Source organism: Brevundimonas sp. AAP58, from assembly GCF_001295975.1.
Taxonomy (GTDB): Bacteria; Pseudomonadota; Alphaproteobacteria; order Caulobacterales; family Caulobacteraceae; genus Brevundimonas.
On sequence record NZ_LJHU01000036.1, the window covers coordinates 1 to 41,056 of the forward strand.

Annotated in this window: 45 protein-coding genes; 18 read left to right on the top strand and 27 right to left on the bottom strand. The window is 68.3% G+C overall.

The features are described 5' to 3' along the window. The first annotated feature begins 221 nt into the window (after positions 1–221). From IP78_RS05075 to IP78_RS05105, 7 genes are all read left to right on the top strand, one after another. Positions 222–854, top strand: coding sequence for a nicotinate-nucleotide adenylyltransferase (locus IP78_RS05075; protein WP_369814666.1), 633 nt, complete (start codon positions 222–224; stop codon positions 852–854). 202 nt (positions 855–1,056) lie between these two features. Then, positions 1,057–1,482 (top strand): ribosome silencing factor, encoded by a 426-nt coding sequence (gene rsfS / locus IP78_RS05080; RefSeq protein ID WP_156320294.1) that lies wholly within the window; start codon positions 1,057–1,059, stop codon positions 1,480–1,482. A 7-nt stretch (positions 1,483–1,489) separates the two neighbouring features. Continuing rightward, positions 1,490–1,954 carry a 23S rRNA (pseudouridine(1915)-N(3))-methyltransferase RlmH gene (rlmH, locus tag IP78_RS05085; protein WP_054110626.1) on the top strand — a complete coding sequence of 155 codons (465 nt, stop codon included), beginning with the start codon at positions 1,490–1,492 and terminating at the stop codon, positions 1,952–1,954. After that, positions 1,954–3,027, top strand: a complete 1,074-nt coding sequence (locus tag IP78_RS05090) for a murein hydrolase activator EnvC (RefSeq protein ID WP_054110627.1) — start codon at positions 1,954–1,956, stop codon at positions 3,025–3,027. The genes rlmH and IP78_RS05090 overlap by 1 nt, the downstream gene beginning before the upstream one ends. Positions 3,028–3,520: 493 nt before the next feature. Continuing rightward, complete coding sequence (locus IP78_RS05095; protein ID WP_054110628.1) at positions 3,521–4,891, top strand: S41 family peptidase; 1,371 nt, start codon at positions 3,521–3,523, stop codon at positions 4,889–4,891. Positions 4,892–5,008: 117 nt separating this feature from the next. Further along, the gene (locus IP78_RS05100; protein WP_054110629.1) at positions 5,009–6,208 is read left to right on the top strand and encodes a divergent polysaccharide deacetylase family protein; all 1,200 of its coding nucleotides are present in this window, start codon (positions 5,009–5,011) and stop codon (positions 6,206–6,208) included. A gap of 42 nt (positions 6,209–6,250) precedes the next feature. Beyond that, a complete protein-coding gene (locus tag IP78_RS05105; RefSeq protein ID WP_054110630.1) occupies positions 6,251–6,739 on the top strand; it encodes an RNA pyrophosphohydrolase in 489 nt (162 codons plus the stop codon). A gap of 38 nt (positions 6,740–6,777) precedes the next feature. Here IP78_RS05105 and IP78_RS05110 read toward each other — a convergent pair whose 3' ends face one another. From IP78_RS05110 to IP78_RS05140, 7 genes are all read right to left on the bottom strand, one after another. Next, on the bottom strand, positions 6,778–7,098 hold the full coding sequence (locus IP78_RS05110) for a multidrug efflux SMR transporter (protein ID WP_054110631.1): 321 nt from the start codon (positions 7,096–7,098) through the stop codon (positions 6,778–6,780). 208 nt (positions 7,099–7,306) lie between these two features. Further along, entirely contained in the window at positions 7,307–7,663 is a 357-nt protein-coding gene (locus IP78_RS05115; RefSeq protein ID WP_054110632.1) for a YnfA family protein, read from the bottom strand. 18 nt (positions 7,664–7,681) lie between these two features. Continuing rightward, the gene (locus tag IP78_RS05120; RefSeq protein WP_054110633.1) at positions 7,682–7,948 is read right to left on the bottom strand and encodes an ATP synthase F1 subunit epsilon; all 267 of its coding nucleotides are present in this window, start codon (positions 7,946–7,948) and stop codon (positions 7,682–7,684) included. Beyond that, positions 7,948–9,501, bottom strand: a complete 1,554-nt coding sequence (gene atpD, locus IP78_RS05125; protein ID WP_054110634.1) for a F0F1 ATP synthase subunit beta — start codon at positions 9,499–9,501, stop codon at positions 7,948–7,950. Before atpD ends, IP78_RS05120 begins: the two co-directional genes overlap by 1 nt. Before the next feature lie 40 nt (positions 9,502–9,541). Continuing rightward, positions 9,542–10,420, bottom strand: coding sequence for a F0F1 ATP synthase subunit gamma (locus tag IP78_RS05130; RefSeq protein WP_054110635.1), 879 nt, complete (start codon positions 10,418–10,420; stop codon positions 9,542–9,544). 29 nt (positions 10,421–10,449) lie between these two features. Further along, positions 10,450–11,985, bottom strand: a complete 1,536-nt coding sequence (atpA, locus tag IP78_RS05135; RefSeq protein WP_054110636.1) for a F0F1 ATP synthase subunit alpha — start codon at positions 11,983–11,985, stop codon at positions 10,450–10,452. Between the two features lie 69 nt (positions 11,986–12,054). Beyond that, positions 12,055–12,609, bottom strand: coding sequence for a F0F1 ATP synthase subunit delta (locus IP78_RS05140; RefSeq protein ID WP_054110637.1), 555 nt, complete (start codon positions 12,607–12,609; stop codon positions 12,055–12,057). A 243-nt stretch (positions 12,610–12,852) separates the two neighbouring features. Here IP78_RS05140 and IP78_RS05145 point away from each other — a divergent pair, with 243 nt between their 5' ends. Together IP78_RS05145 and IP78_RS05150 are read left to right on the top strand one after the other, a co-directional pair. Beyond that, the gene (locus IP78_RS05145; protein WP_054110638.1) at positions 12,853–13,662 is read left to right on the top strand and encodes a TerC family protein; all 810 of its coding nucleotides are present in this window, start codon (positions 12,853–12,855) and stop codon (positions 13,660–13,662) included. After that, the gene (locus tag IP78_RS05150; protein WP_054110639.1) at positions 13,662–14,492 is read left to right on the top strand and encodes a glutaminyl-peptide cyclotransferase; all 831 of its coding nucleotides are present in this window, start codon (positions 13,662–13,664) and stop codon (positions 14,490–14,492) included. The genes IP78_RS05145 and IP78_RS05150 overlap by 1 nt, the downstream gene beginning before the upstream one ends. A gap of 36 nt (positions 14,493–14,528) precedes the next feature. Here the strand turns inward: IP78_RS05150 and IP78_RS05155 are convergent, their stop codons facing one another. The 6 genes from IP78_RS05155 to IP78_RS05180 all read right to left on the bottom strand — a co-directional run bounded on the left by IP78_RS05155 (position 14,529) and on the right by IP78_RS05180 (position 21,435). Next, positions 14,529–15,170 carry a hypothetical protein gene (locus IP78_RS05155; RefSeq protein WP_054110640.1) on the bottom strand — a complete coding sequence of 214 codons (642 nt, stop codon included), beginning with the start codon at positions 15,168–15,170 and terminating at the stop codon, positions 14,529–14,531. Between the two features lie 156 nt (positions 15,171–15,326). Further along, entirely contained in the window at positions 15,327–15,992 is a 666-nt protein-coding gene (locus IP78_RS05160) for a thioredoxin family protein (protein WP_231680927.1), read from the bottom strand. Positions 15,993–16,130: 138 nt separating this feature from the next. Continuing rightward, positions 16,131–18,284, bottom strand: coding sequence for a prolyl oligopeptidase family protein (locus IP78_RS05165; RefSeq protein ID WP_054110642.1), 2,154 nt, complete (start codon positions 18,282–18,284; stop codon positions 16,131–16,133). Positions 18,285–18,446: 162 nt separating this feature from the next. Further along, positions 18,447–20,600, bottom strand: coding sequence for a prolyl oligopeptidase family protein (locus IP78_RS05170; RefSeq protein WP_054110643.1), 2,154 nt, complete (start codon positions 20,598–20,600; stop codon positions 18,447–18,449). Positions 20,601–20,690: 90 nt separating this feature from the next. Then, positions 20,691–21,023 (bottom strand): PilZ domain-containing protein, encoded by a 333-nt coding sequence (locus IP78_RS05175; protein ID WP_197272379.1) that lies wholly within the window; start codon positions 21,021–21,023, stop codon positions 20,691–20,693. 91 nt (positions 21,024–21,114) lie between these two features. Continuing rightward, positions 21,115–21,435, bottom strand: a complete 321-nt coding sequence (locus tag IP78_RS05180) for a 2Fe-2S iron-sulfur cluster-binding protein (RefSeq protein ID WP_054110645.1) — start codon at positions 21,433–21,435, stop codon at positions 21,115–21,117. An 89-nt stretch (positions 21,436–21,524) separates the two neighbouring features. Between IP78_RS05180 and IP78_RS05185 the strand changes: the two genes are divergently transcribed. Both IP78_RS05185 and IP78_RS05190 read left to right on the top strand, forming a co-directional pair. Further along, complete coding sequence (locus IP78_RS05185) at positions 21,525–21,758, top strand: hypothetical protein (protein ID WP_054110646.1); 234 nt, start codon at positions 21,525–21,527, stop codon at positions 21,756–21,758. Beyond that, entirely contained in the window at positions 21,755–22,138 is a 384-nt protein-coding gene (locus tag IP78_RS05190; protein WP_054110647.1) for a type II toxin-antitoxin system VapC family toxin, read from the top strand. The genes IP78_RS05185 and IP78_RS05190 overlap by 4 nt, the downstream gene beginning before the upstream one ends. Here the strand turns inward: IP78_RS05190 and IP78_RS05195 are convergent, their stop codons facing one another. Genes IP78_RS05195 through sdhC form a run of 4 tightly spaced genes read right to left on the bottom strand, consistent with a single transcriptional unit; the run spans position 22,139 to position 25,614 of the window. Beyond that, positions 22,139–22,936: a succinate dehydrogenase iron-sulfur subunit gene (locus IP78_RS05195; protein WP_054110648.1), complete on the bottom strand. Its 798-nt coding sequence runs from the start codon at positions 22,934–22,936 to the stop codon at positions 22,139–22,141. It lies immediately after the preceding gene. Between the two features lie 7 nt (positions 22,937–22,943). Continuing rightward, a complete protein-coding gene (gene sdhA, locus IP78_RS05200; RefSeq protein WP_054110649.1) occupies positions 22,944–24,731 on the bottom strand; it encodes a succinate dehydrogenase flavoprotein subunit in 1,788 nt (595 codons plus the stop codon). Continuing rightward, positions 24,731–25,138: a succinate dehydrogenase, hydrophobic membrane anchor protein gene (gene sdhD / locus IP78_RS15240; RefSeq protein WP_231680928.1), complete on the bottom strand. Its 408-nt coding sequence runs from the start codon at positions 25,136–25,138 to the stop codon at positions 24,731–24,733. The genes sdhA and sdhD overlap by 1 nt, the downstream gene beginning before the upstream one ends. Beyond that, complete coding sequence (sdhC, locus tag IP78_RS15245) at positions 25,135–25,614, bottom strand: succinate dehydrogenase, cytochrome b556 subunit (protein WP_156320295.1); 480 nt, start codon at positions 25,612–25,614, stop codon at positions 25,135–25,137. Before sdhC ends, sdhD begins: the two co-directional genes overlap by 4 nt. Before the next feature lie 209 nt (positions 25,615–25,823). Between sdhC and IP78_RS05215 the strand changes: the two genes are divergently transcribed. After that, entirely contained in the window at positions 25,824–26,396 is a 573-nt protein-coding gene (locus IP78_RS05215; protein ID WP_054110650.1) for a hypothetical protein, read from the top strand. A 15-nt stretch (positions 26,397–26,411) separates the two neighbouring features. On the opposite strand, the gene IP78_RS05220 is transcribed toward IP78_RS05215, so the two are convergent. Further along, complete coding sequence (locus tag IP78_RS05220) at positions 26,412–26,840, bottom strand: HIT domain-containing protein (RefSeq protein WP_054110651.1); 429 nt, start codon at positions 26,838–26,840, stop codon at positions 26,412–26,414. A 90-nt stretch (positions 26,841–26,930) separates the two neighbouring features. Beyond that, a complete protein-coding gene (locus IP78_RS05225) occupies positions 26,931–27,719 on the bottom strand; it encodes an EcsC family protein (protein WP_082384857.1) in 789 nt (262 codons plus the stop codon). A 110-nt stretch (positions 27,720–27,829) separates the two neighbouring features. Here IP78_RS05225 and mdh point away from each other — a divergent pair, with 110 nt between their 5' ends. Beyond that, positions 27,830–28,792 carry a malate dehydrogenase gene (gene mdh / locus IP78_RS05230; protein ID WP_054110652.1) on the top strand — a complete coding sequence of 321 codons (963 nt, stop codon included), beginning with the start codon at positions 27,830–27,832 and terminating at the stop codon, positions 28,790–28,792. Between the two features lie 92 nt (positions 28,793–28,884). Here mdh and IP78_RS05235 read toward each other — a convergent pair whose 3' ends face one another. Both IP78_RS05235 and zapE read right to left on the bottom strand, forming a co-directional pair. After that, entirely contained in the window at positions 28,885–29,430 is a 546-nt protein-coding gene (locus IP78_RS05235; RefSeq protein ID WP_054110653.1) for a YbjN domain-containing protein, read from the bottom strand. Next, the gene (zapE, locus tag IP78_RS05240; RefSeq protein ID WP_054110654.1) at positions 29,430–30,578 is read right to left on the bottom strand and encodes a cell division protein ZapE; all 1,149 of its coding nucleotides are present in this window, start codon (positions 30,576–30,578) and stop codon (positions 29,430–29,432) included. Before zapE ends, IP78_RS05235 begins: the two co-directional genes overlap by 1 nt. A 167-nt stretch (positions 30,579–30,745) precedes the next feature. Here zapE and IP78_RS05245 point away from each other — a divergent pair, with 167 nt between their 5' ends. Together IP78_RS05245 and rarD are read left to right on the top strand one after the other, a co-directional pair. Further along, positions 30,746–31,792 carry an aspartate-semialdehyde dehydrogenase gene (locus IP78_RS05245; RefSeq protein WP_054110655.1) on the top strand — a complete coding sequence of 349 codons (1,047 nt, stop codon included), beginning with the start codon at positions 30,746–30,748 and terminating at the stop codon, positions 31,790–31,792. Between the two features lie 33 nt (positions 31,793–31,825). Next, the gene (gene rarD, locus IP78_RS05250; RefSeq protein WP_054110656.1) at positions 31,826–32,743 is read left to right on the top strand and encodes an EamA family transporter RarD; all 918 of its coding nucleotides are present in this window, start codon (positions 31,826–31,828) and stop codon (positions 32,741–32,743) included. Here the strand turns inward: rarD and IP78_RS05255 are convergent. Next, complete coding sequence (locus IP78_RS05255; RefSeq protein WP_054110657.1) at positions 32,740–33,885, bottom strand: serine hydrolase domain-containing protein; 1,146 nt, start codon at positions 33,883–33,885, stop codon at positions 32,740–32,742. The two genes, rarD and IP78_RS05255, sit on opposite strands and share 4 nt — an antisense overlap. After that, positions 33,882–35,114: a TIGR03862 family flavoprotein gene (locus IP78_RS05260; RefSeq protein WP_054110658.1), complete on the bottom strand. Its 1,233-nt coding sequence runs from the start codon at positions 35,112–35,114 to the stop codon at positions 33,882–33,884. Before IP78_RS05260 ends, IP78_RS05255 begins: the two co-directional genes overlap by 4 nt. Positions 35,115–35,178: 64 nt before the next feature. On the opposite strand from IP78_RS05260, the gene greA reads away from it, so the two are divergent. Both greA and IP78_RS15465 read left to right on the top strand, forming a co-directional pair. Beyond that, positions 35,179–35,655, top strand: coding sequence for a transcription elongation factor GreA (gene greA / locus IP78_RS05265; RefSeq protein ID WP_054110659.1), 477 nt, complete (start codon positions 35,179–35,181; stop codon positions 35,653–35,655). 100 nt (positions 35,656–35,755) lie between these two features. Then, a complete protein-coding gene (locus IP78_RS15465; RefSeq protein ID WP_197272380.1) occupies positions 35,756–35,923 on the top strand; it encodes a hypothetical protein in 168 nt (55 codons plus the stop codon). Between the two features lie 2 nt (positions 35,924–35,925). Here the strand turns inward: IP78_RS15465 and prfA are convergent, their stop codons facing one another. After that, a complete protein-coding gene (gene prfA, locus IP78_RS05270) occupies positions 35,926–36,993 on the bottom strand; it encodes a peptide chain release factor 1 (protein WP_054110660.1) in 1,068 nt (355 codons plus the stop codon). Positions 36,994–37,174: 181 nt separating this feature from the next. Here prfA and IP78_RS05275 point away from each other — a divergent pair, with 181 nt between their 5' ends. Continuing rightward, positions 37,175–37,951, top strand: coding sequence for a sulfite exporter TauE/SafE family protein (locus IP78_RS05275; protein ID WP_054110661.1), 777 nt, complete (start codon positions 37,175–37,177; stop codon positions 37,949–37,951). Positions 37,952–37,988: 37 nt separating this feature from the next. On the opposite strand, the gene yihA is transcribed toward IP78_RS05275, so the two are convergent. Genes yihA through IP78_RS05290 form a run of 3 tightly spaced genes read right to left on the bottom strand, consistent with a single transcriptional unit; the run spans position 37,989 to position 40,955 of the window. Beyond that, entirely contained in the window at positions 37,989–38,645 is a 657-nt protein-coding gene (yihA, locus tag IP78_RS05280; RefSeq protein ID WP_054110662.1) for a ribosome biogenesis GTP-binding protein YihA/YsxC, read from the bottom strand. A 52-nt stretch (positions 38,646–38,697) separates the two neighbouring features. Continuing rightward, positions 38,698–40,521: a membrane protein insertase YidC gene (gene yidC / locus IP78_RS05285; protein WP_054110663.1), complete on the bottom strand. Its 1,824-nt coding sequence runs from the start codon at positions 40,519–40,521 to the stop codon at positions 38,698–38,700. A gap of 5 nt (positions 40,522–40,526) precedes the next feature. Continuing rightward, on the bottom strand, positions 40,527–40,955 hold the full coding sequence (locus IP78_RS05290; RefSeq protein WP_054110664.1) for a ribonuclease P protein component: 429 nt from the start codon (positions 40,953–40,955) through the stop codon (positions 40,527–40,529). Between the last annotated feature and the right edge of the window lie 101 nt (positions 40,956–41,056).

The following is a 41,056-nucleotide window of genomic DNA, read 5'->3' on the forward strand; positions in this document are numbered from 1 at the left end:
GGCAAGGCGATACACAGGCAATGTCGGGGTCTGGCTCACCCGGCCACCCCCACCCGGTCTCCGCTTCGCTGCGACCACCCTCCCCGGACGGGGAGGGAGACAGCCATGCGCCGCCGTGTTAGCTCCATCCTGAGCAAAAGCCCCGAAGCCCCCAGAGCCTCGCCCTGTCCTTCTTCCACGCCGGACCCGCGCCACAGGCGATCGGCCCCCGCCGGGGTGCCTTGCGCGCCGGCCTGAACCTCATGCCCGGCATGACGGTCGGCCTGTTCGGCGGCTCCTTCAATCCGGCGCACGATGGTCATGCCCACGTCGCAGAGACGGCGCTCCAGCGGCTCGATCTGGACCGGGTCGTCTGGCTGGTGTCGCCCCAGAACCCGCTGAAAGATGCTGGCCAGACCGCGCCTCTGGCCGAGCGCATGGCCTCGGCCCGCGCCGTGGCGCCCGGCCCGCGCATGGTCGTTTCGGACTTCGAGACCCGCGCGGGTACGCGCTGGACGGTCGACACACTGCGCGCGCTCAGGGCCCGCCACCCGGGCGTGCACTTCGTCTGGCTGATGGGATCGGACAATCTGGAGAGCTTCCACCGCTGGCGGGGCTGGACCGACATCATGCGGATGATGCCCGTGGCCGTGGTCGCCCGCCCGGGTTCGCTTCTGGAAAGCCGCGCTGCCCCAGCCGCCCGCCGTTTCGCCGGCCATCGCGTCTCCTCGCGCGAAGCCCGCCTGCTGGCCCATATGGAGGCGCCCGCCTGGACCTATCTGCGCGCGCCGCTGAACCCGTCGTCGTCAACGGCGTTGCGGGCCCGGTCACCCACTTCGCGCTCAAGCAGCGAGGAACCGCGTTCCGAGCGATAGCGCCAAGAGCCGGTGACCTTTCGGCCCTCCCGTGCTATGAGACCGCTTTAGTGACCACCTTCGGAGCCCTCCGCTGACCCCCTCGCCCGCGCACGACGCGCAAGACGATGCCGTTTCCAATACGGCCCCCGCGACCGAGTCCTTCGAGCCCCCGCACGCCGAGGACGGCGCTCCCGAGGACGACGACTCCTCCGATTACTCCCTGTTCGGCACAGGTTCCGAGGGTAATGAGCCCGAGGACGACGACGCCCCCTTCACCCGCGACGCCCCCCTGCCGGTCGGCTCCACGCCGATCGAACAGGCCGTGCTGGCCAAGCTGGACGAGGACAAGGCCCAGGACATCGTCCTGATCGACCTGAAGGGCAAGTCGCCCATGGCCGACACCATGATCGTGGCGTCGGGCCGCTCGCACCGCCACGTCGGCGCTCTGACCGACCACCTGCTGCGCACGCTGAAGGACCACGGCCTGGGCCGCGCCAAGGTCGAGGGCCTGCCGCACTGCGACTGGGTGCTGATCGACGCCGGCGACGTGATCGTCCACCTGTTCCGCCCCGAGGTCCGCGTCTTCTACAACATCGAGAAGATCTGGGCCGTGGACAGCGCGCACCGGACCCCCGCCTCGGCCTGAGCCGGGCGTGAAGCTCGCCATCCTCGCCATCGGCCGGCCCGGGCGCGGGCCGGAGGCCGAGCTGGCCGTCGACTACGCCGCCCGCGCCAGCGCCGCCGGGCGTCCGCTGGGGCTGGGTCCGCTCGATCTGATCGACCTGGAGCCAAAGAAGACCGGCAAGGTGCCCGAGGCCGAACTGATCCTGACGGCCGCCGAAGGCGCGCACCTGATCGCCTGCGACGAGCGGGGAAAGACCTTCTCCAGCCGCGCCTTCGCCGACCACATCGCCAGGCTGCGCGATCAGGGCGAGCGGCGGCTGGTCTTCGCCATCGGTGGGGCGGACGGACTGGACGCCTCGGTGCGGTCGGCCGCCCGCTCCACTCTCGCCTTCGGACCCCAGACCTGGCCCCATGCGCTCGCCCGCGCCATGCTGGCCGAGCAGCTCTATCGCGCGGTGACGATCCTGTCCGGATCGCCCTATCATCGCGACTGATGAAGCGTCTCGCCGTCCTCGCCGCCGTCCTGCTGGCCGCCCTGCCCGCCTCTGCGGCCGTTCAGGAGGACCTCGAGCAACTACAGGCCCGCTACCGGGACGAACAGGTGCGCGCACGACGCCTGCGCGCCGATGCCGAGGCCGCCCAGAGCGAGATCGCCGCGCTCGACCGCGAACTGGCAATCCTTGAGCGCGACGTGGCCTCCGGAGACCGGGAACTGGCCGCCCAGCGCGCCCGGCTGGCGGCTCTGGGCCGACGCGAGGCCGCCTTCGTTTCGGAGCTGGCCAGGGCGCGCGACAGCCAGATGCGGCTGCTGTCCGCGCTTCAGATGATGAGTCGCCGCCCACCCCCGCCCCTGCTGATCCCGGCGGAGCGCGCCGTCGACACGGTTCGCGCCGCCATCCTGATGAAGGCCATGGCCCCGGACCTGCGTGCCCGTGCCGATGCGCTCTCCGCCCGACAGGCCGAGATCGGCCGGATCCGCCGCCTCGCCGTCCTGTCATCGGAGCGGCTGATGACCACCGAAAGCGCCCAAGGCGACCGCCGCGCCGAGATCGAAGGCCTTTCGGCGCGCCGCACCGCCCTTCTGACCGTCCTTCGCGCCGATGCCGAGCGCGCAGAGCGCGCCGCCCGCACACTCGAGAACCGCATCCGCGCCCTGGGAGCTACGCCCGTCTCTGCCACTGCGGATGCCGACGCCCCGGCCAGCCGCCTTCCCGCGGGTCGAAACCGACTGACCGCCCCTGTCCCCGGGCCGCCGTCCGTCCGCTTCGGTCAGGGCGGCGACGGCGCGCGCTCGCAAGGCTGGCGCTGGAGCGCGTCAGGCGACGTCGCTGCCCCGGCGGGTGCCCGCATCGATCACGCGGGACCGCTGAGCGGCTGGGGCGAGGTGGTGATCCTCGATCTCGGCGACGGCTGGCGGGCGGTCCTGGCCGGCCTCGATACCGTTTCGGTCGAACCGGGCCAGCGGGTCGCCGACGGCCAGACCCTGGGCCGCGCCGAAGCGGGCGGCGAGGTCTACCTGGAACTCCGGCGGGGCGACCGTCCGGTCGATCCCGCGCCGTTCTTCTGACCGCGTGGTCGATACGACCGATACTGACGCAGCACGGCCTTAACCTGCGAGGGTGCAGTCGACCGCAGCCCTGACCCGAAGCCCCGCCGAAGTGGTCCAGATCGCCTGGCGTCGGCTGTGTCGCGCCATCGACGACGGCCTGTCCATGGACGCCGTCCGCTGGGCCCGGGTCCACGCCGCTCTGGTGCGGCTGGCGTCCGATGCGCCGTCCCGGTGTAAAGCCGCAACCCCGAGCCCAGCTGCAGCGCCTTTACCTCATCCCCAGTTGGAGAAAGTGGAGTCCAATTTTGCGGACTCCAGGTCGTCATTGTCTTTCGGGGACATCCCGACCGCCAGCGACTGGTCGATCGACCCGTGCGGGAGCGATCCTTGACCCTTTTCCACTTTCCTCCGCCGCATGACGCTGATTTTATCGACCGGACGCGGACCCGCCACGATTGGCGGCGACGGTCCGCGGCTTCCTCCCGCCCCACCGGGGCCTGAAAGAGACCGAATGCGCAGACTTCTCGTTGCCGGAGCCGCCGTCGCGGCGCTGGGCCTATCCGCCGCCGCTGTCGTCGGCCAGACGCCCCGGAACGAGACCTTCCGGATGCTCCAGCTGTTCGGCGACACCCTGGCGGTGATCGAGCAGGCCTATGTCGTTCCCGTCGACAACAAGAAGCTGATCGAGGCCGCGCTGGCCGGCATGATGACGGCGCTCGACCCGCATTCGAACTACCTGGCGCCCGACGGTTTCGACGACCTGCAGGAGCGCACATCGGGCGAATACTCCGGCGTCGGCCTGACCATCACCACCGAAGGCGGCCTGGTGAAGGTCATCTCGCCGATGGACGACGGCCCCGCCGCCCGCGCGGGCGTCCAGGCGGGGGACGTCATCTCGGTCATCGACGGCCAGAACGCCGCCGGCCTGACAGTCTCGGAGGTTTCCGAGAAGCTGCGCGGGGCCATCGGCACTTCGGTCAACGTCACCTTCCTGAGGGACGGCTCCGACCCGCTGGAAGTCACCCTGGTGCGCGAGGTCATCACGGTCGACAGCGTCACCGGCCGCATGGAAGGCGAGTTCGGCTACCTGCGGGTCGCCACCTTCAACGAGAACACCGGTCGGGAGCTGACCGAGGTCATCGAGCGGCTGAAGAGCCAGAACCCGAACATCCAGGGCTATGTCCTGGATCTCCGCAACAACGGCGGCGGTCTGCTCAGCGCGGCCATCGACGTGTCCGACACCTTCCTGGAACGCGGCGAGATCGTCAGCCAGCGCGGCCGCCGCCCGGATCAGATCGAGCGCTACGCTGCACGGCCCGGCGACCTGACCGGCGGCCTGCCGGTCGTGGTCCTGATCAACTACGGCTCGGCCTCGGCGTCGGAGATCGTGGCCGGCGCCCTTCAGGATCAGGAGCGGGCCACGATTGTGGGCCTGACCAGCTTCGGCAAGGGCTCGGTCCAGACCGTCATTCCGCTGCGGGGCGGCCGCGACGGCGCCCTGTCGATCACGACGGCGCGCTACTACACGCCGTCGGGCCGCTCGATCCAGAAGATCGGCATCGAGCCGGACCTCGAGGTCGCTCGCACCGAGGCCGAGGGGCGGATCGTCTCGCGCTCCAGCTTCGTCTATTCCGAGGCCGCCTATGCCACGGCGCTGGACGCCTCCATCGGGGCCGAACGTCGCGGCCCGCACACGCCGCGCGAGGCCCCCGGCCCGGACTATGACGCGGACGCGGACTATCAGCTGCAGCGGGCGCTGGACGTGCTGCGCGCCGGGGGCGACCTGACGCGTCTGGCCGCCGCGCCCGAGGGCATCATCGTCACCGAACCCGGCACGCCGGACATCGAGACGGCCGCCCTGGAGGACACGACGGAGGAGTGACGCGCAACCGGTCATGGCTAACGGCGCGTTAGGCTTTCTTAACCGCCGACCGCCATTCTGACACGCGAAGAGCGCCGCCCGGAATCCGTCCGGCGGCCAGAGCGTTCGACGTCGTCCATGTTCGCCAAGCGCCAGTCCGCCCTCGCCGCCGCCGCCGGCAGCCCTCCGCCCTCGCGGATGCCCAAGATCGATCTCAAGGCCGTGCTGGCCTTCCTGAAGCGCCCGCCGGTCGCCGTCGGTGCAGCCGGCCTGGTGCTTTTGTCCGCCGTCGCCCTGTTCCTGACGGTTCTGGGCGACCCCCGCGCCGGCACGCCGTCGGCGCATGTCGCGCTGAAGCGCGAGGCCGCGCCCGCCCCCGCGGCTCCGACCGGCCTCGAAGCCTTCTCCATGGGCGGGTTCGCCGCCTGGCAGGGCCTGTCCGATCCGGCCCTGCTGGACGCCAGTGGCGCGGCCGGAGGCGAGGCCCTGATCACCCTGCCGGACGGGGCGACCGTCGCGGGCGGCTCGGCCATCGCCGCGCCGGTCATCCCGGCCGAACCCCTCACCCCCGCCCCCATCGCGGGCCTCAGCCAGCCGGGCCCGAACGGCCCCCTGCCGGTCATCGCCACCGACGGCCGCGTCCCGGCCCAGGCCTATGCCCGTCCCTTCACCCCGAACGGCCGCCCGCGCGTGGCCCTGATCGTCGGAGGCCTCGGCCTGAACGCGGTCACCACCCGCGCCGCCATCGAGCGCCTGCCGCCGGAGGTCACCCTCTCCTTCGTCCCCTACGCCGAGGATCTTCAGGGCTGGATCGACCTTGCCCGTCGCCAGGGCCACGAGGTCCTGATCGAGATCCCGATGGAGCCGACCGGCTATCCCAACAACGATCCCGGCCCCCAGACCCTGCTGGCCAACGCGACGCCCGACGACATCGAGACCCGCATGGCCTGGCTCCTGGGGCGCGCCACCGGCTACTTCGGCGTGACCAACTATCTCGGCGACCGTTTCGTGACGTCGGACGCGGGGATGAGCGCCTTCCTCGGCATCCTGCGCCAGCGGGGCCTCGCCTTCTTCGATGACGGGGTCGCGCGCCGCCGCCCCGGTGCCTGGTCGCGCGCCTCGGCCGACACTATCGTCGACGAGACCCAGACGCCCGCCGCCATCATCGCCCGCCTGAACGCGCTGGAGGCCACGGCCAAGACGCGCGGCGCCGCGCTCGGCACGGGCTTCGCCTATCCGGTCACCGTCGAGGCCGCCGCCCGCTGGACCGCCGGTCTGGAGGCCCGCGGCGTGCAGCTGGCTCCGGCCTCGGCCCTGGCGGCCCGGCCCGGGCGGTGATCGATCATTGACGGCATCGATGTGAGCGAAGATGGGGACGCCATGTCCTCGCCCGATCTCTCTCGCCACCGCCCCAACGTCGGGGTCGTCCTGTTCAACGCGGAGGGCCAGGTCTGGTACGGCCGCCGCGCGGGCATGACCGAGGGCCACGCCTGGCAGTTCCCTCAAGGGGGCGTCGATCCCGGCGAGGACCTTGAGGCCGCCGCCCGCCGCGAGCTGGAGGAGGAAACCGGCGTCACCTCCGCCGAGCTTATGGGCCGCACCGACGGCTGGATCGTCTACGACTTCCCCGAGGCCCTGAAGGCGCAGCACCGCCGCGACGGTCGCAAGCCCTGGGACGGCCAGAAGCAGGTCTGGTTCGCCTTCCGCTTCACCGGCGAAGACGCCGAGATCGCGCTCGATCGCCACGAGGAGGTCGAGTTCGACGCCTGGCGCTGGGGCCGTCTGGAAGAAGCACCCGAGCTGATCGTCCCGTTCAAGCGCGACGCCTACGAACAGGTCGTGGCGGCGTTTACGCGGTTCGCGAGTTAGCCCCCGAGACGCCGCGCGGCGAGCGGACGCGTCTCAACCTAGGTGCTCGGCGCGAGGCGCATCAGGGTAAGACCCGCGAGGATCAGCCCGGCCGCCGCCACCCGCACGGGATGGACGCCCTCGTTCAGCCAGATGACGCCAACGATAAAGGCCCCCACCGCCCCGATGCCGGTCCAGACGGTGTAGGCCGTGCCTAGTGGCAAGCTCTTCATGGCCAGGGACAGCAGGGCGAAGCTGACGCCCATCGTGCCGAGCGTGATCAGGCTGGGAACCAGCTTGGTGAACCCGGCCGACTGCTTCATGGAATAGGCCCAGACCACTTCCAGCAGTCCGGCGACGATCAGATAGACCCAGGCCAAGATCAGCCCTCCTCGCGAAAGGCCGGGCCGTCCCGGACTTGTCCCCGGTGCCCATGTCAGGTGATCCGGGGGCGAGGACGTGGCCTCGTCTTTCAGGCGGTCATCTAGGACCGGGGACGCTCGGGTTCAAGCCGCGCGAGGCCCTGGTCAGGTTGGTGAGCTTGATGTCTCGGATTGGTCGATTTGACGTCGGCCCTGGAGCCCGGAATCAGCCTCCCCGCGGCCCGAACAGGATGACTCCGGCCCCGACCAGACAGATCGCCGCCCCGGTCAGGTCCCATCGGTCCGGCGCGCGCTGCTCGACCAGCCACAGCCATATCAGCGACGCGGCGATATAGACGCCGCCATAGGCCGCATAGGCGCGCCCGGCCGCATCGGCCTCGACGCGGGTCAAAAGCCAGGCGAAAAGGACCAGGCAGACGACGCCCGGCACAGCCCAGAGCGCCGAGCGATCCAGCCTCAGCCAGGCCCAGAAGGCGAAGCATCCGGCGATCTCGGCGATCGCGGCGAGGACATAGATCAGGGCGGTCCCGGCGTATCCGCCGATGCCCGCCCCTGCGCCCATGTCAGGCCCCAAGCCTCACTAGGCCGCGACCTCGGCGGCTTCCTCGGCCAGGATGGTCAAACCGGCCGGCGTCACATCGGCGAAGCCGCCCTTGACGGTGAAGGTCCGGCGCGTGCCGCCGTTGATGACCGTCACCTGTCCCTCGCGCAGCGCCGTCATGAAGGGCGCATGGTCAGCGAGCACGCCGAAGTCGCCTTCGACGCCCGGCGCATCGACCTGGTCCACAAGGCCGGAGAAGACCTCGCGTTCCGGGGCGACAAGGGAGAAGTTCAGCTTTCCAGCCATCAGGCGTCCGCCGCCATCTTCTGGGCCTTCTCGACGGCCTCCTCGATGGTGCCGACCATGTAGAAGGCGGCTTCCGGCAGGTGGTCGTATTCGCCGGCGACGATGCCCTTGAAGCTGCGGATGGTGTCGGCCAGCTCGACGAACTTGCCCGGCGAGTTGGTGAACTGCTCGGCCACGAAGAAGGGCTGCGACAGGAAGCGCTGGATCTTGCGGGCGCGGCTGACGATCAGTTTGTCCTCTTCCGACAGCTCGTCCATGCCCAGGATGGCGATGATGTCCTTCAGCGCCTTGTACTGCTGCAGGACTTCCTGGACGGAACGGGCGACGCGGTAGTGCTCCTCGCCGATCACCAGCGGGTCCATGATGCGCGAGGTCGAGTCCAGCGGGTCCACGGCCGGGAAGATGGCCTGGGCGGCGATGTCGCGGCTCAGCACCGTCGTCGCGTCCAGGTGGGCGAAGGAGGCGGCGGGCGCCGGGTCGGTCAGGTCGTCAGCGGGCACGTAGATGGCCTGGACCGAGGTGATCGAGCCCTTCTTGGTCGAGGTGATCCGCTCCTGCAGATTGCCCATCTCGGTGGCCAGCGTCGGCTGATAGCCCACGGCCGACGGGATGCGGCCCAGAAGCGCCGACACTTCCGAACCGGCCTGGGTGAAGCGGAAGATGTTGTCGACGAACAGCAGGACGTCCTTGCCCTCTTCGTCGCGGAAGTACTCGGCCTGGGCCAGGCCGGTCAGGGCGACGCGGGCGCGGGCGCCGGGGGGCTCGTTCATCTGGCCATAGACGAGGGCGCACTTCGAGCCCTCGGTCGAGCCGCCGTTCTTGGACGGGTCCACGTTGACGTTGGACTCGATCATCTCGTGATACAGGTCGTTACCCTCGCGGGTGCGCTCGCCCACGCCGGCCAGGACGGAGTAGCCGCCGTAGGCCTTGGCGATGTTGTTGATCAGCTCCTGCATCGTCACGGTTTTTCCGACCCCGGCGCCGCCGAACAGGCCGATCTTGCCGCCCTTGGTGTAGGGGCACATCAGGTCGATGACCTTGATGCCGGTGACCAGGATTTCCGACGAGGTCGACTGTTCCTCGAAGCTGGGGGCCTCGCGGTGGATCGGGCGGTACATCGTGGTCTGGATCGGACCGGCTTCGTCGATCGGGTCGCCGACCACGTTCATGATGCGGCCCAGAACGCCTGGGCCGACGGGGGTCAGGATCGACGTGCCGGTGTCGGTCACGGGCTGGCCGCGGGTCAGGCCCTCGGTCGTGTCCATGGCGATGGTGCGGACCATGTTCTCACCCAGGTGCTGGGCGACTTCCAGCACCAGGCGGAAGGGCTCGCCCGTCTTCTGGTCGACGTTCTGGGTTTCCAGGGCGTTCAGGATGGCCGGCAGGTGTCCGGTGAACTCCACGTCCACGACGGCGCCGATGACCTGGGCGATCTTGCCGGTGGCGACGGCCGAGACCGGCGCGGCCGACTTCGGCGCGGCAGCGGCCTTGGGCGCCTTGGGCGCGGCGGGCTTCCTGGCGGCGGGCTTCTTGGGGGCGACGGTGTCGGTCATCGGCGGGGTCCGTTTCGTAAGGTCTGTCAGGATCGGAGGATCAGAGCGCTTCCGCGCCGGCGATGATCTCGATCAGTTCGGTGGTGATCTGGGCCTGGCGCTTGCGGTTGTACTGCAGCGTCAGGGCGGAGATGAGGTCGCCCGCGTTGCGCGTGGCGTTGTCCATGGCGCCCATCTGGGCCCCGAAGAAGCTGGCCTGATTCTCGAGCAGGACGGCCAGGATCTGGGTCTTGATGTTGCGCGGCAGCAGGGTCTCGAGGATGTCCTCTTCCGAGGGCTCGTACTCATAGACCGCGCCGTTCAGGTCGATCGGAGGCGCGTCACCATCGACGACCGCGGGCACCAGCTGCTTGGGCGTCGGCACCTGCGAGATGACCGATTGGAAGCGGCTGTAGAACAAGGTCACGACGTCGGCGTTGCCGGCCTCGAACTCCTGGGCGATCAGCTCGGCGATCGGCTCGGCGGTCGCCATGCCGATGACCTTGTGGTCGGACAGCTCGAAGGTGCGGATGATCTTGTCGCCGTACAGACGGGTGAGGCCGTCGCGGACCTTGCGGCCCACGGCGATGATCCGGACGTCCTTGCCGTTGGCGATCAGGGTGTTGATCCGCTCGCGCGCCGCCCGGATGACGTTGGAGTTGAAGCCGCCGGCCAGGCCCTTGTCGCCGGTGGCGACGACCACGAGGTGCTTCTTGTCCGAGCCCGTTCCGGCGAGCAGCCGGGGCGCGTTGTCGCCCGAGACGCCGGCCGCCAGGTTGGCGATGACGGCGGCCATCTTCCGGGCATAGGGGCGCGCGCTCTCGGCCTGGTCCTGGGCGCGCTTCAGCTTGGCCGCGGCGACCATGTTCAGAGCTTTCGTGATCTTCTGCGTGGATTTCACGCTTCCGATCCGATTGCGCATTTCCTTGAGGCTGGCCATCGGGCGCTACTCTTTCAGCTGTCCGGGGGTCAGGCGAAGGTCTTGGCGAAGGCTTCGATCGCGGCCTTCAGCTCGGCTTCGAGCTCCTTGGACAGAGCCTTGGTCGACTTGATCGCGTCCAGGATCGGCTGGTGGGCCGAGTGCATCCGGGCCAGCAGCTCGCTCTCGAAACGGCCGATGTCGGAGACCGCGACGTTGTCGAGGAAGCCGCGCGTGCCGGCATAGATCGACACCACCTGCTCCTCGACCGTCAGCGGCGAGTACTGGGGCTGCTTCAGCAGTTCGGTCAGGCGCGCGCCGCGGGCCAGCAGCTTTTGGGTCGAGACGTCCAGGTCCGAGCCGAACTTGGCGAAGGCGGCCATTTCCCGGTACTGGGCCAGCTCGCCCTTGATCGAACCGGCGACCTGCTTCATCGCCTTGATCTGGGCCGAGGACCCGACGCGCGACACCGAGATGCCAACGTTCACGGCCGGGCGGATGCCCTGGTAGAACAGGTCGGACTCAAGGAAGATCTGGCCGTCGGTGATCGAGATCACGTTGGTCGGGATATAGGCCGACACGTCGTTGGCCTGGGTCTCGATCAGCGGCAGGGCCGTCATCGAGCCCGACCCGTTGTCCTCGTTCAGCTTGGCCGAACGCTCCAGCAGGCGGCTGTGCAGATAGAAGACGTCGCCCGGATAGGCCTCGCGGCCCGGCGGACGGCGCAGCAGCAGCGACATCTGACGATAGGCGACCGCCTGCTTGGACAGGTCGTCATAGACGATCAGGGCGTGCATGCCGTTGTCGCGGAAATACTCGCCCATGGCGGTGCCGGCGAACGGCGCCAGGAACTGCAGCGGGGCCGGCTCCGACGCCGTGGCGGCCACGACGATGGTGTATTCCAGCGCGCCACGCTCCTCGAGCGTCTTGACAATCTGGGCGACGGTCGAGCGCTTCTGACCGATGGCGACATAGATGCAATAGAGCTTGTCGCTCTCGGGCGCGCCTTCGACGTTGATCGACTTCTGGTTCAGGATGGTGTCGACGGCGACGGCGGTCTTGCCGACCTGACGGTCCCCGATGATCAGCTCGCGCTGGCCGCGGCCGACCGGGATGAGGGTGTCGATGGCCTTGAGGCCCGTCTGCATCGGCTCGTGCACCGACTTGCGGGGGATGATGCCTGGCGCCTTGACGTCCACGCGGCGGCGCTCGGTGAACTGGATCGGGCCCTTGCCGTCGATCGGCTCGCCCAGCGGGTTGACGACCCGACCCAGCAGGCCCTTGCCGACCGGCACGTCCACGATCTCGCCCAGACGACGGACCTCGTCGCCCTCGGCGATCTGGCTGTCCTGGCCGAAGATCACGGCCCCGACGTTGTCGCGCTCCAGGTTCAGGGCCATGCCCTTCACCCCGGCCTTGGGGAACTCGATCATCTCGCCGGCCTGGACGTTGTCCAGACCGTGGATGCGAGCGATACCGTCGCCGACCGACAGGACCTGGCCGACGTCCGAAACGTCCGCCTCGACGCCGAAGTTGGCGATCTGCGACTTGAGGATGGCCGAGATTTCAGCGGCGCGGATGTCCATGGCGGGCTCTTCTTCTCTATCGTCTTCGGACGGGCCGTCAGGCCCACTGCATCGGGTTGGTCGGCGCGCTTACGCGCGCTTCAGGGCAAACTTCATCTGATCGAGCCTGGTCTTCAGCGAGGCGTCGAACAGCTTCGAGCCGACCTTGACCTTCAGGCCGCCCAGGATCGACGGATCGACCCGGGCGGTCATCTCGGGGGCCTTGCCCAGCGCCTGCATCAGGGCCGAGCGGATATGGGTGGCCTGGGCGGTCGTCAGCGGCACGGCCGAGACCACCTCGGCGGCGACGACGCCGGTATGAGCCGAATAAAGGCGCTCGAAGCCCGCGATCACGGCGGGCAGGTCCCTAGCCCGGCCGTTCTGGGCCAGCAGGCCGAGGAAGTTCCGGGTCGTGGCGTCAAACCTGGCCTTGTCGGCGATGGCCACCAGCCCCTTGACCTGATCCTCTGACGCCATGATGGGCGAGGTCGCCAGGCGACGCAGGTCGGCGCTGTCGATCCAGGCCGCCTTCAGCGAATTCAGGTCCGCGCGCACGGGCTCCAGACGGCCGGTCTCCAGCGCCAGGTCGAACAGCGCCTGGGCGTAGCGCCCTCCGACTTCCGTCGTTCTGAAATCGTCAGCCAAGACCTGTCCGTCCGATATGCGGTTTCGTCAAACGATCGGCCGCACGCCTGCGCCGATCAAAGGCTTGTAATGCTTAAGGAAAGCACGGAGGGGGCCGTCTCTCAGGAAACGCCCCTCGCTAAGCCGGGCGCCGGATAGCACCCTTTGTCCCACGGAGCAACCGAGGCAGGAGCGCACAGGCGGGGCCTTGAACGAGTTCGGCGGACGTGCGCTTAGGAGACGGCTCGTCCACAGGAAACACTCATGCTCGACGGCGTCGTCCAGATCTTCACCGACCCGGCCGCCTGGGCCGCCCTCGCCACGCTAGTGGTGCTGGAGATCGTCCTGGGGATCGACAACCTGATCTTCATCTCGATCCTGTCCAACAAGCTGCCCGAGCATCAGCGCCAGCGGACCCGCCGGATCGGCATCGGCCTCGCCCTCATCATGCGGCTGGCCCTGCTAGTGACCATCGGCTGGATCGTCGGCCTGACCGCGCCGGTGTTCGACCTGGGGATCGTCGGCCCGCTGAACGAGCACGGCGAACCGGCCTTCGAGACCTCGTTCAGCTGGAAGGACCTGATCCTGATCGCTGGCGGCCTGTTCCTGCTGTGGAAGGCGACCAAGGAAATCCACCACACCGTGGACCCGACCCCGTCGGACCACGACGTGCTCGACAAGAAGTCCGTGGCCATCAACAACGCCGGCTCGGCCATCGTCCAGATCATCCTTCTGGACCTGGTGTTCTCGATCGACTCCATCCTGACGGCCGTCGGCCTGACCGATCATGTGCCGATCATGGTGATCGCCGTCCTGACCGCCGTCACCGTGATGCTGCTGGCCGCCGATCCCCTGGCCAACTTCATCGAGAAGAACCCGACGGTCGTCATGCTGGCCCTGGGCTTCCTGCTCATGATCGGCATGGTGCTGATCGCCGACGGCTTCGGCGTCCATGTGCCCAAGGGATACATCTATGCCGCCATGGCGTTCTCCGCCCTCGTGGAGGGACTGAACATGCTCAGTCGGAAAAGCGCGGCGAGGACGGCGGGGCAGACGCCGCCTGCTGCCCACTGATGCGCCTTCCGGGCCTCGGTCTCGCGCTCGCGCTCGTCCTCGCCCTCGCGGCGGGGTCAGGCGCGACCGTCGCCCAGACGCCCGCTCCTGCGACCTCGTCCTCTCCGGCGGTCGCGCCGCCGGTGGCGCGGCCTCCACGTCAGGGCTATGAAGTCGTCGCCGTCTATCCGCACGACCCCACGGCCTTCACCCAGGGGCTGGTGTTCCGGAACGGCGAGCTCCTCGAAAGCACGGGCCGCTACCCCTCCACGGTGCGGCGCGTCCGTCTCGAGGATGGGCAGGTCCTCGTGCGCCGGGACCTGGACACCACCTATTTCGGCGAGGGTCTGACGGTCCTTGGCGATCGCGCCTTCTCCCTGACGTGGCAGAGCGGCAAGGGCTTCATCTGGAACCCGGACACGCTCGAACCTCTCGGCGAGTTCACCTACGCGGGAGAGGGTTGGGGCCTGACCCACGACGGAAGGCGGCTGATCCTGTCGGATGGCACCGCTCGCCTGCGCTTCCTGGACCCCCGGACCTTCGCTGAGACGGGATCGGTCACTGTCAACTGGCAGGGACGCCCGGTCGGGCGCATCAACGAGCTGGAGTTCATCGACGGCGAGGTCTGGGCCAATGTCTGGCAGACCGACGCCATCCTGCGCATCGATCCGGCGAGCGGGAACATCCTGTCCGTCATCGACCTGTCGGGCCTGCTGGCACCCGGCGACATCGCCGACCCCAACGACGATGTCCTGAATGGGATCGCCTGGGATCCGGCCACGCGCCGCCTGTTCGTCACCGGCAAGAACTGGCCCAAGCTCTTCGAGATCCGGGTGACCGAGCCGCGCTAGGGCCGCGAGGCTGCGCGATCCGGACGGTCGTGCCGGCTAGTTTGTGAGGATCTGCACTCGGGACCAGACCGCTCCCCGGTTCACCACTTCGATCCGAACCGGCCCTCCCCGAGGCCTGCCGAGGGTGCAGACCGGATAGTGGTCGAGAGAACTGTCAGAGCACAGAACAGTCCCGTCCCGCTCGCGCAGCACGAGGTCAATATTGGTATCGCCGTCACCGATGGCGGCCACACGGAGCACCTCATTCGGTCGCGCCTCGACCTCAAAGCCGAACGTTTCTCGCGCTGGCACGCGGCGGACGATGACGATCGGCCCTGGCCCAAACGCGGAAGCGCGCACACCCTTGTGCCGATTGCGCAGCCGCAGGATTTCCGCGCGAACGGCCGGATCTTCAGGAGCCAGGCTTTCGGCTTCCCGCACCAAGGCGTCTGCTGTCAAAAACGGGGCTTCGCCGCTTTGGGGACGGACCCGAATCTCATCCAGCACACGGGCAGCAACCAACAGCGCCTGAGCATCCCCTCTCATCCGAGCCCACGCCGCCAGTTCGGCGCTCATGACGACGCGGGTGATGGCGGCCGCCTCCGCGTCGGGACTGGGTGGCCTGGCGGGCATCTGCTGTCCAGCGGCTGCGGCGGCGAGGCTCAGGCTTGCCAGAAGCAGCGCGATGCCGGCGACCACGCGCTGTTCCGCCCTCGTACGCCCCCTCCGCATCGCAACTGACCCCCGTGGACCGCCGGAACGGTCAGACAACAACACCGATGCCCTTCAGGACGCGGACACTGGCCGAAGACGACTGGTGCTTCAAGCGGTTGGCCGGCATCGGAGCGCGACGGATCAGTCCACAGCGGCCGCCAGAATGCGCCGGTCCGCCGTGGCTTGAACCAAGATCGCCATTCGCTCTCCGGGGCGTTCGATCTCGGGCAGCGGTAGCAGGATGGGGCGGCCGCGCCATTCGCCCAATCGGGTCAGGCTGCGGACGACATTGACGTGCCGGACGTCCTGCCCACGGTTATCTCCGTTCTGCACCGTCACCGTCTGCGGCCCGGGCATGAAGGTCACGGCCCAGACCTCGGCACCACCAGTCGGCACTCGTCCAGAGCCGATACCAACGGCATGGCCGCCCTCGCGGAACTCGACCTCGGGCGGGAAGGTGCGCGCCTGGGCTTCCACATCGACCGCCGCCTCGATCGCGTCCGCCTCCGCTCCCGAGAGCTGGCGATGCCCATCGATCACGACCTGCGGTGTGTAGACGTTTCTCAGCCGCATCGCGGCCTGATAGGCGCGTTGTCGCGCCTCGAACTCGGGACGAGCAAAGGTGTCCGCCCAGCCCAGATAGTCCCAGTAATCGACCGCATAGGTCAGCGTGATTACGCCCGGCTTGTCGGCCATCGCCTCGACCATCCGGTTGGCCTGGGGACAACCGGCGCAGCCTTGAGCGGTAAAAAGCTCCACCACGACTGGCTCGACCGGCGCATCCCGGGCGGCCGTACGCGTGCCCATTGGCTGGGCCGGACTCGATGCCGCGCCGAGCAGCGCCAAGGCACCTGCCGCGCCGATAACCCAGCCTCGCGTTGTCATGGCAGCGATTGGTAATCTGGCTGGACGATCCACGCCGCTCATAAATCCGTGAGAATCGCCTCAGTCCATCAGCTGCTGGGCCAGGTACGCGTAGTGTCGCGCCCAGCGCCGGGCATTGGCCACCGGATCAGCGTCGTTGGAGTGCCCGCCCGCCGTGTCCTCGAAATAGAGGTGGTCGTGGCCCTGAGCTTCCAGCCGGGCGGCAAACTTTCGGGCATGGCCGGGATGCACCCGGTCATCACGGGTGTTGGTGGTGATGTAGACGCGCGGGTAGTCGACCTCTGGGCTGAGGCGCTGATAGGCGGAGTACTGGCTGATGAAGGCGGCGTCGCCCGGAATGCGCGGATCACCATATTCGCCGATCCACGACGCGCCGGCCGGCAGGTCCGGGTAGCGTAGCATGTCGATCAGCGGGCTCTCGATCACCGCCGCGTTGAACAGGTCCGGGTTCTGAGTGATCGATACCGAGGTCAGGACCCCGCCATTGGACCGGCCGTAGATGCCCAGACGGCGGGGCGAGGTGATCCCGCGCGTCTGGATATCTCGCGCCACGGCTGCGAAATCATCGAAAGCCAGCTGGCGGTTCTCGCGAAGCGCCGCCTGGTGCCAGGCCGGGCCGAACTCGCCGCCGCCCCGGATGTTGGCCTGGACGAAGACGCCGCCGTTCTCCAGCCACAGCCTGCCCATCTCGGGCTTGTAGGCGGGCGGGAAGCTGATCTGGAACCCGCCGTAGCCGAACAGGATCGTCGGTGCTGATCCGTCCATCGCCATCTCGCGCGGGCGCACCACGAAGTAGGGGATCATGGTCCCGTCGCTGGACCGGGCCTCGAACTGCTCCACGACATGGGTCGAGGGATCAAACAGGTCGGGCGCGGACTTCAGGGGCGCAATGGACGCTGCGTTCACGTCGATCAGACCCAGGCTCGGAGGCGTGAGGAAACCTTGCTGGCTGAGGAACAGCCGACCGCTGGAGCGACTGGTGTCGCCCAGACCGATCGCCAGGTTTTCCGGTACCTCGACGGTCGTCTCGGGCCAGCCGAACTCGCCTCGATCGCGGAAGATGCTGATCCGACCCCGCACATTGTCGAGCACCGAGACGACAACCCGATCATCGAATACGGCGACATCCTCGACGGACTGGCGTGGTCCCGGGGCGAAGATGGTGGTGGCGGCGTTCGAGATGGCCTGGCGTGGGTTGTCGCCCAGTTCCTCCAGACTAATCGCCATCAGGGTCCCGGCGGCGCGGGCTTGGGTGTACCAGGTCCAGTCTTCCTCGACCGTGAACACCAGCCGACCACCCATGACGCCATGCAAGCCGGCGCGGGCGGGCAGGTTCAGCTTTTGGGCACCGGCGTTTGTGATCCACCACCGCTCAGCCCGGAAGGTGTCGAGCGGGCGATTGATGATCACGGCCTGCACCGCGCCCGCGCCATCCCGGAACACCGATGCGCTGACGCCGTACCCGCCATCGGACTGATCACCGCGATAGACCTCGGTGGCCTGGGCCAGGGTCTGGCCGCGCCTCAGGGATTTGACGATGAAGGGATAGCCGCTCTCGGTCAGGGTTCCGGGTCCGAAATCGGTGGCCACCAGCAGGGTGTCGCGATCCAGCCAGCTGATCCGGTGCTTGCCCTCGGGCAGGGAGAAGCCGCCCTCGACGAACGTCCTTGTCGTCGTGTCGAACTCACGAACCACGACCGCGTCCTTGCCGCCGTCCGACAGGCTGATCAGGCAGCGGGTCTCGTCCGGCGGCAGGCAGCTGGCGCCCTTCCAGACCCAGTCCACACCCTCGGCCGCGGACAGCGCCCCGACGTCGATCAGCGTCTCCCATTGCGGCGCGTCGGTGCGATAGCTGTCCAGCGTCGTGCGCCGCCAGAGGCCCTTGGGGTTCTCCGCATCCTGCCAGAAGTTGCCGATTCCATCGCCGAGGAAGCTGGGCGACGGAATGCGCGCCGTCGACGACAGAACCTCGAACGCCTCGGCCCTGAAGGTCTCGTAGCGGGGGTCACCGGTCAGGGCGGCCAAGGCGCGTTCGTTGGACGCGCGCACGAAGGCCATGGCCTCGGCCCCCTCGACTTCCTCCAGCGCCAGGTGATCGTCCGCCGCCCGCACGCCGGCAGGCGACAGGTCGCTTGGCAGGTGGGGCAGGCTCTGGGCGAAGGCCGGAGCGGCGAGAACGGTGGCGATAGCGGTCAGGACAAGGCGCGAAATCATGAAACTCTCCGCTCATCCCCACGAAAGCGGGGACCCAGTGCTTTGGGCGATCGGCCTCGCCCAGTGCGCGATTAACGCAGTCCCAATCGCCGATTGCTCCCGCAGACAGCGTCTTGCGAAAGGACTGGGTCCCCGCTTTCGCGGGGATGAGCGGAAGAGGGTTTAGTCCATCAGCCGCCGGGTCAGATAGGTGTATTCCAGCGCGAGCCGCCGAGCGCTCTCGCGCAGGTTGGCCGCCGCGCCGTGGCCGCCGTCGGTGTTCTCGTAGAACAGGACCGGATAGCCCAGCTCTTCCATCCGCGCCGCCGCCTTTCGGGCATGCCCCGGATGGACCCGGTCGTCCTTGGTCGAGGTGTGGATGAAGACCTCCGGATAGGGCTGGCCGGCGCGCAGGTTCTGATAGGGGGAATAGGCCTGGATCCAGGCGCGTTCCTCCGGGATGTCTGGATTGCCGTATTCGGCGATCCAGCTGGCACCCGCCAGCAGGCGGTGGAAACGCAGCATGTCGAACAGGGGCACCTGGATCACCGCCGCATTGATCAGGTCCGGGCGCTGGGTCAGCATCGCCCCCATGAACAGCCCGCCTTGCGAGCCGCCCATGATGCCCAGGCGTGGCTGGCTGGTGATGCCGCGCGTGATAAGGTCCTGGGCGACCGCCTGGAAGTCCTCATGGGCCCGCTGGCGATTTTCCTGCAGCGCCGCCTCGTGCCAGCGCGGGCCGAACTCGCCGCCGCCCCGGGTGTTGGCCACGACATAGACCCCGCCCCGCTCCAGCCACAGCTTGCCGGTTGTCGCGGAATAGCCGGGCAGCATGGACACCTCGAACCCGCCGTAGCCGTAAAGCAGGGTCGGGTTTGACCCGTCCATCGCCATCGCCTCGCGGTGGACGACGAAGTAAGGGATCATCGTCCCGTCGGCCGAGCGGGCCTCGAACTGCTGGACCGTCAGGCCCTCGGCGTCGAACTTGGGTGGCAGCGACTTAACCGGCTCAAGATCGCCCGTCGCGGCGTCCGCCAGATAGAGCGTGGACGGCGTCAAATAGCCCGCCGCCGAGACGAACACCTGATCGTTCTGGTCGGAGGCCGAGCCCACGCCGACCGTGACATTCTCGGGCAGGTCCAACCGGGTCCGCGCCCATTCACCCGACGGATTGGGGCGATAGACGTAGACGTTGCCGCGCACGTTCTCGAACAGGGCGACGACGAGGCTGTTGCGGGTCGAGTTCATGCCCTCGATGGCCTCGCGCTCGCCCGGTCGGATAACCAGCTGCGCCCGGGCGCTCTGGTCCGCCAGCCAGTCGGACAGGGTCCAGGCGATGACGTCGCCGGTCTGGAAGGCCTGGCCGGACGGCGCGGTCCAGTCTTCCTTCAGCGAGACCACCAGCTGGCCCTGAACGAAGGCGCTGATGTCGGCCTTGGCCGGCAGCCGCAGCTGCGTCGTGGAACCATCGGCGTTCAGGACGTGGGTTTCGCTCTCGTAGAAGCTGACGCCCCGGTTGATCAGCACGGCCCGCACCACGCCGTCGGCGTCGCGCAGCGTGGATGCTCCGACCGACACGTCCGTCGGCTGGCCGGTGAAGATCGTCTCAGCCTGGTCGATGCTCTGGCCGCGCCGCAGCCGCTTGACGATCATCGGATAGCCCGAGGTCGTCAGCGAGCCCTCGCCGAAGTCGCGGGCGATCAGCAGTGTGTCCTGATCCACCCAGGTCACGCCGCCCTTGGATTCCGGCAGTTCGAAGCCGCCCTCGACGAAGGTCTTCGTCACCGTGTCGAACTCGCGGATCATCACCGCGTCCTTGCCGCCGTCGGACAGGGAGACGAGGCAGAACCGCTCCTCGGGCGGCAGGCAGTTGGCGCCGCGATAGACCCAGTTCTTGCCCTCGGCGCGCGATAGGGCGTCGATGTCCAGCACCGTCTCCCACTCGGGCGCGTCGGTGCGATAGCTGTCCAGCGTCGTGCGCCGCCAGACGCCCCGGATATTGGTCGCGTCCTGCCAGAAGTTCGAGATGAGGCCGGAGTTCAGGAAAGCCGGGCCCGGGATGCGGTCACGCGACTCCAGAATGGCCAGGGCCTGATCGTGCAGTTGCTGGTAGCGCGGATCGCCCTGGAGCGTGCCGAGCGAGCGCCGGTTCTGCTCCTCGACCCAGGCCAGCGCGCGCTCGCCCTCGACCTCTTCCAGCCAGAGATAGGGATCGGACGCGTCGGTCGTGGCGAAGGCGATGGTCTGGGCAGCGGGTGCGGTCGGGGTCTGGGCCAGGGCGGCGCTCGTGAGGCTGGTGGTGGCGAGAAGCGCGGCGAGCGCGGCGGAACGGATCATCGATGGAACCCTCATGTCTCGGACGCGGGCACCTTAAGGGCTATCGCGCGGCTGTGAAGCTGTATCCGAGACTGGTGATCACGACTGGGCTCAGCGCCCACCGGCACGGGTCCAGGCCTCGCGCGCGGCAAGCCAACGGGAAGGCACCAGCCCCTTCAGGCTGGCCTGATCGCGTCGCTTGAGCCCGGTCTCATTGCCCTGACGCCAGGCCGTTTCCGCCTCGATGGCGAGCCCGGCCGCGATGTCGACGATGATGACGCGAGCGGGGAGGACCAGAGCCCGGTCGAGCCTCACTTTCAGGCCACCGTCCGAGGTGTCGGCGATGACGCAGGCGACCTCCAGGCCCGGCGCGACGACCACGCCTCGCGCGTTGGCGGCGGTGCGGGGAAACTGACGGCGATCGGCGGACTGGGACCTGAACACAAGCACTCAAAAGCGGACGAAGCGCGCGGATCGCGCGCCCCGGTGTGACCCAGTCCGGACTCCGCGTCCAGCGTTCGTCAGCGTACGCCCATTAGTGTTGGCTCTGCGGCAGCCGGACGATGAGGCCGTCGAGCGCGTCCGACACCCGAATCTGGCACGACAGGCGCGAGTTCGGCTCGACGCTCTCGGCGAAGTCCAGCATCGACTCTTCCATGGCCGAGGCCTTCCCGGTCTTCTCGCGCCAGGCCTCGTCGACATAGACGTGACAAGTGGCGCAGGCGCAGGCCCCGCCGCAGTCCGCGTCGATGCCGGGCACATTGTTGCGGATGGCGCCCTCCATGACCGACAGGCCGGGCTTGACGTCGACGACGTGCTCGCGGCCGTCGTGTTCGATATAGGTGATCTTCGCCATGCGCGGGTGATGTCAAACTAAGCCTGAGAAAGCAATACCGTAACTTGATGCCGTAACCGACTTATGGCATCGTCGGCAGCATGGGAGAGATGCGCAAGATCACGGCCTTCGTTCCAGCTGATCTCATCGACAGCAGCCTTCGCATCACCGGTGAAGGCGTTAGCGAGACCCTTCGCAAGGCGCTGCGCGACATGAACCACGCGTGGGCGTGCCGGGAACTGCTGGCCATGGGCGGAACGCTGGACCTTGAAGCCGACGGTACGACTTTGGCTGAACTCCGAGAGGACAAGGCCTACGACTGGGACGGCTCGACCGATCGATGATCGCGGCCGATACGAGCACTGTGATCGACTGGCTTCGTCATGGGCCAATCGACCGGGACGACATAAAGGTCTTCATGACCGCGTTGCGAAGCGAGCGCATCGCCCTGCCGCCTCCCGTGGTCACCGAGCTGTTGTCCTTTCCGAGAGCCGACGCGCGACTTCAGACGATGCTGGACCTCGTCGGCCGGCTTCCGGTGGCGGAGGGGTTCTGGGAAAGGGCGGGCACAATGCGCGCGCGCCTGAGGGCGATGGGGCTGAAGTGCAAACTGCCCGACGCCCTGATCGCTCAGTGCTGCATAGACGCCGGAACACCGTTGATCACGCGCGATGGGGACTTCCGCCACTTCGCAGCCCATTGCGGCCTGGAACTGGCCTCCTGATCAGGCCGCCTGCTTGCGGCGGCTCGGCGCGACCATCAGCTTCTTGGTCTCGGCGATGGCCTTGGCGGGGTTCAGCCCCTTGGGGCACACCTGGGCGCAGTTCATGATGGTGTGGCAGCGGTAGAGCTTGAATGGGTCTTCCAGGTCGTCGAGCCGCTCCTGGGTCTTGTCGTCGCGGCTGTCGGAAATCCAGCGGTAGGACTGCAGCAGCGCCGCCGGACCCAGATACTCCGTCTGGTTCCACCAGTAGCTGGGGCACGACGTCGAGCAGCAGGCGCACAGGATGCACTCGTACAAGCCGTCCAGCTTCTCGCGGTCGGACGGGCTCTGGCGGCGCTCCTTCTCCGGGTCCGGCTCATCGGACTGGAGGTAGGGCTTGATGCTATCGTACTGGGCGTAGAACAGGCTCAGGTCCGTCACCAGGTCCTTGACCACCGGCTGGTGCGGCAGGGGGGCGATGGCGATGGTCGAGGACTGGCACTCCTCCCAGCCCTTGGTGCAGGCGAGGGTGTTGCGCCCGTCGATGTTCATCGAGCAGGAGCCGCAGATGCCCTCGCGGCACGAGCGGCGGAACGTCAGCGTCGGGTCGATGGTCGACTTGATGTGGATCAGGGCGTCCAGCAGCATCGGGCCGTGGTCGTCGGCCGAGACCTGATACTCGTCCCAGCGCGGGTCGGCGTCGACCTCGGGGTCGTAGCGATAGACCTTGTAGGTCTTGACGTTCTTGGCGCCCTTCGGGGCCTTGTGGACCTTGCCCTTGGTCGGCCTGGAGCCACGGGGGAGGGAAAGCTGGACCATCGGTTCCTCAGTAAACCCGAGCCTTGGGTTTGATGTACTCGATGTCCGAAGACATCGTGTATTCGTGCACCGGGCGGTAGTCGATCTGGACGTCCTGACCGGGACGCTTCCAGGCCAGGGTGTGCTTCATCCACTCTTCGTCGTGACGATCGGGGAAGTCCTCGCGGGCGTGGGCGCCCCGGCTTTCCTTGCGGTTGGCGGCGCTTTCGATCGTGACCAGGGCCTGATCGATCAGGTTGTCGTATTCCAGCGTCTCGACCAGATCGGTGTTCCAGATCATGCCGCGATCGGTGGTCTGGATGTCGGCCCCGCGCGCGTGGATGGCGCGCAGCTTGGCCACGCCCTCGTCCAGCGAGACGCCCGTGCGGAACACCGCCGCGTCGGACTGCATGGCCCGCTGCATCTCGCGGCGCAGTTCGGCCGTCGGAGTGCCGCCAGAAGCGTTGCGGAAGCGGTCCAGACGGGCGAGGTGAGCATCGGTGGCGGAAGCCGGGGCGTCCGGCACAGCTGAGCCCTTGTCCACCACCTCTCCCGCGCGCAACCCGGCCGCGCGGCCGAAGACGACGAGGTCGGTCAGGGAGTTGGAGCCCAGGCGGTTGGCGCCGTGGACGGACACACAGGCCGCCTCGCCCACGGCCATCAGACCGGGCACGACGCTGTCGGGGTTGCCGTCGCGCAGGGTCAGCACCTCGCCGTGATAGTTCGTGGGGATGCCGCCCATGTTGTAGTGGACGGTCGGAATGACCGGGATCGGCTCCTTGGTCACGTCCACGCCGGCGAAGATCTTGGCGCTCTCGGAGATGCCCGGCAGCCGCTCGTGCAGCACGGCGGGGTCGAGGTGGTCCAGGTGCAGGTTGATGTGGTCCTTGTTCGGACCCACGCCGCGACCCTCGCGGATCTCCATCGTCATGGAGCGGCTGACGACGTCGCGGCTGGCCAGATCCTTGGCCGAGGGGGCATAGCGCTCCATGAACCGCTCGCCCTCGGAATTGGTCAGGTAGCCGCCTTCGCCGCGCGCGCCTTCGGTGATCAGGCAGCCGGCGCCATAGATGCCGGTGGGGTGGAACTGGACGAACTCCATGTCCTGGAGCGGCAGGCCGGCGCGCAGCACCATGGCGTTGCCGTCGCCCGTGCAGGTGTGGGCCGAGGTCGCCGAGAAGTAGGCGCGGCCGTATCCGCCGGTCGCCAGGATGACCATCTTGGCCCGGAAGCGATGCAGGGTGCCGTCGTCCAGCTTCCAGGCCGTGACGCCGGTGCAGGCGCCGTCCTGCATGATCAGATCGAGCGCGAAGTATTCGATGAAGAACTCGACCTCGCGGCGCACCGACTGGCCGTACAGGGTGTGCAGGATGGCGTGACCGGTGCGGTCGGCCGCCGCGCAGGTGCGCTGGACCGGGCCCTCGCCGTAGTTCCGGGTCATGCCGCCGAAGGCGCGCTGATAGATGCGGCCGTCCTCGGTGCGGCTGAAGGGCACGCCCCAGTGCTCCAGCTCATAGACGGCCTTGGGGGCCTCGCGGACCAGGTATTCGATGGCGTCCTGGTCGCCCAGCCAGTCCGACCCCTTGACGGTGTCGTACATGTGCCAGCGCCAGTCGTCCTCGCCCATGTTGCCAAGCGACGCCGAGATGCCGCCCTGGGCCGCCACGGTGTGACTGCGTGTCGGGAAGACCTTGGTCACGCAGGCGGTCTTGAGCCCCGCCTGGGCGCAGCCGAGCGCGGCCCTCAGGCCCGAGCCGCCCGCCCCCACCACGACGACGTCATAGGCGTGATCGACGAATTGATACGAGGAAGCCATTAGAACGCGAGCCCGGCCGGCAGCGGCGCGGACCCCAGCGCCAGCCGCGTGATGAAGAAGACGCTGGCCGCCGCCAGCAGGAGACACACCAGGCTGATCAGGCCCGACAACGTCCGGTTCGAGCCCGGGGTGTGGATGTAGTCGTCGACGATGACCTTGGCGCCCATGTTCATGTGCCAGATGGAAATCAGCAGGGTCGCCGCCAACAGCGCCGCGTTGACGCGGTTGGCGAACCAGTCGAGCGCGCCCCCATAACCCGCCCCGGCGAGGGAGAAGCCGCTCCACAGCGCCCAGAGCGCCAGCGGGATGAGGATCAGCGAGGACAGCCGCTCGGCCGTCCACTCGCCCGCGCCGTGCCGCTCCGACACCTTGACGCCCTTCACGAAGACCTTGGTCTGGCGGCTCACAGCGTCACCTTCCCGGTCGCGAACAGGATGCCCCAGAAACCGACAGCGATCACCAGCGCGCCCCACAGGCTCAGCCAGGTCAGGCTGGTCGCCGCCTTGGGCGACAGGCTCGACCCGGCGTCCCAGATCAGGTGCCGCACGCCCGCTGTCAGGTGATAGGCCGCTGCGAGCGTGACCCCGAACCAGATCAGCAGGCCGATCGGCGAGGCCATCAGGCCGCTGAACGTCGCATAGGCCTCGGGCCCGAACGCCGCCGCCGCCAGCCATGCCACAAAGACCACCGACCCAACCGACAGGGCGCCCGCCGCCATGCGGTTGAGGATCGACCCGGTCATGGTCGCGTGGAAGCGCCAGACCTGCAGATGGGGGGACAGAGGACGCGGGCGGCCGTTCGGCTGGATCACGAAGCGGCCAGTCTGGTCTCCGGTCGGGTCGTTCGACGTATCGAGCGGCGCGCCGGGGGAGGCGTTCGACATGCGAATGGTTCTCAAAAACCTTCAAGGATCAGCGCACAAGCTGATGCGGGACAGGCTTTAGGGATGGTCGCGGGGGGGTGTCAACGAACCGGAGGCGCGCAATCGGCCGCACTGCACAAGATCGCGACGGCCCGTGGGGAACCGATCACATTTTCGCGTGTCGCGACTTCGATCTAGCCATGCCCGCCGACGGACGACAGTCTGATGGCATGAGCCTCTTCGCCCTGATTTCGCTCGCTGTTTCTCCGACCGTCCAGGACCGGGCCGTCCCCTATACGGCCGAGGTCTACCGCCCGCCTGTCGTCCGCCCCTTCGAGCCGCCCTCGAACTTCGGTCGCGTAACGGCCGAGGGCGACGGCGGAGGCGACCCGCGCCGCCAGCCGATCGTCGCTCCGGTCGTGGTCGAAGCCTACAGCCGCAGCTACGAACACGCCCCCTCGACCGCGGACACGGCCTATGATCAGGGCGTGAACAATGCCGAGGCGGCAATGGACGCCCGGATGGGTCCGCTCGACGGTCTCTGGCGTCTGATCGACGCCGAAGGCCGTCCCATCCTGCAGCTCTCGCTCAGCGACCGTGGCCCCTCACGCCCGCTGGAAGGGGCCTGGCGCAAACTCGATGCCCGTGGCGCGCTTGGACCGATCGATGCGTCAGAGCGGACCGACGCCGGGCTCGGCATGCGGCTTGGAGATGCCCAGCTCACGCTTTCGCCGGGTTCACAGGGCTGGACCGGAACTCTGACCGAAGCCGGTCGCTCGAGGAGCGTGACCCTGATCCGCTGACCGGCCTCCCGTCTCTCAGCCTGAGACGGAGGTCTCGCGAACGACATCCAGCACCACCGCGAGCTCATCCGCGCCGTATTGCTCCGCCCCACCCCGCCCCCAGACCGGGTCAGGCCAGAGCGGATCGTCGCGCCGCCGCCCGACCACATGGACATGCAGCTGAGCCGTGACGTTGCCGAGCGCGGCGACGTTCAACTTGTCTATCGGTCGGCCGGCCGTCTCACCCAGCGCCCGCACGGCCTGCCCGGCCCGCACCGTCTCCTCCAACAGCCGGGCGCGGTCCTCAATTGACAGATGTTCGATCTCGGTCGCGCCCTCGACCCGAGGGATCAAAATCAGCCATGGAAACCGCGCATCGTCCTGCACCCGCACATGACAGAGCGGCCAGTCGAGGGCGAAGACCGATCCTGCGTCAAAGGCCGGGTCAGAGCGAAAGCCACTCATAGTGTGATTGGTCCGAAGTGTGCGTCGATGATCATGGCTTCCCGTCCGGGCGCTTCCGCGCATCATCATGTGAACGAGCCACTCGAAACCTCAACCCGGACCCTCGGTCTCGGCCAACCAACGCATCCGGCAGGCCATGATCGCCGTCTCCCCCAGCTTCTCGACGAGCCGCCAGTTGACCACCGCGCCGATCGGGGCACCGACCACCGGGATCAGCTGGGCCAGCTTGGCCAGGTCGATGTAGTCGCGATACTCGATCTGGAACCGTCGCCAGTCGTAGTCGGTGATGGCCTCGGGCTGGTCGACCCCCGCGATCCAGCGTTCCAGTTCGGCCAGGGCGTCGGGCCGCCGCTTGGCGCTGGCGAAGGCCAGGTGGAAGATGTGCAGCAGGAACAGCCGCTCGCGCACCGAGCCACCGCCCCAACCGTAGGCGGCGACGACGTCGCCCAGCATCCGCACCTTGATCGCCATCAGGGCCGGGAAATCCGCCGCCGCCAGTACGAAGCCGCCCGCGCCGGCAACGCCGCCCTCGACGCTGGCGGTGTTGCGATAGACGGCGATCGCCGCCCGCGCCCTGGCCTCACACGCCGCAAGCGACCCGTCCGGCATCGGTCTGGCCTGAAGCAGGTCCGAGCCGAACAGGATTCCCTTGGTCATGGCCTCCACGCCAGAGGTGACGATGGCGTGGACTCGTTCCGGGATGATCCGGTTGATCCGCTCCTGAGTTCCGCGCGTCGCCTTGTCCCAAAGCCCGGGAGGCCGCAGCACCCGGGCCCGCCACGCCTCCACTTCGGAGCGGACCGTCGTTTCGTCGGCAACCGCGAGCAGGCCGCCGGGCACTTCGTCGGGCGGCACGAGTTCGGGAACGGTCTGGCTCATAGTGGGATCAAGCCTCTGACGGCGTCACGGTTGCAGGCAAATGCGCACGGGTCTAGACCCCCGCCCGACATCGGTCCCGCACCGCACACCCCCTCCCGGAGACAGACCTCATGGCTCGCGCGAAGATCGCCCTCATCGGCGCCGGAATGATCGGCGGCACCCTGGCCCACGTGGTGGCGCGCGAAGCGTTGGGCGATGTGATCCTGTTCGACATCGCCGAGGGCACCCCCCAGGGCAAGGCGCTGGACATCGCCGAGGCCTCGGCTGTCTTCGGCGCAGATGTGTCGCTCAAGGGTGCCAACGACTACGCCGACATCGCCGGCGCCGACGTCTGCATCGTGACGGCGGGCGTGCCTCGGAAGCCCGGCATGAGCCGCGACGACCTGATCGGCATCAACCTGAAGGTCATGAAGGCCGTGGGCGAGGGCATCAAGGCGCATGCTCCAAACGCCTTCGTCATCTGCATCACCAACCCGCTGGATGCGATGGTGTGGGCGCTCCAGAAGTTTTCGGGCCTGCCCAGGGAGAAGGTCGTCGGCATGGCTGGCGTGCTCGACTCGGCGCGCTTCGCCTACTTCCTGGCCGAGAAGACCGGCGTGTCGGTGCAGGACATCCACGCCTGGACGCTCGGCGGTCACGGCGACGACATGGTGCCGATGGTACGTCACTCAACCGTCGGCGGCCTGCCCCTGCCCGACGCGGTCAAGGCCGGCTTCATGACGCAGGAGGAGCTGGACGCCATCGTCGATCGCACCCGCAAGGGCGGCGGCGAGATCGTGGCCCTGCTCAAGACCGGCTCGGCCTTCTACGCGCCCGCCGAGAGCGCCGTCGCCATGGCCCGGTCCTATCTGAAGGACGAGAAGCGCGTCCTGCCCTGCGCCGTGTGGCTGTCGGGCGAGTACGGCCTGTCGGACCTCTATGTCGGCGTGCCCGCCCTGCTGGGCGCCGGCGGCGTCGAGAAGATCATCGAGTTCACGACCAACGACGAGGAAAAGGCCATGCTGGCCAAGTCGGTGGCCTCGGTGCAGGGCCTGATCCAGGCGTGCAAGGACATTGATTCCTCGCTGGCCTAGGGGCCGCCGGGCACCACCGCTCGGCTCGCGGACCCTCGGTGCCTGAGCGCGATTTGTCTCCGCCCCGTCGCGAAGCGATGGGGCGGAGACGTCTACTGCGGCTGCGGGCTGACCGTCCGCCCGAGATCGATCGCCAGACTGCGCCAGACCTGGATCGGATCGTCCAACTGGGCCGCGCCCCCGCCTTCGGTGAGCAGGACGTCGTATTGCGCCACCGCCTGACCAGGGACGTTCGACCCCTCTTCCGGCGCGGCGTAGAAGGCCTTCACGAAGCGCCGCTCCCCGTTCCAGCGGCCAATGACGGCCTCATTGGCCTGGGGTCCGGTGAAGGCGGCGGTGAACTGCACGTCCGGGCAACGTCCGTCGGTGCAGGAGAACAGCGTCAGCACCCACCGCAGCGGACCGTCGTCGACGCGCAGATACACGCGGTCGCCGGCGCTCTGAGGTTCCGACACTGTCAGCCCCGCCGCCGTCAGTCGCCCGGTGATCTCCGCCACGGGCAGCCCGGTCCAGCGCCCGGTCGGCGCGGCCGCCGTTTCCTGAGCCAGGGCGGCGGGGGCCGTCAGGCTGACTGCGAGAAGGGCGGCGGCGATCAGGGCGGTCGGCTTCATGGCGAGGTTCCCGGCGGACAGGCGCATCAATCTAGCGCCGATTGCGGCGAAGCGGCGACCGGCGCGTCCAGCGTCTCGGTCGAGGCCGCCTCCAGCCACTCCGCGCCCTGCATCTCGTTCAGCCGCGAGACGGTGCGCTCGAACTCGAACGCGCCGTCGCCCTTGGGATACAGCAGCTCGGGCGGGCCAGCCGCCAGCCCCACGAGGCGTCGCCGGGCCTCGTACAGCGCATCGATGAGGGTGACGAACCGGTTCGCCGCATGGCGCCTGTCCGGCGTCAGCAGCGGGATGTCCTCGATGAACAGGGTGTGGAAGCGTCCTGCGATGGCGAGGTAGTCGCGCGATCCCAGCGGCCGGTCGCACAACTCGGCGAACGTTGCCCGCGCCAGCCCCCCGGCCGTTCGCTGGATGGTCACGTCACGGCCGAGGATGTGCAGGATGGCCGGGCATTCCGGCATCTCACCCTTGAGATCGTCCCACAGGTGGTCGAAGGCCATGCGGCGGCCCATGTCGACGTCGTCGTACCAGACTCGAGACACCTTCAGCCGGTCCAGACGCCAGTCACGCCCGCCTTTCAACTCCACCACTTCGCAGCGCTCGACGATGCGATCGATGAAGGGGACGAACAGCGGCCGGTTGATCCCGTCCTTGTAGAGCTGGTCGGGAGCCCGGTTGGAGGTGATGCAGACCACAACCTTGCGCGCGAACAGGGCGTCGAACAGCCGACCCAGGATCATCGCGTCGGCGATGTCGGTGACCTGCAGCTCGTCGAAGCACAGGAGTCGCGCCTCCGAGGCGATCAGGCCCGCGACCGGCTCGATCGGATCGTCGCCCCTGTGCGTGCCGAACACCCGCTGGCGGGCGCGCCTGTCGCCTTCGCGCCATTGGCGGATCAGGTCGTGCACCCGCGCCATGAAGGCATGGAAGTGGGCGCGGGTCTTCCGTTTCTCCGGCGCGCAGGCGAAGAACAGGTCCATCAGAATGGATTTGCCCCGTCCCGGCGGCCCCCAGAGATAAAGCCCCCGCACCTCCGGAACCCCGCCGAACAGGCCACGCTTGCCGAGATCCCTCTCCAGCCGCGCGAGCGCGTCGACGGCCTGCTTCTGCGCCGGATCGGCGGTCAGACGCCCGTCCTTGATGCGTTTGTCGTAGGCGGCGCGCGTGCGGGATCCCATGGCGTCCGGGCTTAGCGAGGGCTTTCGTCGGAGGAAAGCGGTTGCTTCGCACACGCGAAGGCATAAATGCCAAGCCACGGAAGTCCGCTTCCAAACTCCCCAGATACCGCGCTCAAGCAGCGAGGCTCCGCGAGCCGAGCGTTAGCGCGTCCGAAGGACTGACAAATATGGCCTACAACGTCGCCATCGTGGGCGCGACCGGCAACGTCGGACGCGAAATGCTGACCATCCTCGAGGAACTGGAGTTCCCCGTGGCCGAGATGCACGCCGTGGCGTCGCGCAAGTCCAAGGGCGTCGAGGTCGCCTGGGGGGACAAGACCATCCGTTGCGAGGTCATCGACAGCTTCGACTGGTCCAAGGTGGACATCGTCCTGATGTCGGCGGGCGGCGACGTGAGCCGCGAGTGGTCCGAGAAGATCGGCAAGGCCGGCCCCATCGTCATCGACAACTCGTCGGCCTTCCGGAAGGACCCCGACGTCCCCCTGATCGTGCCCGAGGTGAACCCGGACGCCATCAAGCTGGCGACGAAGAAGAACATCATCGCCAACCCCAACTGCTCGACCGCCCAGCTGGTCGTGGCACTGAAGCCCCTGCATGACGCGGCCAGGATCAAGCGCGCGGTCGTCTCGACCTACCAGTCCGTCTCGGGCGCCGGGAAGGAGGGCATGGACGAGCTGTGGAACCAGACCAAGGCCATCTACGGCCTGGGCGACGCCTCGCCCAAGAAGTTCCCCAAGCAGATCGCCTTCAACGTCATCCCCTTCATCGGCTCGTTCCGCGACGACGGCTACACCGACGAAGAGGCCAAGATGTGGGACGAGACCCACAAGATGCTGGACCCCGCCATCAAGCTGACGGTCACCTGCGTGCGCGTGCCGGTCTTCGTCGGCCACTCCGAGGCGGTGACGGTGGAGTTCGACCGACCCATCAGCCCCGACGAGGCCCGCGCCATCCTGCGCGAGGCGCCGGGCGTGCTGGTCATCGATAAGCAGGAGCACGACGGTTACATCACCCCGGTCGACGCCGCCGGCGAGCACGCCGTTTACGTCTCCCGCATCCGCAAGGATCACACGGTCGAGAACGGCCTGAGCCTCTGGGTGGTGTCGGACAACCTCAGAAAGGGCGCGGCGCTCAACGCCGTCCAGATCGCCCAGCTGCTGGACGAGACGGGCACGATCAAGCCCCGGAGCGGGTACCGGTCCATCGCTGTCTGATTTCCCTCTCCCGCCGGGAGAGGGGAGGACCCCATGACCGTGTCCAAATCCCAAGCCCCCTTTGTCGCCGCCCTCGGCTGCTACGTCATGTGGGGCTTCATGCCGCTGCTGTTCATGGGGCAGGCGGCGCTCGGCTTCACCTCGCCGGAGATTCTGTCGCACCGCGCCCTGTGGTCGGTGCTGTTCGCGGGGGGTCTGGTGCTTCTGGCCCGCCAGTCCGGACAGGTCCGCACGGTCCTGTCCCAGCCCAGGACCGTGGCCTGGCTGCTGCTGGCCACCGTCCTGATCGCCTTCAACTGGGGCGTCTACGTCTGGGCCACGACCCATCAGGCCACGCTGGAGGCCAGCCTCGGCTACTACATCAATCCCCTGCTCAACATGGTCGTCGGCCTGTGGCTGTTCCGCGAGCGGATCGACCGCTGGGGCTGGGTCGCCATCGGACTGGCCGCTGTCGGCGTGCTGTTCCAGGCGCTCGCGCTGGGCCGCCCGCCGTGGATTTCGCTGATGCTGGCCTTCAGCTTCGGGGCCTATGGGGTCATCAAGAAGCGCATTCCGGTCGAGGCCCAGGCGGGCCTGTTCATCGAATGCCTGATCCTCCTGCCGTTCGGCATCGCCTATGTCGCCTGGCTCCAGATGGCGGGCCAAGGCCACGGCTTTTCGACCCCCGAGGGCTTCGTCTGGGCGCTCGCCAACGGCCCGGCGACGGTCCTGCCGCTGGCGCTGTTCGCCTTCGCCGCGCGCCGGATGCCGCTGTCGACCATGGGCTTCATCCAGTTCCTGGCCCCGACGCTGCAGTTCTGCGTCGGCCTGGCGACGGGCGAGGACTTCACCGTGCTGCGCGGCGTCTCCTTCGCCTTCATCTGGCTGGGCGCGGGCGTCTTCGCGGCCGCCGCCCTGATGCGCGCCCGGGCCGCGCGACGCGCAGCCGAAGACGCGGCGCTGCCGGTCTAGAGCGCCGCGTAGAGCGCCTCGATCAACCGTTGCGCCCGGGGGTCGCCGATCAGATAGGGCGACTGCCGCGTCATGGCGTAAGCGGCCGACAGCCTCCTCGCCGGATCGGCGAAGGCGCAGCTGCCGCCCCAGCCGCAGTGCCCCACCGCCTCCGGGTTCGGGCCGAAGATGTTGAGACCGGCATTGCGGGTGAACCCCGCCGCCCAGCTCATGACGAAGGGCAGGACCTTGTCCTGACCGGCCACCCGCTCGCGCGTCGCTTCTGCCACGACCGTCGGCGACAGAACCCGCGCGCCCTCCAGAACCCCGTCGTTGGCGATGACGCCCAGGATGCGGGCGAGGTCGCGCGCCGTGCCGTGCAGATTGGCCGAGGGAATCTCGATCGATCGCCACTCCGCCGATCCGCGCCCGCCCGGCGCCGAGCCCTTGTCGAAGAAGGCGGCCTTCTTGACGGCGTCGATGGTTCCGAGGTCGGTGGCCTTGGACGGCTTTCTCAGCGCAGCCACCCGCCCGTGCTCGGCCTCCGGCAGGCCGATCCACAGATCCAGCCCGAACGGGCGGGCGAAATCCTCCGCCAGCGCCCGGCCCATGGTCCGCCCGTCGGCCAGGCGGAACACCTCGTTGGCCAGATAGCCGACGGTGACGGGGTGATAGCCCGAGCCGGTCCCGAGTGGCCACATCGGCGCCTGGGCCGCCAGCCGATCCAGCACCGCCTGCCGGTCGAACCAGATGGCCGGATCGACGGGTTCGGAGAACCCCGGCAGCCCCGCCTGGTGCGATAACAGTTGCGCCACCGTCACCCGATCCTTGCCGTTCGCGCCGAAGGCGGGCCAAAGCGCCGCGACAGTCTCGTCATAGGCCAGCTTGCCCCGCTCGACCGCTGAAGCCATCAGGATGGCCATCACCGCCTTGCCGGTAGAGAAAACCGGGACCAGCGTCCGCTCATCCATTGGCACAGCGCCCGCCGCATCCGCCCGGCCGGCCCAAATGTCGAGCACGACCTCGCCCTCGATCACCGCCGAGAACCGCGCCCCCTGCTCGTTCAGCCCGTCGGGCGCATCGACGAAGTTGGCGGCGAAGGCGTCCTTCACCGCGGCGAAGCGTTCGGGGCAGGAGCCGGAAATCTCGGGCAGGCTGGTCATGCCCCCTCCCTAGCGCCGCCGCGCGAGACCCGCCACTCCAGCGCCGCGCGCCCCGCCACGACGCCGGACGCCAGACTGGCCTGCAGCAGATAACCCCCCGTCGGCGCCTCCCAGTCGATCATCTCGCCCGCCACGAACACGCCGGGCCGAGACCGCAGCATCAACGATGGATCCAGGCTCTCGAACCGGACCCCGCCCGCCGAGGAGATGGCCCGCTCCAGCCCCTGCATGCCGGTCAACTTGAGCCTGATCGCCTTGATCCGCTTCGCCAGCTTCTCGAGGTTGGCCGGAACCTCGCCGATCTCGCGCAGCATGGCGACCGCGACCGGCGACAGACCGCCGGCCTTCCTCAGGTGATTGGTCAGGCTGTCCTTGGCCTTGCGCGGCCGCGCCAGCCGCTCGGCCAGCGCCGCCTCGCTCAGGTCGGGCCGCAGATCGACCGTCAGCACCGCCGTCCCGTCGCGCGCGATGGCCTCCCGCAGCGCCGACGACAGGGCATAGACCGCGCCGCCCTCGACACCATAGCGCGTCACGACGAGCTCGCCGCGCACCGAATGGTCGCCGAACGTCAGAACGGCGGGCTTCAGCACCGCGCCCGCGAACCGTTCGACCAGCACCGCTGACCACGCCACGTCGAAGCCCGCGTTGGCTGGAACCAGCGGCTCAACCTGGGCGCCTTCGGCTTCCAACCACGGAACCCAGGCCCCGTCAGAACCCAGCCGGAGCCAGCTCGCCCCGCCGAGCGCCAGCACCGTCGCCGCCGCCCGCTCCCGTCGCTCGCCGTCGGCCGTCTCGAACATCAGGTCGTCGCCATCCCAGCCGATCCACCGCGACCGTGTCCGCACCGCCACCCCCAAGTCGGCCAGCCGCGCCAACCAGGCCCGCAGCAGCGGCGAGGCCTTCATGGCCTTGGGGAACACCCGGCCCGACGATCCCACGAACGTCGGCTGGCCCAGCCCCTCGGCCCAGGCGACCAGATCGGCCTGCGAGAAGGCCTCCAGCCACGGCGCGATCAAGGGTCGACGATCACCGTAGCGGCCGACGAACGCCTCGGCCGGCTCGGAGTGGGTCAGGTTCAGCCCGCCCCGCCCCGCCATCAGGAACTTGCGCCCCACCGACGGCATGCGGTCGTGCACCACCACCTGGGCCCCGCCCCGCGCCAGGGTCTCGGCGGCCATCAGACCGGCCGGGCCGGCGCCGACGACGTGGACGGGATCAGGCGTGCTCATCGGAGCCCCTTAGCCGCTCCGGCCTTGCAGCGGAACGTCCGTGCGCGGCATACGCTTCTGCCCCATGAGCGTCGCCTTCACCCGCGAGGAGGACCTGGAGGCCACGGCCGCCGATCTTCCCGACCGCCCGATCTCGCCCCACCCCAACCTCGTCACGCCCGGCGGGCTGGCGGCCATCGACGCGGCGCTGGCCGAGGCCCGCGCGGCCTATGCCGCCGCACAGGCCCAAGGATCGATCGAGGCTGACCGGACGGCGATGGCCCGGGCCACCCGCGACCTGCGCTACTGGTCCGCGCGCCGGGCCTCAGCCCAGCTCGTCGAGGCGCCCGCCGACGGCCGCGTCCGCTTCGGAGGCTCCGTCACCATCGAACGCGAGGACGGCCGCACCCAGACCTGGCGCATCGTCGGCGAGGACGAGGCTGATCCGGCAAACGGCTCCGTCAGCCATGTCTCGCCGCTCGCCCGCGCCCTGATCGGCAAGCGCGTAGGCGATGAGGCCAACGTCGCCGGTCAGTCGGTCGAAATCATCGCGGTGGACTGAACCGCGCCGCGGCCCCACATTGCAGGCACCAGCGCCGACCGGCGCTCAAGCCGCGAGCCTCTGCGGGGCGAGTGCTAGCGCCCCTCAAGAAGGAATGCCGATGGCCAGAAAGCCCAACTACAGCTTCGAGCGCATGGAGCGGGACAGGGCCGACGCCGAGAAGGCCGCCCGCAAGGCCGCCGCCAAGCAGGCGAAGAAAGACGCCAAGGCCCGGGGCGAGGACGTCGATCAACCCGACTGGCAGCCGCCCGAAGACGAGGCCGTCTAGGCTCAGGCGAACTCGGCTTCCAGATCGGCGAGGCGCGCGGCCTGATCCTCGGCGATCAGGGCGTCCAGCAGGGGATCGAGGTCGCCCTCCAGAATCTGCGGCAGGCTGTGGAGCGTCAAATTGATGCGGTGGTCGCTGACCCGGCCCTGCGGGAAGTTGTAGGTGCGGATGCGCTCGGATCGGTCGCCCGATCCGACCTGAGACTTGCGAGCGTCCGAACGCGCCTGGTCCTTCTGCTGGCGCTGCAGGTCGTACAGCCGCACCCGCAGGTTCTTCATCGCCTTGTCGCGGTTCACGTGCTGGGACTTCTCCGACGACGTCACCACGATGCCGGTCGGCAGGTGGGTGATGCGCACGGCCGAATCCGTCTTGTTGACGTGCTGCCCGCCCGAGCCAGACGCCCGATAGGTGTCGATGCGGATGTCCTTGTCCTGGATGTCGATCTCGACGTCCTCGACCTCGGGCAGGACCGCCACCGTCGCCGCCGAGGTGTGGATGCGGCCGCCCGCTTCTGTCGCGGGCACGCGCTGGACCCTGTGAACGCCGCTCTCGAACTTCAGCCGCCCGAAGACGCCGTCGCCGGTGACCGTGGCGATGATCTCCTTGTAGCCGCCGGCGTCGCCTTCGGTGGCGCTGTCCAGCTCGACCTTCCAGCCCCGGGTAGAGGCATAGCGGCTGTACATACGGAACAGATCGCCCGCGAACAGGGCCGCCTCGTCACCACCGGTTCCGGCCCGCACTTCCAGAACAGCCGAGGCGTTCTCGTCGGCGTCGCGCGGGGCCAGCAGCAGGGCTACGCCCCGCTCCATCTCCGGCAGACGTTCCGACAGAATCCGCAGCTCGTCATCGGCCATCGCCGCCATTTCGGGGTCGGCGGCCATGCCTTTCAGGTCCTCGATCTCGGCGCGCGCCCGGGCCAGCGCCGTGACCGCATCGGCCACGGGCTTCATCTCGGCGTGCTCCTTGGACAGGCGCACGATCTCCTGCCCGTCGGTGGCCGCGCCCATGCGCGCCTCCACCTGGTGGAAGCGGTCGAGGACCTGATCGAGCTTGGACTGGGGCAGGCGCAAAGGGGGCTTGAGCTCCGGTTCGGCGAAGGGCCGGACCCTTATCGCGCGCCACGGCGGCTGTCGATGCGACGGCGCGGGCCCATCGTGGAGGATAACAACGGCGTCATCGACGGTGACTTGCCCGCGTCTGGGGCATTAGCTGTGCCTTGGGAAGCGCTTCTGGCGGTTCCGTGGGGGCCGAATGGACACCTTCCTGCTGTTCCTGCTGGTGGGTGTCGTTGCCCAGACAGCCGACGGGGCCTTAGGCATGGCCTATGGGCTGATCGCCAACTCCGTGCTTCTGGCGCTGGGCGTCCCGCCCGCCACAGCATCAGCGAGTGTCCACGTCGCCAAACTCTTCACCGGCAGCGCCTCGGCCGCGTCCCATCTGTATCACCGCAACATCCTGTGGAGCCTGTTCTGGCCGCTCGCCATCGGGGGCGTTCTCGGGGGCGTCGTCGGAGCCTTCGTCCTAACCGGCGTGGACGGTGACGTCATCCGTCCTTTCATATTGGCCTATCTCTTCGCCATGGGGGTCTGGGTGCTGGCACGGGCCGCGCGTCAGTCCCGGACGCGCGAGCTGCCTCCACGTCTCAGCGGCCCGCTCGGCCTCGTCGGGGGCTTTCTGGACGCTATCGGCGGCGGGGGCTGGGGGCCGACCGTGACCTCGACGCTCGTCGGCGCGGGAGCGGAGCCCCGACATGCCATCGGCACGGTCAACACCTCCGAGTTGCTGGTGACCGCCGCCATCTCGGCTGCCTTTCTCGTCGCCCTTCTCACCGGTCGATGGGATGGAGGCGCGTTGCACGATCACGCCTGGGCCGTCGGAGGCCTGATCGTCGGAGGGCTGATCGCGGCCCCCTTCGCCGGCTGGATCACCAAACGCCTGCCGCAGCGGGTTCTGACCTATGCCGTGGGCACCCTACTGATCCTGCTCGCAGCCTTCCAGGGCCTGCAGATAGCGGGCCTGTTCGCCTAGGGCGGCCTGGTGGCGCGACCGCTCGTTGCCTGAGCGCCTAGAGCTCCACGCCCGTCGTGCGCATGATCTCGGCCCGCAGCTCGGGCAAGCCAAGACCTTTCTCGGCCGAGGTCACGGCGACGGCCGGGAAGGCCGCCGGGCGCTTTGAGATCGCCTTGAGCGTCGCCTCGCGGACGGTCTCGCGCTCATGGGCCTTGATCTTGTCGGCCTTGGTGAGGACGACCTGATAGCTGACGGCGGCCAAGTCCAGCGCGTCCAACGCCTCCGTATCCACCGCCTTGAGCCCATGGCGGCTGTCGATCAGCAGATAGACCCGCTTCAGCGTCACCCGGCCTCGCAGGTAGTCGCGGCCCAGGTTCTGGAACTGCCTCACCGTCGACTTGGATGCCTTGGCCCAGCCATAGCCCGGCAGGTCGACCAGCCGCAACTTGCCGTCCAGATCGAAGAAGTTGACCTCGCGCGTCCGGCCCGGCTCGTTGGACGCCCGCGCCAGCTTGTGCATGCCGACAAGGCCGTTGATCAGGCTCGACTTGCCGACGTTGGACCGGCCGGCAAACGCGATCTCGGGCAGATCCGGCTCTGGCAGCTGCTCGATCTTGGCGCACCCCATGACGAAGGTCGCGGGCCGGGCGAACAGCACCCGCGCGGTCTCGATCTCCTCGTCCGAATAGGTGCCGGTTTCGACCTCCGTCACGCGCGCGCGATCCCGAAAAGTGGCCGCCGGTTTTCGGACCAGATCGCGCGCACTAGGCTGCCTTGTTTCTCAGCTTGGCGATGAAGTCGTCGATCGGGTTCTCGGCTCCGTAGCGGTTCATGATGAAGTACTGCTGGGCAATGGACAGCACGTTGTTCCAGGCCCAGTAGACCAGCAGACCCGCCGGGAACACCGCCATGATGAAGGTGAAGATCACCGGCATCCAGGCGAAGATCTGGCGCTGGACCGGATCGGGCATGGGCGGGTTCATGGCTTGCTGCAGCCACATGGTGAAGCCGTAGAAGATGGCCAGCACGCTGAGCGCCAGCGTGAAGCCACCGCCGGAGTTGGTGAGCAGTCCGCCCAGCAGAGGCAGGGAACCGGGGTCCCACGGGATCAGGCCGAACAGGGTCCAGATATTGGTCGGATCGGGTGCTGACAGGTCACGGATCCAGCCGAAGAAGGGCGCGTGCCGCATCTCGATGGTGACGAACAGCACCTTGTAGAGCGCGTAGAAGACCGGGATCTGCACCAGGATCGGCAGACAGCCCGCCAGCGGATTGACCTTCTCGCGCTGATAGAGCGCCATCGTCTCCTGCTGCTGCTTCTGCGGATCGTCTTTGAACTGCGCCTTGATCTTCTCCATCTGCGGCTGGAGCTTGCGCATCTTCGACAGGCTCTCGTAGCTCTTGTTCGCCAGCGGGAACATGATGAGCTTGATGGTCAGCGTCAGCAGCAGGATGGCCACGCCGAAGTTGCCCACCAGCCCTGCGAACCAGTGGACCAGCAGGAAGATCGGCCGCGTCAGGAAGAACAGGAAGCCCCAGTCGATCGCATAGACGAAGCGCGGCAGGCCCAGTTGTTCCTCATAGTCGGCGAGGATCTCGTTGCGCTTCGCGCCGGCGAAAAGGCGCTGCTCCTCGGTGATCTGGCGGCCGGGGTTGATCGTGCGGGGCTCGCCCAGCAGGCGTGCCTCGCGCATCTGCAGGCCGTTGGCGTCGCGCGCCACGAACTCGGCCTCGACCCTCTGGTCCTGACCGGGGATCAGGGCCGCCAGCCAGTACTTGTCGGTGATGCCGAGCCAGCCGCCGGTGGACTCGAACTCCTCGCGGGGCTTCTTGGTCCAGTCGCCATACTTCAACTGGGTGGTCGAGTAGCTGCCCGGCTCGCCAAAGGTTCCGATGCCGCCCTCATGCAGAATCTGGTTCTTGCCCAGCGTGTCGGGCACGCCCTGGCGCTCGATGCGGCCATAGGGGGCGATGACGATCGGCGTCGTGCCAAGGTTGGCGACCGTGTCGCGCAAGGTGAACAGGTAGTTCTCGTCCACCGACACCACGCGAGTGAAGCGCAGACCCTGGCCGTTGTCCCAGGTCAGGGTGACCGGCGTCGTCGGCGTCAGGGTGGAGCCGCTGGTCAGCCGCCACAGGGTGTTGGGGCCAGGCACGCCGCCGGCGATGTTCTGACCGGTCCAGCCGAACTGGGCGAGGAAGGCGTGCTCCATCCCGGCGGGGCGGAACAGTTCGACCGGGGCCTCCTCGCCTTGAATTTCTTCATACTCGGTCAGGAACAGGTCGTCGATCCGCCCGCCCTGAAGCGAAAGGGTTCCACGCATCTTGCCCGTCTGGATCGGCACGCGCGCGACCGTGCCCAACGCCTCGCGACGATTCTCGGTGAAGACGGCGGCGGACGGGGCAGGCGCTGCGCCGGGCACAGCCAGATCACCGCCGGCGTCGACCGTCTGCGACACCGCCGCGGCCTCGGCGGCGGCGCGCTGCTGTTCGGCTTGTGGTCCCAGGATGAAGATTTGGTACAGGATCAGGATCACCGCCGTCGCGACGACGAAGATCACCATGTTCCGCGTGTTCTCGTTCTTCATTCGGGTCAGGCGTCCTGGTCGGGCTTTGAGGCGAGCGGAGGTTCGGAAGTGGGAGCGGCCTGGCGCGAACGCGAGGGGTCCGGCGGGCCCGGCTGCGCCAGCCTTGTAAGGGCCGACGCCACATCGTCAAGCAGACGCTCCCAAGGCCGCTCGGCCGTGCCCTGGCGCGCGATCAACACATAGTCGGAACCCGGGACGCCGTGGATGGGCAACAGGGCGCGGGCGGCCTCGCGCAAGCGGCGCTTGGCGCGGTTTCTGACTACCGCCCCGCCGATCTTGCGGGTGGCGGTGAAGCCCACGCCGATGGCCGGATCCCCGTCGGCCCGGTCCAGACGCTGGATCAGCACCGCCCCTCGGGCCAATGAAACGCCTTTTGCGGCCGCCAGGAACTGGGGCCGCTTGGTCAGGCGTCGCAATTGGGAGGTGTGTTTCATCCTCACCCGTGCAGCGAAGCGGAACGGGGGAGGGGGACCATGCGGAGCATGGTGGAGGGGGCGGACGCGAGCACCGTGTCTGGGGTCGCCCCCCCCCCCCC

Excerpts from the sequence above, each read along its gene's own strand:
- IP78_RS05090 (WP_054110627.1), top strand. The coding sequence starts at position 1,954 with ATGAAGCGTCTCGCCGTCCTCGCCGCCGTCCTGCTGGCCGCCCTGCCC.
- IP78_RS05095 (WP_054110628.1), top strand. The coding sequence starts at position 3,521 with ATGCGCAGACTTCTCGTTGCCGGAGCCGCCGTCGCGGCGCTGGGCCTA.
- IP78_RS05100 (WP_054110629.1), top strand. The coding sequence starts at position 5,009 with ATGTTCGCCAAGCGCCAGTCCGCCCTCGCCGCCGCCGCCGGCAGCCCT.
- IP78_RS05105 (WP_054110630.1), top strand. The coding sequence starts at position 6,251 with ATGTCCTCGCCCGATCTCTCTCGCCACCGCCCCAACGTCGGGGTCGTC.
- IP78_RS05115 (WP_054110632.1), bottom strand. The coding sequence starts at position 7,663 with ATGGGCGCAGGGGCGGGCATCGGCGGATACGCCGGGACCGCCCTGATC.
- IP78_RS05120 (WP_054110633.1), bottom strand. The coding sequence starts at position 7,948 with ATGGCTGGAAAGCTGAACTTCTCCCTTGTCGCCCCGGAACGCGAGGTC.
- atpD (WP_054110634.1), bottom strand. The coding sequence starts at position 9,501 with ATGACCGACACCGTCGCCCCCAAGAAGCCCGCCGCCAGGAAGCCCGCC.
- IP78_RS05130 (WP_054110635.1), bottom strand. The coding sequence starts at position 10,420 with ATGGCCAGCCTCAAGGAAATGCGCAATCGGATCGGAAGCGTGAAATCC.
- atpA (WP_054110636.1), bottom strand. The coding sequence starts at position 11,985 with ATGGACATCCGCGCCGCTGAAATCTCGGCCATCCTCAAGTCGCAGATC.
- IP78_RS05145 (WP_054110638.1), top strand. The coding sequence starts at position 12,853 with ATGCTCGACGGCGTCGTCCAGATCTTCACCGACCCGGCCGCCTGGGCC.
- IP78_RS05150 (WP_054110639.1), top strand. The coding sequence starts at position 13,662 with ATGCGCCTTCCGGGCCTCGGTCTCGCGCTCGCGCTCGTCCTCGCCCTC.
- IP78_RS05160 (WP_231680927.1), bottom strand. The coding sequence starts at position 15,992 with ATGGGCACGCGTACGGCCGCCCGGGATGCGCCGGTCGAGCCAGTCGTG.
- IP78_RS05165 (WP_054110642.1), bottom strand. The coding sequence starts at position 18,284 with ATGATTTCGCGCCTTGTCCTGACCGCTATCGCCACCGTTCTCGCCGCT.
- IP78_RS05170 (WP_054110643.1), bottom strand. The coding sequence starts at position 20,600 with ATGATCCGTTCCGCCGCGCTCGCCGCGCTTCTCGCCACCACCAGCCTC.
- IP78_RS05180 (WP_054110645.1), bottom strand. The coding sequence starts at position 21,435 with ATGGCGAAGATCACCTATATCGAACACGACGGCCGCGAGCACGTCGTC.
- IP78_RS05185 (WP_054110646.1), top strand. The coding sequence starts at position 21,525 with ATGCGCAAGATCACGGCCTTCGTTCCAGCTGATCTCATCGACAGCAGC.
- IP78_RS05190 (WP_054110647.1), top strand. The coding sequence starts at position 21,755 with ATGATCGCGGCCGATACGAGCACTGTGATCGACTGGCTTCGTCATGGG.
- IP78_RS05195 (WP_054110648.1), bottom strand. The coding sequence starts at position 22,936 with ATGGTCCAGCTTTCCCTCCCCCGTGGCTCCAGGCCGACCAAGGGCAAG.
- sdhA (WP_054110649.1), bottom strand. The coding sequence starts at position 24,731 with ATGGCTTCCTCGTATCAATTCGTCGATCACGCCTATGACGTCGTCGTG.
- sdhC (WP_156320295.1), bottom strand. The coding sequence starts at position 25,614 with ATGTCGAACGCCTCCCCCGGCGCGCCGCTCGATACGTCGAACGACCCG.
- IP78_RS05215 (WP_054110650.1), top strand. The coding sequence starts at position 25,824 with ATGAGCCTCTTCGCCCTGATTTCGCTCGCTGTTTCTCCGACCGTCCAG.
- IP78_RS05220 (WP_054110651.1), bottom strand. The coding sequence starts at position 26,840 with ATGAGTGGCTTTCGCTCTGACCCGGCCTTTGACGCAGGATCGGTCTTC.
- IP78_RS05225 (WP_082384857.1), bottom strand. The coding sequence starts at position 27,719 with ATGAGCCAGACCGTTCCCGAACTCGTGCCGCCCGACGAAGTGCCCGGC.
- mdh (WP_054110652.1), top strand. The coding sequence starts at position 27,830 with ATGGCTCGCGCGAAGATCGCCCTCATCGGCGCCGGAATGATCGGCGGC.
- IP78_RS05235 (WP_054110653.1), bottom strand. The coding sequence starts at position 29,430 with ATGCGCCTGTCCGCCGGGAACCTCGCCATGAAGCCGACCGCCCTGATC.
- zapE (WP_054110654.1), bottom strand. The coding sequence starts at position 30,578 with ATGGGATCCCGCACGCGCGCCGCCTACGACAAACGCATCAAGGACGGG.
- IP78_RS05245 (WP_054110655.1), top strand. The coding sequence starts at position 30,746 with ATGGCCTACAACGTCGCCATCGTGGGCGCGACCGGCAACGTCGGACGC.
- rarD (WP_054110656.1), top strand. The coding sequence starts at position 31,826 with ATGACCGTGTCCAAATCCCAAGCCCCCTTTGTCGCCGCCCTCGGCTGC.
- IP78_RS05255 (WP_054110657.1), bottom strand. The coding sequence starts at position 33,885 with ATGACCAGCCTGCCCGAGATTTCCGGCTCCTGCCCCGAACGCTTCGCC.
- IP78_RS05260 (WP_054110658.1), bottom strand. The coding sequence starts at position 35,114 with ATGAGCACGCCTGATCCCGTCCACGTCGTCGGCGCCGGCCCGGCCGGT.
- greA (WP_054110659.1), top strand. The coding sequence starts at position 35,179 with ATGAGCGTCGCCTTCACCCGCGAGGAGGACCTGGAGGCCACGGCCGCC.
- IP78_RS15465 (WP_197272380.1), top strand. The coding sequence starts at position 35,756 with ATGGCCAGAAAGCCCAACTACAGCTTCGAGCGCATGGAGCGGGACAGG.
- IP78_RS05275 (WP_054110661.1), top strand. The coding sequence starts at position 37,175 with ATGGACACCTTCCTGCTGTTCCTGCTGGTGGGTGTCGTTGCCCAGACA.
- yidC (WP_054110663.1), bottom strand. The coding sequence starts at position 40,521 with ATGAAGAACGAGAACACGCGGAACATGGTGATCTTCGTCGTCGCGACG.
- IP78_RS05290 (WP_054110664.1), bottom strand. The coding sequence starts at position 40,955 with ATGAAACACACCTCCCAATTGCGACGCCTGACCAAGCGGCCCCAGTTC.